The 50,800-nt window shown below is 71.0% G+C and carries 45 protein-coding genes and 1 pseudogene (1 of these 46 cut by a window edge); 21 read left to right on the forward strand and 25 right to left on the reverse strand.

Annotated elements, in window-relative coordinates:
* Positions 1 to 1,076 carry the 5' portion of an agmatine/peptidylarginine deiminase gene (locus tag ABIA32_RS20690; protein ID WP_370097363.1) on the reverse strand. The gene continues 148 nt to the left of window position 1, outside the view, so 1,076 of the gene's 1,224 nt are visible here — the first part of the coding sequence; its start codon is at positions 1,074 to 1,076; its stop codon lies beyond the left edge, outside the window.
* A 253-nt stretch (positions 1,077 to 1,329) separates the two neighbouring features.
* On the opposite strand from ABIA32_RS20690, the gene ABIA32_RS20695 reads away from it, so the two are divergent.
* A complete protein-coding gene (locus ABIA32_RS20695; RefSeq protein WP_370097366.1) occupies positions 1,330 to 1,995 on the forward strand; it encodes a TetR/AcrR family transcriptional regulator in 666 nt (221 codons plus the stop codon).
* Positions 1,996 to 2,042: 47 nt separating this feature from the next.
* Here the strand turns inward: ABIA32_RS20695 and ABIA32_RS20700 are convergent, their stop codons facing one another.
* The 6 genes from ABIA32_RS20700 to ABIA32_RS20725 form a co-directional block, all read right to left on the reverse strand.
* Positions 2,043 to 2,879 (reverse strand): ABC transporter ATP-binding protein, encoded by an 837-nt coding sequence (locus tag ABIA32_RS20700; RefSeq protein ID WP_370097368.1) that lies wholly within the window; start codon positions 2,877 to 2,879, stop codon positions 2,043 to 2,045.
* Positions 2,872 to 3,903, reverse strand: a complete 1,032-nt coding sequence (locus ABIA32_RS20705) for an ABC transporter ATP-binding protein (protein ID WP_370097371.1) — start codon at positions 3,901 to 3,903, stop codon at positions 2,872 to 2,874. Before ABIA32_RS20705 ends, ABIA32_RS20700 begins: the two co-directional genes overlap by 8 nt.
* Positions 3,900 to 4,769, reverse strand: coding sequence for an ABC transporter permease (locus ABIA32_RS20710; protein WP_370097374.1), 870 nt, complete (start codon positions 4,767 to 4,769; stop codon positions 3,900 to 3,902). The genes ABIA32_RS20705 and ABIA32_RS20710 overlap by 4 nt, the downstream gene beginning before the upstream one ends.
* Positions 4,766 to 5,725, reverse strand: a complete 960-nt coding sequence (locus tag ABIA32_RS20715) for an ABC transporter permease (protein ID WP_370097377.1) — start codon at positions 5,723 to 5,725, stop codon at positions 4,766 to 4,768. The genes ABIA32_RS20710 and ABIA32_RS20715 overlap by 4 nt, the downstream gene beginning before the upstream one ends.
* A complete protein-coding gene (locus ABIA32_RS20720; RefSeq protein WP_370097380.1) occupies positions 5,722 to 7,392 on the reverse strand; it encodes an ABC transporter substrate-binding protein in 1,671 nt (556 codons plus the stop codon). The genes ABIA32_RS20715 and ABIA32_RS20720 overlap by 4 nt, the downstream gene beginning before the upstream one ends.
* Before the next feature lie 117 nt (positions 7,393 to 7,509).
* Positions 7,510 to 8,520: an agmatine/peptidylarginine deiminase gene (locus ABIA32_RS20725; protein ID WP_370097383.1), complete on the reverse strand. Its 1,011-nt coding sequence runs from the start codon at positions 8,518 to 8,520 to the stop codon at positions 7,510 to 7,512.
* A 324-nt stretch (positions 8,521 to 8,844) separates the two neighbouring features.
* Here ABIA32_RS20725 and ABIA32_RS20730 point away from each other — a divergent pair, with 324 nt between their 5' ends.
* From ABIA32_RS20730 to ABIA32_RS20740, 3 genes are all read left to right on the forward strand, one after another.
* Entirely contained in the window at positions 8,845 to 9,414 is a 570-nt protein-coding gene (locus ABIA32_RS20730) for a TetR/AcrR family transcriptional regulator (protein ID WP_370097386.1), read from the forward strand.
* A 124-nt stretch (positions 9,415 to 9,538) separates the two neighbouring features.
* Positions 9,539 to 10,246, forward strand: coding sequence for an urease subunit gamma (ureA, locus tag ABIA32_RS20735; protein ID WP_370097389.1), 708 nt, complete (start codon positions 9,539 to 9,541; stop codon positions 10,244 to 10,246).
* Between the two features lie 65 nt (positions 10,247 to 10,311).
* Positions 10,312 to 12,009, forward strand: a complete 1,698-nt coding sequence (locus ABIA32_RS20740; protein WP_370097500.1) for an urease subunit alpha — start codon at positions 10,312 to 10,314, stop codon at positions 12,007 to 12,009.
* Positions 12,010 to 12,115: 106 nt separating this feature from the next.
* Here ABIA32_RS20740 and ABIA32_RS20745 read toward each other — a convergent pair whose 3' ends face one another.
* Positions 12,116 to 13,129, reverse strand: coding sequence for an agmatine/peptidylarginine deiminase (locus tag ABIA32_RS20745; RefSeq protein WP_370097392.1), 1,014 nt, complete (start codon positions 13,127 to 13,129; stop codon positions 12,116 to 12,118).
* 445 nt (positions 13,130 to 13,574) lie between these two features.
* On the opposite strand from ABIA32_RS20745, the gene adh reads away from it, so the two are divergent.
* Together adh and ABIA32_RS20755 are read left to right on the forward strand one after the other, a co-directional pair.
* Positions 13,575 to 15,092 carry an aldehyde dehydrogenase gene (gene adh / locus ABIA32_RS20750; RefSeq protein WP_370097395.1) on the forward strand — a complete coding sequence of 506 codons (1,518 nt, stop codon included), beginning with the start codon at positions 13,575 to 13,577 and terminating at the stop codon, positions 15,090 to 15,092.
* Positions 15,092 to 15,499: a DUF779 domain-containing protein gene (locus tag ABIA32_RS20755; RefSeq protein ID WP_370097398.1), complete on the forward strand. Its 408-nt coding sequence runs from the start codon at positions 15,092 to 15,094 to the stop codon at positions 15,497 to 15,499. The genes adh and ABIA32_RS20755 overlap by 1 nt, the downstream gene beginning before the upstream one ends.
* A 118-nt stretch (positions 15,500 to 15,617) precedes the next feature.
* Here the strand turns inward: ABIA32_RS20755 and ABIA32_RS20760 are convergent, their stop codons facing one another.
* Positions 15,618 to 16,910 carry a GAF domain-containing protein gene (locus ABIA32_RS20760; protein ID WP_370097400.1) on the reverse strand — a complete coding sequence of 431 codons (1,293 nt, stop codon included), beginning with the start codon at positions 16,908 to 16,910 and terminating at the stop codon, positions 15,618 to 15,620.
* A 223-nt stretch (positions 16,911 to 17,133) separates the two neighbouring features.
* Here ABIA32_RS20760 and ABIA32_RS20765 point away from each other — a divergent pair, with 223 nt between their 5' ends.
* The gene (locus ABIA32_RS20765) at positions 17,134 to 19,680 is read left to right on the forward strand and encodes a SpoIIE family protein phosphatase (RefSeq protein ID WP_370097403.1); all 2,547 of its coding nucleotides are present in this window, start codon (positions 17,134 to 17,136) and stop codon (positions 19,678 to 19,680) included.
* Between the two features lie 43 nt (positions 19,681 to 19,723).
* Positions 19,724 to 20,308 (forward strand): GNAT family N-acetyltransferase, encoded by a 585-nt coding sequence (locus tag ABIA32_RS20770; RefSeq protein WP_370097406.1) that lies wholly within the window; start codon positions 19,724 to 19,726, stop codon positions 20,306 to 20,308.
* A 26-nt stretch (positions 20,309 to 20,334) separates the two neighbouring features.
* Here the strand turns inward: ABIA32_RS20770 and ABIA32_RS20775 are convergent, their stop codons facing one another.
* Positions 20,335 to 20,574 carry a hypothetical protein gene (locus ABIA32_RS20775; protein ID WP_370097408.1) on the reverse strand — a complete coding sequence of 80 codons (240 nt, stop codon included), beginning with the start codon at positions 20,572 to 20,574 and terminating at the stop codon, positions 20,335 to 20,337.
* 240 nt (positions 20,575 to 20,814) lie between these two features.
* On the opposite strand from ABIA32_RS20775, the gene ABIA32_RS20780 reads away from it, so the two are divergent.
* Positions 20,815 to 21,429, forward strand: a complete 615-nt coding sequence (locus ABIA32_RS20780; protein WP_370097411.1) for a LysE family translocator — start codon at positions 20,815 to 20,817, stop codon at positions 21,427 to 21,429.
* A 60-nt stretch (positions 21,430 to 21,489) separates the two neighbouring features.
* Here ABIA32_RS20780 and ABIA32_RS20785 read toward each other — a convergent pair whose 3' ends face one another.
* From ABIA32_RS20785 to ABIA32_RS20810, 6 genes are all read right to left on the reverse strand, one after another.
* Complete coding sequence (locus ABIA32_RS20785) at positions 21,490 to 21,681, reverse strand: YegP family protein (protein WP_370097413.1); 192 nt, start codon at positions 21,679 to 21,681, stop codon at positions 21,490 to 21,492.
* 142 nt (positions 21,682 to 21,823) lie between these two features.
* Positions 21,824 to 23,254, reverse strand: coding sequence for an adenylosuccinate lyase (gene purB, locus ABIA32_RS20790; protein ID WP_370097416.1), 1,431 nt, complete (start codon positions 23,252 to 23,254; stop codon positions 21,824 to 21,826).
* 24 nt (positions 23,255 to 23,278) lie between these two features.
* On the reverse strand, positions 23,279 to 24,076 hold the full coding sequence (locus tag ABIA32_RS20795; protein ID WP_370097419.1) for a TetR/AcrR family transcriptional regulator: 798 nt from the start codon (positions 24,074 to 24,076) through the stop codon (positions 23,279 to 23,281).
* A 51-nt stretch (positions 24,077 to 24,127) separates the two neighbouring features.
* Entirely contained in the window at positions 24,128 to 25,621 is a 1,494-nt protein-coding gene (locus tag ABIA32_RS20800) for an MFS transporter (protein ID WP_370097422.1), read from the reverse strand.
* Positions 25,622 to 25,868: 247 nt separating this feature from the next.
* Positions 25,869 to 26,246 (reverse strand): DUF3037 domain-containing protein, encoded by a 378-nt coding sequence (locus tag ABIA32_RS20805; protein WP_370097425.1) that lies wholly within the window; start codon positions 26,244 to 26,246, stop codon positions 25,869 to 25,871.
* Complete coding sequence (locus tag ABIA32_RS20810) at positions 26,243 to 26,992, reverse strand: HipA family kinase (RefSeq protein WP_370097427.1); 750 nt, start codon at positions 26,990 to 26,992, stop codon at positions 26,243 to 26,245. The genes ABIA32_RS20805 and ABIA32_RS20810 overlap by 4 nt, the downstream gene beginning before the upstream one ends.
* 146 nt (positions 26,993 to 27,138) lie before the next feature.
* Here ABIA32_RS20810 and ABIA32_RS20815 point away from each other — a divergent pair, with 146 nt between their 5' ends.
* From ABIA32_RS20815 to ABIA32_RS20825, 3 genes are all read left to right on the forward strand, one after another.
* Positions 27,139 to 28,497: an NAD(P)/FAD-dependent oxidoreductase gene (locus tag ABIA32_RS20815; RefSeq protein ID WP_370097430.1), complete on the forward strand. Its 1,359-nt coding sequence runs from the start codon at positions 27,139 to 27,141 to the stop codon at positions 28,495 to 28,497.
* Positions 28,498 to 28,676: 179 nt separating this feature from the next.
* Positions 28,677 to 30,149 (forward strand): glycoside hydrolase family 47 protein, encoded by a 1,473-nt coding sequence (locus ABIA32_RS20820; protein WP_370097433.1) that lies wholly within the window; start codon positions 28,677 to 28,679, stop codon positions 30,147 to 30,149.
* A gap of 101 nt (positions 30,150 to 30,250) precedes the next feature.
* The gene (locus ABIA32_RS20825; RefSeq protein ID WP_370097436.1) at positions 30,251 to 30,646 is read left to right on the forward strand and encodes a VOC family protein; all 396 of its coding nucleotides are present in this window, start codon (positions 30,251 to 30,253) and stop codon (positions 30,644 to 30,646) included.
* A 23-nt stretch (positions 30,647 to 30,669) separates the two neighbouring features.
* On the opposite strand, the gene ABIA32_RS20830 is transcribed toward ABIA32_RS20825, so the two are convergent.
* Both ABIA32_RS20830 and ABIA32_RS20835 read right to left on the reverse strand, forming a co-directional pair.
* Complete coding sequence (locus tag ABIA32_RS20830) at positions 30,670 to 31,338, reverse strand: hypothetical protein (RefSeq protein ID WP_370097439.1); 669 nt, start codon at positions 31,336 to 31,338, stop codon at positions 30,670 to 30,672.
* Positions 31,339 to 31,470: 132 nt separating this feature from the next.
* On the reverse strand, positions 31,471 to 31,962 hold the full coding sequence (locus tag ABIA32_RS20835) for a hypothetical protein (protein WP_370097442.1): 492 nt from the start codon (positions 31,960 to 31,962) through the stop codon (positions 31,471 to 31,473).
* Positions 31,963 to 32,278: 316 nt separating this feature from the next.
* On the opposite strand from ABIA32_RS20835, the gene pflB reads away from it, so the two are divergent.
* The 6 genes from pflB to ABIA32_RS20865 all read left to right on the forward strand — a co-directional run bounded on the left by pflB (position 32,279) and on the right by ABIA32_RS20865 (position 41,263).
* Positions 32,279 to 34,558, forward strand: coding sequence for a formate C-acetyltransferase (gene pflB / locus ABIA32_RS20840; protein WP_370097444.1), 2,280 nt, complete (start codon positions 32,279 to 32,281; stop codon positions 34,556 to 34,558).
* A 101-nt stretch (positions 34,559 to 34,659) separates the two neighbouring features.
* A complete protein-coding gene (gene pflA / locus ABIA32_RS20845) occupies positions 34,660 to 35,436 on the forward strand; it encodes a pyruvate formate-lyase-activating protein (RefSeq protein ID WP_370097447.1) in 777 nt (258 codons plus the stop codon).
* Between the two features lie 232 nt (positions 35,437 to 35,668).
* Positions 35,669 to 35,806, forward strand: coding sequence for a hypothetical protein (locus ABIA32_RS20850; RefSeq protein ID WP_370097449.1), 138 nt, complete (start codon positions 35,669 to 35,671; stop codon positions 35,804 to 35,806).
* Positions 35,807 to 36,297: 491 nt separating this feature from the next.
* Positions 36,298 to 39,297, forward strand: coding sequence for a glycoside hydrolase family 3 C-terminal domain-containing protein (locus ABIA32_RS20855; protein ID WP_370097452.1), 3,000 nt, complete (start codon positions 36,298 to 36,300; stop codon positions 39,295 to 39,297).
* A 249-nt stretch (positions 39,298 to 39,546) separates the two neighbouring features.
* A complete protein-coding gene (locus ABIA32_RS20860) occupies positions 39,547 to 40,482 on the forward strand; it encodes a DMT family transporter (RefSeq protein ID WP_370097455.1) in 936 nt (311 codons plus the stop codon).
* A 97-nt stretch (positions 40,483 to 40,579) separates the two neighbouring features.
* Positions 40,580 to 41,263 (forward strand): DUF4232 domain-containing protein, encoded by a 684-nt coding sequence (locus ABIA32_RS20865; RefSeq protein ID WP_370097458.1) that lies wholly within the window; start codon positions 40,580 to 40,582, stop codon positions 41,261 to 41,263.
* On the opposite strand, the gene ABIA32_RS20870 is transcribed toward ABIA32_RS20865, so the two are convergent.
* The 7 genes from ABIA32_RS20870 to ABIA32_RS20900 form a co-directional block, all read right to left on the reverse strand.
* Entirely contained in the window at positions 41,189 to 41,410 is a 222-nt protein-coding gene (locus tag ABIA32_RS20870; protein WP_370097460.1) for an acyl-CoA dehydrogenase family protein, read from the reverse strand. The genes ABIA32_RS20865 and ABIA32_RS20870 overlap by 75 nt on opposite strands.
* A 76-nt stretch (positions 41,411 to 41,486) precedes the next feature.
* Positions 41,487 to 42,272: a TIGR03084 family metal-binding protein gene (locus ABIA32_RS20875; RefSeq protein WP_370097463.1), complete on the reverse strand. Its 786-nt coding sequence runs from the start codon at positions 42,270 to 42,272 to the stop codon at positions 41,487 to 41,489.
* Between the two features lie 112 nt (positions 42,273 to 42,384).
* Positions 42,385 to 42,885 carry an N-acetyltransferase gene (locus tag ABIA32_RS20880; protein WP_370097466.1) on the reverse strand — a complete coding sequence of 167 codons (501 nt, stop codon included), beginning with the start codon at positions 42,883 to 42,885 and terminating at the stop codon, positions 42,385 to 42,387.
* Between the two features lie 156 nt (positions 42,886 to 43,041).
* Positions 43,042 to 44,067 (reverse strand): glutamine synthetase, encoded by a 1,026-nt coding sequence (gene glnII / locus ABIA32_RS20885; protein WP_370097468.1) that lies wholly within the window; start codon positions 44,065 to 44,067, stop codon positions 43,042 to 43,044.
* Between the two features lie 180 nt (positions 44,068 to 44,247).
* Positions 44,248 to 45,486 (reverse strand): beta-ketoacyl synthase, encoded by a 1,239-nt coding sequence (locus ABIA32_RS20890; RefSeq protein ID WP_370097470.1) that lies wholly within the window; start codon positions 45,484 to 45,486, stop codon positions 44,248 to 44,250.
* A 198-nt stretch (positions 45,487 to 45,684) separates the two neighbouring features.
* Positions 45,685 to 46,317: a YigZ family protein gene (locus tag ABIA32_RS20895; RefSeq protein ID WP_370097472.1), complete on the reverse strand. Its 633-nt coding sequence runs from the start codon at positions 46,315 to 46,317 to the stop codon at positions 45,685 to 45,687.
* A 67-nt stretch (positions 46,318 to 46,384) separates the two neighbouring features.
* The gene (locus ABIA32_RS20900; protein WP_370097475.1) at positions 46,385 to 46,726 is read right to left on the reverse strand and encodes an antibiotic biosynthesis monooxygenase; all 342 of its coding nucleotides are present in this window, start codon (positions 46,724 to 46,726) and stop codon (positions 46,385 to 46,387) included.
* Between the two features lie 91 nt (positions 46,727 to 46,817).
* Here ABIA32_RS20900 and ABIA32_RS20905 point away from each other — a divergent pair.
* The 3 genes and pseudogenes from ABIA32_RS20905 to ABIA32_RS20915 form a co-directional block, all read left to right on the forward strand.
* Positions 46,818 to 47,399, forward strand: a pseudogene (locus ABIA32_RS20905) (FAD-dependent oxidoreductase); the annotation flags it as partial.
* An 889-nt stretch (positions 47,400 to 48,288) separates the two neighbouring features.
* Positions 48,289 to 49,383, forward strand: coding sequence for a DUF5685 family protein (locus tag ABIA32_RS20910; RefSeq protein WP_370097478.1), 1,095 nt, complete (start codon positions 48,289 to 48,291; stop codon positions 49,381 to 49,383).
* A 114-nt stretch (positions 49,384 to 49,497) separates the two neighbouring features.
* Positions 49,498 to 50,604, forward strand: coding sequence for a pentapeptide repeat-containing protein (locus ABIA32_RS20915; protein WP_370097481.1), 1,107 nt, complete (start codon positions 49,498 to 49,500; stop codon positions 50,602 to 50,604).
* The last annotated feature ends 196 nt before the right edge of the window (positions 50,605 to 50,800 follow it).

Raw genomic sequence — 50,800 nt, forward strand, 5'->3', positions numbered from 1 at the left:
TGGGCCGAGATGACGGCACCGTTGCACACGTAGTAGTTGGCGTAGGAGTCGACGAAGTTGACGCTGGTCTGGCGGATCAGGTTGTAGTCCGGCGACTGCAGCTTGGTCACCTGGATCGCGGCGCCCTGGGCGTCCGTCGAAGCGGACAGGGTGTCGTACTGCTGCTGCTCGTCATTGGACCAGATGTCGCTCGGGTCGGCCGGATTCGGCGTCTGCACCACACCCGCGCCGGCCGCCAGGAACCGCGACGTGGCGTCCACGTGATCGTTGGTGATGTCCTGCCCCGAGATGCCGGTGAACCAGATCACCTTCGAGGCCCCGTGGGCCGCGCACATCGCGGCCTCGATCTGTGCCTGGGTCAGGTTCGGGTTGCGGTTCGGGTCGATGATGCTGCTCTTTGTGGCCATCAACGTCCCGGCCCCGTCGGTCTCGATCGCCCCGCCCTCGCTGACCAGCCCCGCCGCGGTGAAGTTCAGCCCGAGGTACGCCGCGACGCGGCCTGCCACAAGCGCGTCGTGCGCGTGGGCCTGCTGGTTTCCCCAGCCGTTGAAGTTCAGGCCCACCGCGTCGAGACCACCCGCGCCGTTGGTGCGGAAGACGGGCCCCGAGTCGCGTATCCAGCAGTCGTCCACGGGAATCGACCCGATCACCGTGACGTTCGCCGCGTAGCACGCCCGCTTCGCCGCCGTGACGCTCGCCGCGTTCGCGAGGACGTAGACCGGCTCGTACTTCGCGATCGTGTTCGCGATCCGCGCGATGTTCGACTGCATGCCGGACAGCTTTCGCCCGTAGATCGCCGTGCTGTCCGGCCAGGCCATCCAGGTGCGGGTGTGCCGCACGGTGTCCACCGGAACCGCGAAGCCCGAGGTGGCGGCAGCCACCGACCCGGTGGCCGGCCTGGGCGGCCTGGCCGCTGTTCGCCCCGCGGCCAGGGCCGTGCCGGTGCTCGCCATCCACGCGGTGCCGGCAGCGCCTGCCGCCGTCACACCCGCTGCGGCCAGGAACCGCCTCCTGTCGAGCGCTCGCGCGGCCGGAATGTCTGACGGGCCGGGCGATGCGAAGTCGTGCTCACTCATCTGGGACCTCCCTCGAAGCATCGGTGGGTCTGCGTTCACGAGGGGAAAGCTATAACTGACCATGCGCTCGGTCAATGCCTTGCGCAGCGAAGTCATCGAATGTGACGGGACGTCAACTCTGCTGCAACAGACGGCCTTGACCCCGCCACAGACGACCTGCCCGCGCCGCACCGGGCGGTTGCCGGTCCGGCGGGACCCGCATCGACGTCGGAGATCGCCCCAGGGCGCCGGGCCAGGTGGTTAGAGTTGGGGCGTGGCTACGCGCTCGAAGGATGTTCGACCCAGTGACCCCGCGCCGAATCCGGAGCCGGGCGGCGTGATCCGCGCCGCCAAGCCGCGGCAGTCGGCGAAGGGCGAGCAGACCCGCGCCCGGCTGATCGCCGCCGCCAGGAACCTGCTGGCCGGGGACGGTCTCGCACCCTTCACGACCCGCAACGTCGCCGCGCTGAGCGGCGTGACCCACGGCATGTGTCACTACCACTTCGCGAACCGCACCGACCTCATCGTCGCTGTCATCGAGGACATCCGGCCGGAGTGGATCGCTCCCCTCCAGGACGCCGTGGACTCCCCCGGAACCTTCGAGCAGCGCGCCGACCGGGTGATCGCGCTGCTGACCAAGCCGGAGGCCGCGGACCTGTCCAGGCTCCACTCCTCCCTGCACTGGTTCGCCCTCAACGACGACCGCGTGCGGGAGAGCCTGGAGGCCGAGTACCGGCTGTGGCGGTCCTGCTTCGTCGCGCTCTTCCAGACGCTGGCCGACGAGCTCGGCGGCGGCCTGGATCCCCGGCCGCTGGGCGAGGCCCTGGCCTCGGCGGCGGACGGCCTTGCCGCGATCCAGTCACTGGATGCCGACGTCGATGCCCCCTCGGTGATGCGGACCCTCGTCCGCGGGCTTGCGGCGGGTGCCTCGAACGCGTAGTTGCACTGAGACCCGCGCACTCCCCTACCCGCCATTCGCCGGTCGGCCTACAGCGCCCTGCGGGCTGCGGCGATGTGCCGCGGGTCCCAGCCGGGGCGGGGGACGGAGTCCAGCAGCAGCCGGGTGTAGGGGTGCTGAGGCTCGGCCAGGATCTGGGCCGTGGGCCCGGACTCGACGACGCGGCCGTTGCGCATGACGATGACGTCGTCGGTGACGCAGCGCACCACGCCCAGGTCGTGGGTGATGAACAGGTAACCGATGCCGGTCTGTTCGCGGATGTCGGCCAGCAGGTTGAGGATCTGGGCCTGGACAGAGACGTCGAGTGCCGCCACGGCCTCGTCCAGGACGAGAACCGCCGGTTCGACGGCCAGCGCCCGTGCGATCGCGACGCGCTGACGCTGTCCGCCCGAGAGCCGGCGGGGCAATGCTGCCGCTTCGCGGGGCCCGAGTCCGACCTGCCCCAGCAGCTCGGCGATCCGGCCGGTGTGGTCGGCCTTGGGGAAGTGAAGGCGCAGCGTCTCGCGCAGTACGGCCTCGACGGTGGTGCGCGGGTCGAGGGAGAGGTAGGGGTCCTGGAAGACCATCTGGATCCCGCGGGCGCGCGCGAGCCGATGAGCCCTTCCGCGTCCGGCGTGCCGGGCCGTGCGGTCCTGGCCCTGCACCAGGACCTGGCCGGTGTCGGCTCGCTCCAGGCCGACGACGATCCGGGCCGTGGTGGTCTTGCCCGAGCCCGACTCCCCGACGATGCCCAGGGACATGCCTGCGGACAGACTGAACGACACATCGTCGACGGCCTTGACGCTGCCGAAGGAGCGGCACAGTCCGCTGACTTCCAGGATGGTGGCGCCGGCTGTCGGCGCCGGCTGCGGGTTGGTCTCACGCATCGATCAGGCTCCCTGCGAGCTGGTCGCTGTGGTGGCAGGCGACGAGGTGGGACGGCTCGTCCGGAACCGGCAGTTGCTCGGGCATCCGTTCGGTGCAGATCTCGGTTGCGAAGCGGCAGCGCGGGGCGAACGGGCAACCCGTCAGTTCTTCCTGGATGCTCGGCGGTTGGCCCTCGATCGCGGCGAGCCGGCCCTGGGGCGCCTCCGGGCGCGGGGTGGAGTTGAGCAGCGCGGCCGTGTAGGGGTGGCGCGGGCGGTTGAACAGGGCGTCGGCGGGACCGGTCTCGGCGATCCGGCCTGCGTACATGACGTACACCCGATCGCTGATGGCGGCGGCCAGGCCGAGATCGTGGGTGACGAAGAGCAGCCCGGTGCCGAACTGTTCGCGCAGGTCGTCGAGGAGGCCGACGACCTCGGCCTGGGTGGTGACGTCGAGCGCGGTCGTCGGCTCGTCGGCCAGGATCAGGGCGGGGTCGCCCATCAGCGCGGCGGCGATCATGACGCGTTGCAGCATGCCGCCGGAGAGCTGGCCGGGGTACTGGCGCAGCGCGCCTGCGCTGAGTCCGACGGCTTCGAGCATCCGCGTGGCACGCGCGGTGGCCTCGGCGGCGCTCGCGCCGGCGTTCAGGCGCAGGCTCTCGGTGAGGAAGTCGCCGACGCGGCGCAGCGGGTTGATGGCGGCCCGGGGGTCCTGGAAGATCATCGCCGCGGTGTGGGTGCGCAGGCGGCGCAGCTGGTCCGGGTTCATGGTCAGGACGTCCTCGCCCGCGACCCGCACGGCGCCCTGGGTGGTGGCCTTCAACGGGAGCAGGCGCAGCGCGCTGCGGGAGGTGAGGGTCTTTCCCGAGCCGGACTCGCCGACCAGGGCGACGGTCTCCCTGGCGGCGACAGTGAGGTCGACGCCGGCGAGGACCGGGCGTGCCGTGCCCGGCAGACGCAGGTGCAGGCCCTGGATGTCGAGAGCGGGCACGTTCGCCGCGGCACTCGTCGGGACGTTCGTCGGGACAGTCGTCGGGGTGTTCATCGGTCCCTCCTGGCGACCTGGTCGGCCCAGCGCTCGCCGACGACGTTGAAGGCGACGACCGTCAGCACGATCATGACGCAGGGCAGGATCGCCGAGAGCGGGTAGCCGCTCTGGATGGCGGTCTCGCCGTCGAAGACCATCCGGCCCCAGTCAGGGGTCAGCGCGGGGACGCCGAGGCCGAGGAACGACAGACCGGCCAGGTCGATCAGGGCGTACCCGAAGTTGATCGTGGACTGGGCCAGCACCACCGGCGCGATGTTGGGGAGCACATGCCGCAGGCAGATCTGCAGGCCGGAGTGCCCCTGGACGCGGTAGGCCTCGACATAGGGACGCTCGCGTTCGGCGAGCACCAGGGAACGGGTGAGCCTGCTGACGTACGGCAGGTACGCCACGCCCAGCGCGACAACCGGGGCGGTCAGCCCTTCGCCGTAGATAGAGACGATGAGGATCGCGAGCAGCAGCCCGGGGAAGGCGAAGATCAGCTCGGTGCTGCGGGAGAGCAGGGAGTCCAGCCAGCCGCCCCGCCAGCCGGCCGCGAGGCCCACCGCGACACCGGCGACAGTGGAGAACAGCACCACACCGAGCGGGCCGAGCAGCGAAGTGCGGGCGCCGGTGATCAGCCGGGACGCGGTGTCGCGCCCCGAACCGTCGACGCCCAGCGGGTGCACGCCGGAGGGCCCGGCCAGCGCGTTGCCGAGGTCCACCGCGTTGGAGTCGTGCGGGGAGAGCCACGGGGCGAGCAGCGCCAGCAGCACGATCAGTACGAGGAAGCCCAGGCAGAGCAGGTAGAGCCAGGAGCGGCCCGGCTTGGTTCGGGACAGTCTGATCCGGGCGAGGCCCGGCCTGCGGACGAGTTCGGTGGTCATGCGCCCGCCCCTCTCGTGCCGAGGGCCACCCGGGGGTCGATCAGCGGGAGCAGCAGGTCGACGATGAGGTTCACGGTCATGAAGATCCCGACGATGATCAGGGAGATTGCCTGCACGACGGGGAAGTCCTTGGTGGTCGTGGACAGGTCCAGCAGTTGGCCGATGCCGTTGACGCTGAAAGCCGTTTCGACCAGGACGGTGCAGATGAGCAGGGTGGAGACGATCAGTCCGCCCATGGTGAGCACGGTGCCCTGCGTGTTGCGGAACACGTGACGGCGGATCACCTGACGCTCCGGCACACCGCGGCTGCGGGCCACGGTGACGTGCTCGTGGCCCATGGCCTCCAGCATCGCGCTGCGGGTGACCCTGGCCAGCATCCCGATCAGGTAGAGCGCCAGCGCGATCGCGGGCAGCGTGAGATGCCACAGCATCTGCGTGAACCCGGCGCCGCTGCCGCTGCTGGGGAACCACCCGAGTTTGACGGAGAACAGGCCCTGCAGCAGGACGGCCGCCACGAAGGAGGGGGTGCCGACCGCCAGGGTGGTGCCGACCAGGATCGCTCCGTCGGTCGCGCCGCCGCGCACGGCGCCGATCCAGCCGAGTGCCAGGCCGACGGTCACGACCAGGACCAGCGCCATGGCCACCAGCAGCAGCGTGGTGGGGAGCCTGGCGGCCAGCAGGGTCGAGACCGGCGTGCGGTACTCGATGGAGCGGCCGAAGTCGCCGTGCAGGACCTGGCCGAGCCAGCGCAGGTACTGCTCCCAGAACGGATCGTTCAGGTGGTACTGGTCGTTGATCGCCTTCAGCGCCTCCGGGGAGGCGGAGCGGCCCGAGAGCAGGAAGCTCGCCGGGTTCCCCGGGGCCAGGTACATCGCACCGAAGATGACGAAGGAGGCGGCGAGCAGTGTCGCCGCCATCTCCGCCAGCCGTCGGGCGGCGAAGCGTACGAAGGTCATCTCGCGGCCCCGACGTCAGCGGCCCACGGGTAGTAGAGGTAGGAGACCGTGGTGGGCGCGCCGGTGATCCGCTTGTTCATGAAGAGGGCGGTGGGCCACTCGGCGGCCGGGATCCACAGGTTCTGGTTCACGGCGATCTGCTGCAGCTTCGCCTCGATCGCGAGCCGCTGCGCCCGGTCGTAGGTGGCCGTGGCCTGCCGGACGAGCTTGTCGTAGGCGGGATTGCTGTAGCCGGGGTAGTTCTGGTAGTTCCCGGTCTGGAAGTTGGCCAGCAGGTCCATCGGGTCGGTGACGGACAGGTAGTACGTCTCGGGGAACAGGTCGATTCCCACGCGGGCCTTGGGGTCGGTGAAGAGCGCCGAGAAGGCGTTCGGCGCGATGGTCTTCACCTGGACGTTCAGGCCGATCTCGGTCCCCGCCGCCTGCACGGCGGTAGCCATCAGGGAGACGTCCTGGCCGATCGCACTGGTGGCGACGGTGATCGTCTTGCCGGTGGCGCCCGCCTCCTTGATCAGCTCCTTGGCCTTGGCCAGGTCCGGCTGCGTCGAGGGAAGCTCGTCGAAGGCGGTCTTGAGCGTGTCGGCGGAAGCGCCCGTCCACGCGGTCCGGCCGGACAGCGCGCCGGTGACCTTGCCGTTGCCGGCCAGTCCCTGCTTGACGAAGCCGGCGCGGTCCAGGGCCAGCGAGAGGGCCTGCCGCACCCGGGCGTCGCCCAGCACGCCCTTCATGTTGGTGACGTTGACGTTGACCGTGCTGAGGCTGTCACCGAAGTAGAGCGTGCCCACACCACTGTCGCGCAGCCGCTGGTAGCTCTCGGTGGGGATCAGGTAGCCACCGTCGACCGAGCCGGTGAGCATCGCGTTGGTGCGCGCTGAGGGGTCGGTCAGGAACTCGAAGACGACCTTGCCCGACTTGGCCTTGGTGCCCCAGTAGCCGTCGAAGCGGTCGAGTTCGACCGACTGCCCTTTGTTCCAGGCACCGAGCTTGAACGGCCCGGTGCAGTCCAGGCTGCCGGTTCCCCAGTTCGCTCCCGCGGCCTTGATCGCCTTCTCGCTCGCGACGACGCCTGCGGCCGTGGCCATGTACTGGGGGAACAGCGCGTCCGGGGACTTCAGCTTCACCGTGACCTGCAGCGGGCCGGTCCTGCTGATCGAGCCGACGTTCTGGAAGACGCTCGCCCACGCGGCGCCGACCTTGGGGTCCGTCTGTCGGCCGAGGCTGTAGACCACGTCGTCGGCGGTCATCACGCTGCCGTCGTGGAAGTGCACACCGGGCCGCAGGTCGTAGACCCAGGTGGTCGGGTTCGGGTTGGACGCCTGCTGCGCCAGGCCCGGAACCTCCGTCAGCTGCGGGGTCCACTTCATCAGGCTCTCGCAGACGTTGGACAGGATGGTGTTCGACGGGTAGTCGAAGGCCATCGCGTAGTCCAGCGTCAGCGGCTCCGCGTAAGACGCCCACGTGAAAGAGGTGAGGTCGCCTGTGGCGGCGGGGGTGTCGGCCGAGAGCTTGAACGCGTCGGTGTTGGAGGTGTGTCCGGTGCTGGGCGGTCCGGAACAGGCGGCGGCCAGCAGGCCGAGCGCAGCCGCGACCGCGCACGCCGCGCCGAGTCGGCGGGATCTGCTGCCGGGGGCTCTGCCGCCTTCGGGCGTGGGGAGGGTGTGTGACATCGGTGCTCTCTCTTCCATGCGCAACGACGGGGGATGGCGACGAGCTGAGTCAGTGGGCAGGGGTGCCGGGGCTGTGCAGCGACAACCCCGACGGGAGGGACCTGTTGTGGCTCTGCGTCACACGGCCGGGCGTGCGGCGGGCACCTGCTGCGTGATGCAGTGGACGCCGCCACCGCCGTAGGCGATCATCCGGGAACGGACTCCGACGACCTTGCGCCCGGGGAACGCGGCGGCGATGACGGCGAGCGCGCCTTCGTCCTCGGCCACGTCGGCCACGGGGACGACGACCCCACCGTTGGCGATGTAGAAGTTGAGGTAGCCCACCTCCGTCTCCACGCCGTCGACCTGCACGAATGCACTCTGCGGAAGGTCGATGATCTCCAGCTTTCGCCCGCGCGCGTCGACCGCTGACTCCAGCACGGCACGGTTGTCGCGCATCCGCTGGTAGTCGGGATGCGCAGGGTCGCTGGGAAGCTGGACGACCACCTTGCCGGGAGCGACGAAGGCGCAGACACCGTCGACGTGGCCGTCGGTCTCGGTGTCGAGCAGGCCGCCGTAGGGCAGCCAGACGACGGTGGCGACACCGAGCTTGGCCTTGAGCTCGGCCTCGATCTCGTCACGCGTCAGGCCGGGGTTGCGGTTCGGGTGCAGTAGGCACTGTTCGGTGGTGATCAGCGTGCCCTCACCGTCGACCGTGATCGCGCCGCCTTCGAGGATCATCGAGGAGGCGATGCGCGGGACCTCGAAGTGCTCCAGAAGCGCGGCGGAGACCTTGTCGTCGGTGTCCCAGGGGTGGTGCTTCTCGCCCCACGCGTTGAAGCGGAAGTCCACCCCGGCGCGCTCGCCGTCGGCGCCGAGCACGAAGATCGGGCCGGAGTCACGGAACCACGAGTCATCGATCGGCAGCTCCACGACCTCGACGCTCTCGCCGCACAGCCGGCGCGCCTCCTCGCCCTGCCCCGGGCAGGCGACCATGGTGACCGGCTCGAACGCGGCGACCGCCTGGGCGACCCGCGCGTACTCCCGCCGGGCCTCGTCCAGTCCCTCGCCCCAGAGTTCGGGCCGCGTAGGCCACGCCATCAAGCAGCGCTCATGCTCGGTCCACTCGGCCGGCATACGGAAACTCATAACGGCTCTTCTCTTGCTCGATCAGTGAGTCTGGACCCCAGGACAGGGCGGCATCGGAACGGTCTTCTCCCGCGTCGTCAGATGCGTCGCCGGACCCCCTCGATCTCGAAGGGAGGGGCTGGGTGCCACGAATACTCCACCGAACTGAAACTTCAGTCAATACGTCGCGAGGCAAATTCTCGGCGAAGGAATCTCGACCCATAGCGGACATACGGCAAGAAGGTGCCCGCACCAGTGGACGTGCGCCCCTCCTACGGGCGGGTCAGCTCTGGCATTCTGAAAGACCAGTCAGGATGAAGGACCGGTCACGTAGGGTGTGGGCTTGTGTCAGACCGTCGAACAGAGATACTCAGGGCCGCCACACGCGTCATCGCACGTCGGGGCGTACGCGGCCTGCGCGTGGAAGAGCTCGCGAAAGAAGCGGGCGTCTCCACCTCGCTGATCTATTACCACTTCAACGACCGCGCCGGCATCCTGCGCCGCACCCTGGAGTTCATCAACGACAGGGCGGACCGCTACACCGCCGAACGGGACGCGAACGTCGACGTCGACCCCCGGAGCGACCTCGAACAGGCCCTGCTCCTCGAGCTGCAGGACACCCCCGAGGTCCGCGAGAACAGCACCGCTTGGGGAGAGTTGCGCGCCAGCGCGATCTTCGAACCGGAGCTGCGCGAGGACCTGGCCAAGGCCACGCTCACCTGGGTGCACGAGACCGCCGACCTGATCGGCCGCGCCCGTCCCACCGGCACCGCACCCGCCCACGCTGCGGCGGCCGAACGCCTGACCGCCCTCCTCGAGGGGCTCAGTGTGCGCTGGCTCAGCGGCTCCCTCCCCCTGGAGCACGCCCGGAGGCTGCTCAAGGAAGCCATCGCCGTCGAGCTCGCGCGTCCATGACCAGCGAAGTCTCGACATGCGCGGTTGACTGAATTTTCAGTCGATGCCAAGCTGACCGGGTGCGTGCCCTTCCGGGCCGCCTGCGCCCGCGAACGTCCTTCCCTTTCCAGATAAGGCTCTGTCCATGCGATTGACACCCACTGAGCGGGACCGGCTGCTGTTGTTCACGGCGGCAGAGTTGGCGCGCGCCCGGCGTGCGCGTGGCGTGCGGCTGAATGTGCCGGAGGCGACGGCGCTGATCGCGGACACCGTGTGCGAGGCGGCGCGTGACGGTGCGCGGTTGGCGGACGCGATCGCGGCCGGGCGCAGCGTGCTCTCGGCCGATGAGGTGTTGCCGGGTGTGGTGGATGTGGTGACCTCGTTGCAGGTGGAGGCGGTGTTCGACGACGGGACGCGGCTGTGTGTGATCGACGACCCGTTCCGGGGGGCGGGTTCGCTCGGCGCGGAGGCTCCGGGCGCGGCGTTGCCGGGCGCGGGCGAGGGGTATGAGGCGGCCGAGCCGGCGGTGGTGCTGCCGGTGCGGAACACGGCGCCGGTGCCGGTGACGGTGACGTCGCATTTCCACTTCTTCGAGGCCAACCCGCGGCTCGCGTTCGACCGTGCGGCGGCCTTCGGGATGCGGCTCGCGGTCCCGGCCGGCTCCTCGGTCCGCTTCGACGCGGGCGCGGTGGTCGAGGTCGGCCTGCTGCCGATCGGCGGCGAGCGGATCGCGATCGGCTTCGCCGGCCTGGTCGACGGCCCCCTCGACGCCCCCGGCGCCCGCGAGCAGGCCCTGGCCAAAGCCCGCGCCTGCGGCTACCTGACCCACTTCCAGCAGGAGGACTCCCCGTGAGCGGCAGCATCTTCGACGCGGCGGGCTGTCACGGCCGCCCGGGTCCCGTCGTCCCGGCGGGCCCGATCGACCCGCACGACTACATCGCCGTCCACGGCCCCCGCGCCGGCGACCGAATCCGCCTCGGCGACACCGGGCTGATCGTCCGCGTCGAAGCCGACTCCCAGCACCCCGGCGAAGAATTCCTGGCCGGCTTCGGCAAAACCGCCCGCGACGGCATCCACCTCAAAGCCGCCGCCGTCCGCGACACCTGCGACGTCGTCATCTCCAACGTACTGGTCATCGACGCCGTCGCCGGGATCCGCAAAACCAGCATCGGCATCCGCGAGGGCCGCATCCACGCCATCGGCCGCGCGGGCAACCCCGACACCCTCGACGGCGTCCAGGTCGTCGTCGGCACCGGCACCACGATCGTCTCCGGCGAGGGCCTCATCGCCACCGCCGGCGCCATCGACACCCACGTCCACCTCCTCTCCCCCCGCATCATGGAAGCGTCCCTGGCCTCCGGCGTCACCACCATCATCGGCCAGGAATTCGGCCCCGTCTGGGGCGTCGGCGTCAACTCCCCCTGGGCACTGCGCCACGCCTTCAACGCCTTCGACGCCTGGCCCGTCAACATCGGCTTCCTCGCCCGCGGCTCCTCCTCCGACCCCGCCCCCCTCATCGAAGCCCTCGCCGAAGGCGGCGCGAGCGGCTTCAAAGTCCACGAGGACATGGGCGCCCACACCCGCGCCCTGGACACCGCCCTACGCGTCGCCGAAGACCACGACGTCCAGGTCGCCCTCCACACCGACGGCCTCAACGAATGCCTCTCCGTCCAGGACACCCTCGCCGCGCTGGACGGCCGCACCATCCACGCCTTCCACATCGAAGGCTGCGGCGGCGGACACGTCCCCAACGTCCTCAAAATGGCCGGCGTCCCCAACGTCATCGGCTCCTCCACCAACCCCACCCTCCCCTTCGGCCGCGACGCACTCGGCGAACACTTCGGCATGATCGTCTCCGCCCACGACCTCAAGGTCGACCTCCCCGGCGACGCCGCCATGGCCCGCGACCGCATCCGCGCCGGCACCATGGGCGCCGAAGACGTCCTGCACGACCTCGGCGTCATCGGCATCACCTCCTCCGACGCCCAGGGCATGGGCCGCGCCGGCGAAACCGTCCGCCGCACCCTCGCCATGGCCGGGAAGATGAAACACGAACTCGGACCCCTCGACGGCGAGGGTTCCTTCGGCACCACCGCCTCCGGCGACGACAACGAACGCGTCCTGCGCTACATCGCCAAACTCACCATCAACCCGGCCATCGCCCACGGACTCGCCCACGAGATCGGCTCCATCGAGGCCGGCAAACTCGCCGACATCGTCCTGTGGCGACCCGACCACTTCGGCGCCAAACCACAACTCGTCCTGAAGTCCGGCTTCCCCGCCTACGGCGTCACCGGCGACCCCAACGCCTCCACCGACCGCTGCGAACCCCTCATCCTCGGCCCCCAGTTCGGCTCCTTCGGCGCCACCGCCGCCGACATCTCCGTCGCCTTCGTCGCGAACGCCGCCGTCCACAACGGCGACCAACTCCCCACCCGCCGCCGCCGCGTCCCCGTCCGCCACACCCGCGGCATCGGCCCCGCCGATCTGCTGCGCAACCACCGCCTCGGCTCCGTCGACGTCAACCCCACCACCGGCCTCGTCACCCTCGACGGAGACCCCCTCCAAGCAGTGGCTGCCGACTCGATCACCCTGAACCGGCTCTACTTCCTTTAGCGGCCCGCTTGAGAAGACACGATGGAGCGCCCGGACCCAAGTGGGTCCGGGCGCTCCATCGCATGTGACACGCCGCTGACACCCTGGTCGGCCAAAGAGGCCTCAACTAGGGTGCGGGCTCGGGCTGGGTCACGCAGTGGATCCCGCCACCGCCGAGGCCGATGTAGTCGATGTTGATCTGCTCGATGACCCGACCGGGGAACATGCTCGTCAGCACAGCCTTGGCGTTGGCGTCCGCCGTCGCGTCGCCGAACTGTGCCGAGATGACCGCGCCGTTGCAGACGTAGTAGTTGGCGTAGGAGTCGACGAAGCTCGTACTGGTCTGTCGGATGAGGTTGTAGTCGGGCGACTGCAGCTTGGTCACCCGCATCGCCGCGCCCTGGGCGTTGGTCGCAGCCGACAGGGTGTTGTACTGGTCCATCTCGTCGTTGGCCCAGATGTCGGTCGGGTCGGCCGGGTTCGGCGTCTGCACGATGCCCACGCCGGGGGCGACGAGCCGTGAGGTGGAGTCCACGTGGTCGTTGGTGATGTCCTGCCCGGAGATCCCGGTGAACCAGGTCACCTGCGATGCCCCGAACGCCGCGCACATGGCGGTCTCCAGCTGGGCCTGCGTCATGTTCGGATTCCGGTTCGGGTCGATGATGCTGCTCTTGGTGGCCATCAGCATGCCGGCCCCGTCCGCCTCGATCGCGCCGCCCTCGCTCACGAATCCGGCCGCGGTGAAGTTCACGCCCAGGTAGGTCGCGACCCGGCCGGCGACCAGAGCGTCGTTGGCGTGCGTCTGCTGGTTTCCCCAGCCGTTGAAGTTCAGGCCCACGGCGTCCAGTCCGCCCGCACCGTTGGTCCGGAAGACGGGCCCTGAGTCACGCATCCAGCAGTCGTCCACCGGGATCGAGCCGATCACCGTCACGTTGGCCGCCGTGCAGGCACGCTGCGCCGCGGCAACGCTGGCAGGGTTGGCGAGGATGAAGACCGGCTCGTACTTCGCGATCGTGTTCGCGACGCGCGCGATGTTGGACTGGATCTGTGCCAGGGAGGGCGTGCTGCTCCCCCTGCGTCCACTGGAGCTCCAGATGGTCGCGTTGTCGGGCCAGGCCATCCAGGTGCGGGTGTGCTTCACGCTGTCGAGCGGAACCACGAACGCCCCGGTCCCACCGGTGGCACTCGCAGTCGGGGACGGCGAGGGGCACGACGGCGTCGCGGCCCGCGCCGGCTGGGAACCCCCGCTGTTCAGCGCCCATGCGACGCCCACGGTGGTCAGCCCGGCGATGGCCAGAAAGCTCCGGCGATCCACTCGGCGTACCGGCTCAGCGCTTGACGCGGTCTCAGACTCCACGCGCTCGTCCATCTCCAGCCTCCTGCCACACATCCCGTAGGCCTTCCCACAGGGTTGTCGCGAAAGCTATAACTGACCATGCGCTCGGTCAATAGTTAACGCAGTCACTCGGCGTCGAACGGGGCTTGTGCCGGCTCAGCCTGAGGGTGTGACGTGCGGCGCCAACCTTTTGCCAACCTGGGCGGACGAGAGTGTCCGGCACCACTGGGTACTCAACGAGGAGCGCGCGATGGTCTACGCCCAGCCCGGGACCGAGGGCAGCGTCATCACCTTCAAGCCCCGTTACGACAACTTCATCGGCGGCGACTTCGTCGCACCCGTCGAAGGACGCTACTTCGACAACCCCTCGCCGGTGACCGGCGAGACCTTCTGTCAGGTCGCCCGCTCCACCGCGCCCGACATCGAGCTTGCGCTGGACGCCGCCCACCGCGCCGCCGACGCCTGGGGCCGGACCTCCCCGACCGAGCGGGCCACCGTGCTCAACAGGATCGCCGACCGGCTCGAGCAGCACCTCGAGATGCTGGCGGTCACCGAGACCTGGGAGAACGGGAAGCCGGTGCGTGAGTCCCTCGCCGCCGACATCCCCCTCGCCGTGGACCACTTCCGCTACTTCGCGGGCGCGATCCGGGCCCAGGAGGGCAGCATCTCGCAGATCGACGCCGACACCGTCGCCTATCACCTGCACGAGCCGCTCGGCGTCGTCGGGCAGATCATTCCCTGGAACTTCCCGATCCTGATGGCGACGTGGAAGCTGGCCCCGGCGCTCGCGGCGGGCAACTGCGTGGTCATCAAGCCGGCCGAGCAAACCCCCGTCAGCATCCTGGTCGTCATGGAACTGATCGCCGATCTGCTGCCGCCGGGCGTGGTCAACGTCGTCAACGGCTTCGGCGTCGAGGCGGGCAAGCCGCTCGCGTCGAGCTCGCGCGTCGCCAAGGTGGCGTTCACCGGTGAGACCACGACCGGCCGGCTGATCATGCAGTACGCGTCCGAGAACATTATTCCCGTCACGCTGGAGCTGGGCGGCAAGAGCCCGAACATCTTCCTGCCCGACGTGATGGCCCACGACGACGACTTCCTGGACAAGGCTGTCGAGGGCTTCGTGATGTTCGCCCTCAATCAAGGCGAGGTCTGCACCTGCCCGTCCCGGGCGCTGATCCACTCCTCCATCTACGAGGAGTTCATCGCCCGTTGCATCGCCCGTACCGAGGCGATCGTCGGCGGAGACCCGCTCGACCCGGCCACGATGATCGGCGCGCAGGCCAGCAACGACCAGTACGAGAAGATCATTTCGTACCTGGACATCGGCATCAAGGAAGGCGCGCAGATCCTCACCGGCGGCGGGCCGCGCAAGGTCGCCGGACTGGAGGGCGGCTACTACATCGAGCCGACCATCTTCAAGGGCCGCAACGACATGCGCATCTTCCAGGAGGAGATCTTCGGCCCGGTCGTCTCCGTCACCACCTTCGACACCGAGGCGGAGGCCCTCGCGATCGCCAACGACACCCTGTACGGCCTCGGCGCGGGCGTCTGGTCCAGGGACGGCAACACCGCCTTCCGGCTCGGCCGCGGGATCAAGGCCGGCCGGGTCTGGACCAACTGCTACCACGCCTACCCCGCGCACGCCGCGTTCGGTGGCTACAAGAAGTCCGGCATCGGGCGCGAGAACCACAAGATGATGCTCGACCACTACCAGCAGACCAAGAACCTGCTGGTCAGCTACTCCGACAAGAAGCTCGGCTTCTTCTGATGGAGCAGCGCCCCGCGACAAGCAGGGTGGAGCTCACCGCGTCGGCCGCCGCTCTCCTGCGGCGGCTGGCCGCCCGGCACGGTCCGCTGATGTTCCATCAGTCCGGCGGCTGCTGCGACGGCAGCGCGCCGATGTGCTACCCGCGCGGCGAGTTCCGGGTCGGCGGGCAGGACGTGTTGCTGGGGCGGGTCGACGAGGACACGCCGTTCTGGATGAGCGCCGACCAGTACGTCTACTGGCAGCACACCCACCTCACCGTGGACGTGGTGCCCGGTCGCGGCAGCGGATTCTCGGTCGAGGCGCCGGAGGGCGTCCGCTTCCTGATCCGCTCCAGGCTCTTCACCGAGGCCGAACTCACCCGCATCGAGGCCGAACCGCCCCTGCCCACCGGGGCCGACCGGGGTTAGCGCGATCCCGGCCCCGTCCCCGGTCTCCTCCCCGGCCGCTACGCCGTCACCACGCGGGCGTAGCGGCCGGCGGTGTGCACGTCGATCGCGCGTGACTCGCTCGCGGAGATCAGGCGCGTCAGGACAGCGCGGCGCGCAGGCGGGCGGCGGCGATGCCGCGGCGGGCGTCGTGCGGGTCCAACAGGGCGAGCGCGTGACGGTGCAGCGCGCTGTCGTAGCGGGCGTGCCGGCCGAAGGTCAGGGCCGCTGCCGGGTCGACGGCCGCGAGCGCCGCCTCGCGCAGCGCCACGTGCAGGTGTTCGCGCCACTCCACCACGCCCGGCGCCTCCGACCTGGGCAGCAGCGGGCCGGTGTAGGCGGCGACGGCGGTCGCGGTGTCGCCGCGTTGCAGCGCGGCGTCCACCTCGGTGGCGTCGCAGCGAAGCGGCGTCGTCAGCGCGTAGCGGCGGGTGGCGATGCCGCCGCCGAGCGCGGTGCGCAGATGCGACACCTCCGCCTTGAAGGTGGAGCCGGAGACGGATCGGTCGCCGTAGAGCGCGTCGTGCAGGCGCTCGGGGGTGAAGCCCTCGGGCTCCAGCGCGAGCAGCGTGAGGATCTCCAGCTGGCGTGGCCGCAGCGGGAGTTCGACGCCGCCGCGCTCGAGGCGCGGGGCATCGCCGAGCGCGGTGAGGCGTAGGTCGCACGACGCATGGCGTTGCGACGGGTCGCGCACCGGCGGCGCGGTCCACGCCGGCGAGGCGCCGGTGTCACCGTCCTCGCGCAGGCGCTCCTCGATCCCGGCCGCGAGCAGCCGGACCGTCGACAGGGCCAGCGGGTGCGAGCGGTCCCAACTGGTGGACAGATCCAGCACCCCGAGGACCCGCCCCGCCCGATCGCGGATCGGGGCGCAGTAGCAGACCCAGCCGTGCAGTGCGGACAGATAGTGCTCGGCGGAGAAGACCGTCGCCGCCTGCCCGCGCAGCAGCGCGAGCGAGAGCGCGTTGGTACCCATCGCCTGCTCGTCCCAACGACCGCCTGGCGCGAAGTTGACCCGCTCGGCCTGGCGCCGCATGAGCGGACCGCCGCAGGTCCACAGGATCATGCCGGACTCGTCCGTCACCGCTGCGACGAAGCCCGCGTCGTCCGCGATCCGCCGCAGCTCCTCGGCCAGGGCGTTGACCGGACCGCGCAGTTGCGAGTGCGCCCACCTCGACTGCGCCGCGTCCGCGTCGCCGACCGGGGCCTCCGCACAGGACCGGTCCACGCTCTCCCCGCTGCGCGCCCAGGACTCGGCCACCTCCGTGCGCAACGCGACCCGACCACCGGGCCCGGCTGCCCAGCGGGCCCACTCGCGCTCCAGCTCGACCCGCCGCTCGCGCAGTCCGCGGGGCTGACTGTCGGTCAGTTCCGCTGCCTTGTCCGTCGCCCTCACGCCTCCATTAACCGCGTCCGTGCGGCGGCCGACAAGGGCTCCGGTCAGTATTCGCGCCGCGGCGCCGCCGTGTGCGGGAATTCGCCGAAGGTCACTCCTACGAGTGGTTGTGAGGTGACTTGCCTCGGCCGCTGTGTCACGCGGCTAGCGTCGAATGGGAGTCGGCCACGGCTCGACAGGAGGGCCTGGACCGGACCGGGGCCCGGCGCGGGAGGGTGCCGTCATGGGGAGTTCGGCCAGTTCGCGCCAGCCGGGAGCCCCCTGGGCGTCGGACCGAAGATCGGCGGAGGCACGCAACCGCTTTCTCGCCGACGGCATGGCGGCGGCGGAGGTGCGCGCCCGGATCGTCGCGTCCTGGGAGCGCTGTCAGGCGACCGGGCTCACCGTGGAGCGGACGGAGCTCTCCTACGACCCGGATCTGGACAGCGAGGAGCGGCTGCTGCTGGCTTCACTCCCCGTCCTCGACCGGTTGCACGAGCAACTGACCGGCACCAGGGTCAGCGTGCTGCTGACGGACGCCCGCGCCCGGGTGATGCACCGTCGGGCGGGCGAACCCGGGCTCAACCGCCATCTCGACGCGATCCGCCTCGCCCCCGGCTTCGTCTGGGCCGAGCACGAGGCGGGCACGAACGGCATCGGCACGGCGCTGGCGGAGGGCCGCCCCGGCGTCGTCGTCGGCAGCGAGCACTTCGCCGAGGCCTACCGCCCGTTCGCCTGCGCGGGCGCCCCCGTCCGCGATCCGCTGCTCGGCACGATCCGTGGCATCGTCGACCTCACGTGCTGGCAGCGCGACGCGAATCCGCTGATGGCCGCGCTGGCGCGGGAGGCTGCGTTGGCGATCGAACAGCGCCTGCTCGAGCAGTATTCGCTGCGCGAGCGCGCCCTCCGCGAGGCCGCGGCGCGCGCGGCGGAGCCGGCGGGCCCGTCTGGGGCGCGAGGCTCGGCTGCTGAACTGCGTGCGCGACAAGCCACCCAGCGACGTACTGATCCGAACGAGCAGGGCCATCCGCACAGGGTGGTTCCTCGCGCAGTTCCTCGCGCCCCTAAAGGCGTGCCTGGCGGCGCGCGGCTGCTGCTCGGTGACGGGTCCGGCGTCGGGGAGATCGCCGTTGCCGCGAGGCAGCGTCTCGCGCTGCTGTGGGACGCGGGCGTGCGGATCGGCACGACGCTCGACATCGGGCAGACCGCCGACGAGCTGGCCGAGGTCGCGCTGCCCGAGTTCGCCCAGTACGCCGTCGTCGACCTCGCCGAATGGGTGCGCGAGGGCGAGGAGGCGCCGCCTGCGGACGGCCACCCGCCGTTGCGACGCGCGGCCGCGCGGACGATCCGCAGTTGCGGACCGCTGGTCCCCCTCGGCGCGCAGGTGGAGTACGCGGCGGGCAGCGCGCAGGCGCGGGCCTTCGTCGCCGGACGCGCCGTGCTCGACGAGGACGCCGCCGAGGAGCCCGCGCTCGCCGCGTACCGGCTGGGGTCCGTGATCGCCGTTCCGCTCTGCGCGCGTGGCACTGTGCTCGGCGTCGCCTCCTTCTACCGCTCGCGCGACGCCGGCCCGTTCCGCGAGGACGATCTGACGCTCGCCGAGGAGCTCGCCCAGCGCGCGGCGGTCTGTCTGGACAACGCCCGCCGCTACACCCGCGAGCACGCCCTCGCCCTGGCGCTCCAGCGCAGCCTGCTCCCCCGGGCGCTCCCCGCGCTGCCCGCCGTCGACGTCGCGCACCGCTACCTGCCCGCGCAGGAGGGAGTCGGCGGCGACTGGTTCGACGTCATCCCGCTGTCCGGCGCGCGCGTCGCACTCGTCGTCGGCGACGTCGTCGGACACGGCATCCACGCCGCCGCCACCATGGGCCGCTTGCGCACGGCCGTGCGCAACTTCTCCGCCCTCGACCTGCCGCCGGAGGAGCTGCTCGGGTATCTGGACCAGCTCGTCGACGCGATGGACCAGGAGGAGGGCGAGCTCGGCGGCATCGGCATCATCGGGGCGACCTGCCTCTACGTCATCTACGACCCGGTCACCCGGCGCTGCACGATGGCCGGTGCCGGTCATCCCTCGCCGGCGCTGGTCTTCCCCGACGGCACAGTGCACTTCCCCGAGGTGCCCTCCGGTCCGCCGCTCGGGCTCGGCAGCACGCCCTTCGAGGCCATCGAGCTCTCCCTCCCGGAGGGCTGCCGCATCGTCCTCTACACCGACGGCCTCATCGAGGACCGAGGTCAGGACATCGACGTCGGCCTCTCCCGCCTCGCCGCCGCGCTCGCCGGGCGCGATCGGACACCGGAGGCGCTCTGCTCGGCGGTCGTCGCCGAACTGCTGCCGCAGCGGCCCCGCGACGACGTCGCGCTGCTGGTCGCGCGCACCCGTGGCGTCGACGACGGGATGGTCGCGCGTTGGGAGGTACCGCTGGAGCCGTCGGCGGTCTCCGGGTTGCGCGCGCAGGTGGGCGCGCGGCTGGCGGACTGGGGGCTCGGCGGGCTCACGCAGACGGCGCAGCTGCTGGTCAGCGAACTGGTGACGAACGCGATCCGGCATGCCACCGGGCCGGTCGAGTTACGACTGCTCCGCGACCGCGCGCTCATCTGCGAGGTCGCGGACGGCAGCAGTGTCTCGCCGAGGCTGCGCCGGGCGCGGAACGAGGACGAGGACGGCCGCGGTCTCTTCCTCGTGGCCCAGCTCGCCGAGCGCTGGGGCACCCGCTTCACCAGCGGCGGCGGCAAGGTGATCTGGGCGGAGGTCAAGACGCGCGGCGGCACGGCAGGGCCGACAGCGGCCGGGTGACGGGCGTGTGCCGCCGTTCGGCTTAGGCTGAGGCATGCCAGAAATGATCTCTAAGCCCGATTTCGTCGCGCCCGACGTCACCGCACCCGATGGTGCGGGGCCCGACGTCGCGGAGCGCAGTTGGGTCGCGCGCCCCGAGGCCCTCGACGGCTCGGAGGCCGAGTCCGTCCGCCGGGTCAATCTCGCCGCCTTCCCCACGGCCAACGAGGCTGACCTGGTCGACGCCCTGCGCACCGACGCCATGGCCTGGCTGCCCGGCTTCTCCCTCGTCGCGGAGGCCCCCGACGGAACGATCGCCGCGCACGCCCTGCTGACCCGGTGCCAGGTCGACGGCGCCGCGGCGCTCGCGCTCGCTCCGGTCGCGGTGCTGCCCGCATGGCAGCGCCGGGGCGCGGGCAGCGCGGTGGTCCGCGCGGCGCTGGACGTGGCCGCCGCGGCGGGCGAGCAGCTCGTCCTGGTGTTGGGCCACCCGGCCTACTACCCGCGCTTCGGCTTCGTCCCGGCCTCCGGCTACGGCATCAAGCCGCCGTTCGAGGTCCCCGACGAGGCCATGATGGCGCTCGCGCTGGACCCCGGCCGCCCGGTCCCGGTCGGCTCGATCCGCTACGCGGACGCCTTCGGCGTCTGAGGCCCGGCCCGCGCCGCGGACCGGGGTCAGGCCTCCGCAGGAGGCGCCGAGGACTCGATGATGTCGGCGCTGTCGCCTTCGAAGTCGAAGCTGTCCAGGGGCACGCCGTAGCGCCGCGCGATCTCGTAGAGGTCGTGCGGCTCGGCGATCACGAACTCCTCGCCGATCGGGTTGTTGAGCGTGTCCAGAACCTGGGCCACGACGTGCCGGGGCCCGATCTCGGCCTTCACCCAGACCCTGACCGTCGCACCGGATTGTCCCGTCATGATCCAATTATCCGTCTACGCGGCTTCTGCTTCCAGTCAGACACGCGCGCCAGTCAGGCGAACCGCCCGGCGAGTCTGACCGGAGCGTCCTCGGCTGCGGCGTGTCACGTGCCGTCCGCACGGCCCGGTCACCGCCGCCATGCCGGCGAACGTACGCGCCACCAGTGACAACCACGCCGAACCCGAAGCCCAAGGTAGCCTGGCCGACGAGCTGACGTTCATTCACAGGGGGAAGACGCCATGAGCATTGAGTTCCTGCTGACCTCATTGGTCATCGTCGCGACGCCGGGCACCGGCGCGCTCTACACGGTCGCCGCCGGGCTGCAACGTGGTGCGCGGGCCAGTCTGGTCGCCGCCGTCGGCTGCACGCTGGGGATCGTGCCGCATCTGGTGGCGGCCGTCACCGGGCTCGCCGCGCTGCTGAACGCGAGCGCCACGGCCTTCCAGGTCTTCAAGTACGCGGGCGTCGCCTACCTGCTCTACATGGCGGTCGCCACGCTGCGCGACAAGAGCACGCTGACCGTCGACGAGCAGAACAGCGCGTCGCAGCCGGCCCTGCAGGTCATCACACGCGGGATTCTGATCAACATCCTCAACCCGAAGCTGACCATCTTCTTCTTCGCGTTCCTGCCGCAGTTCGTGAAGACGGGCCAGCCGGACACGACGCTGCGGATGGTCGTGCTGAGCGGCGTGTTCATGCTGATGACCTTCGTGGTCTTCGCCGTCTACGGCCGCTTCGCCGCCGCCTTCCGCTCGCGCGTCATCGCGCGCCCTTCGGTGGTCACCTGGCTGCGGCGGAGCTTCTCCGGCGCGTTCGCCGCGCTCGCGGCAGCCTTGGCGTTCGAGTCCGCGTGAGCGCCCGGGTCCGGGTTCGGTCAGGGTCCGACGGCGGTCGGGCGCCCACCAGGGCCGGCGTCAGCTCGCGGAGGCGCCGGACTCGACCAGCTTCGCGTAGGGGGCGTGCTTGCGTACCGACTCGATGCTCTTCTCGCAGGCCTCGCGGGTCGCGAACGGCTCGCTCATCGCGATGACCTCGCCGGTCGACGCCTTGAGCGTGAACCGGAACTCCTGCGCCTTGTCCTGATGCACTTCGAACTTGCCGGGCATGCCCGCACTCCTTCGTCGCTTCCGTCACTGTCTGTCGTGATCCGACTACAGCCGAAGCTAACGCCGATCGCCCGCGTCGGCATCCGGAGCGAGCTCCGGGTGGGCGCGGGCGATCGGGTGGGACGTGCGCGTCGCGGCTGCGTCAGAGAATGGCGCCCGGGCGGTACTTGGCCGCCTCCGGGTAGCGCGTGGCGACGTCCTCGACGTGGGCGACGACCCGCGCCACCTGGCCGGAAGCCGCGCCGGTGAAGGAGAGCCGGTCGGCCAGCAGCGTGTCCAGCCCGTCCCGGTCCAGCGGGATCCGCTCGTCCGCCGCGAGTCGGTCCAGCAGCTGGTTCTCCCGGACGCCCTGGCGCATGGCCAGTGCGGACGCGACCGCGTGCTCCTTGATCGCCTCGTGCGCCGTCTCCCGGCCCACGCCCGCGCGCACCGAGGCCATCAGCACCTTGGTGGTGCCGAGGAACGGCAGGTAGCGGTCGAGCTCGACGGCGATGACAGCCGGGAAGGCGCCGAACTCGTCCAGCACCGTCAGGAAGGTCTCCAGCAGGCCGTCGAACGCGAAGAACGCGTCCGGCAGCGCCACCCGGCGCACGACCGAGCAGGAGACGTCGCCCTCGTTCCACTGGTCGCCCGAGAGCTCGGAGACCATGGACGCGTAGCCGCGCAGGATGACAGCCAGGCCGTTGACGCGCTCGCAGGAGCGGGTGTTCATCTTGTGCGGCATCGCGGAGGAGCCGACCTGGCCCTCCTTGAAGCCCTCGGTGACCAGCTCGATGCCGGCCATCAGCCGGATCGTCTTGGCCAGGCTGCCGGGCGCGCCCGCCAGCTGGACCAGGGCGGAGAGCACGTCGTAGTCGAGCGAGCGCGGGTAGACCTGACCGACGCTGGTGAAGGCGTGGTCGAAGCCGAGGTGGCCGGCGACCCGCTGCTCCAGCTCCGCCAGCTTGGCCTCGTCGCCGCCGAGCAAGTCGAGCATGTCCTGGCTGGTGCCGACCGGGCCCTTGATGCCGCGCAGCGGGTAGCGCGCGATCAGCTCCTCCAGGCGGGTGAAGGCCACCAGCAGCTCGTCCGCGGCGGACGCGAAGCGCTTGCCGAGCGTGGTCGCCTGTGCGGCCACATTGTGCGAGCGGCCGGTCATGACCAGCTCGCCGTGTTCGGCGGCGAGGGCGGCCAGGCGGGTGAGCAGCGCGACCGTGCGGTCGCGGACGTGCTCCAGGGACTGCTTGATCTGCAGCTGCTCGACGTTCTCGGTCAGATCCCTGGAGGTCATGCCCTTGTGGATCTGCTCGTGCCCGGCGAGGGCGCTGAACTCCTCGATCCGCGCCTTCACGTCGTGGCGGGTGACCCGCTCGCGGGCGGCGATCGAGGCGAGGTCGACCTGGTCGACGACGCGCTCGTAGTCGGCGACAGCTCCCTCGGGCACCTCGATCCCCAGATCGGCCTGGGCCTTCAGGACGGCGAGCCAGAGCTGCCGTTCGAGGACGACCTTGTGTTCGGGGGACCAGAGCCGCGCGAGCTCGCCGGAGGCGTAGCGGGCGGCCAGGACATCGGGGATGAAGGGCTTGGCGCTCACGTTGCCCCATTCTAACGGTCCAGCTCAGCGCAGATCGGACCGGCTCTCCTGAGACTGCGTGGCGTGACGGCGCACCCGGGCCTCGATGCCGTCCAGGGCGATGTCCAGGCTCTCGGTGAAGTGGTGGTCCCGCTTCGCGGCCGGGCTCTCCCCCGCGTCGGGCGGGTTGATCAGCTCGGCGTGCTCGACGAAGCGCTGGTCCACCCGGCCGGCCAGGCTCACCACCTGGTCGAGGTACTCCTGCTCGGTCAGCCCCGACTCGCGGACCCGGATCAGCGCCTGTACCTCGGAGGTGGCGAAGCCGTAGACGAACTGGAAGAGCAGTCCGAGCACGCCCGCGTACTCCTCCGGAGGCAGCGCGGTGCGGCCGACGGCCCCGAGCGCGCTCGTCGAGAAGAAGAGCGCGTTCGGTCCGAGCGGGAGCACCTCGCCGGCGACCCTGGTCGCCCACAGGTGCCGGCGGTAGAATCCGCGGTACTCGTGCGCCATGACGCGGAGGTGCTCACGCCAGTCGCCGTCCTCGGGGAGCGGCGGGATCCGCATCTCCCCGAGTGCTTCGTCCAGCGCGAGCTCCAGCAGTTCGCCCTTGTTGTCGACGTACCAGTAGACCGACATGGGGGTGACCCCGAGATCGGCAGCCAGCCGCCGCATGGAGAAGCCCTGCTCGCCCTCCGCGTCCAGCAGCTCGACGGCGGCGCGCACGATCCGTTGCCGGGAGAGGCCGCTGGGCGCGGTGCCCCGCTTGCGCTCCTTCGGCGGCGCGACCCACACGCTGACGTGCGGCATCGCGGCTGGGGTGGACTTGGGCTTCTGCGGGGCCATGCGGCGATCGTAGTCAGCCCCCTGTGGATCCGGCGCAGGCACCGGCGGCGCTCACGCGGCCGGGACGGGCTCGGCCTCCCGCCGGCCCGGCAGCTGTCCGTCGGCCGTCGGTCCGGGCGAGACCCGGCTCAGCAACCAGGCGGCCAGCAGGCCGCCCAGCAGGACCGCGACGGCGCCAATCAGCTGGCTGCTGGTCAGGCTGTCCGCGAAGGCGGTACGCACCTGGTGCGCCGCGCCCGGACCGGCGGCGGCGAGTGCGTCCGGCAGGGAGCGCGCGGCGTCGTGCGGCAGCCGCGCCGGGAGCGAGCCGGCGAAGCCCGCCGTCAGCACCGCGCCCAGCACGGCGACGCCGAGCGAGTTTCCCAGCTCGCTGAGAGTGCCCATGAGACCGGAGCCGATACCGGCCCGCTCCGGCGGGATCGAGCTCATCACCGCGCCCGCCATGGCCGGCTGCGCGACGGCGACGCCCGCGCCCATCAGCACCAGGCCGAGGAGGATGCCGGGGTAGGAACCGCTGTGCCCGAGCACGGCGATCGCGGCCAGGCCACCCGCCAGCAGGCTGAGACCGCAGGCGATGGCGACCGGCGGAGCGAGCTTGCCGGTGAGCCGCATACCGAAGCCGGTGAGGTTGAGCAGCACGACCGTCAGCGCCATCGGCGCGGTGCGCAGACCGGCGTCGAGGGGGCCGTAGCCGAGCACGAACTGCAGGTGCTGGGTCAGCAGGAAGAGTGAGCCGCCCATCCCGAACGAGACCAGCACCGCGCCGGAGACCGCCCCACGGAAGCGGTCGTTGCGGAAGAAGCTCATGTCGAGCAGCGGGTGCGGGGTTCGCCGCTCCCAGAGCACGAAGCCGCACAGGAAGACCGCGCCGATCCCGCCCGGGACGAGGGTGCGGGCCGAGGTCCAGCCGTAGCCGGGGCCCTGGATGATCGCGTAGACGACCGCGACCAGGCCGAGGGTGGAGAGCAGCGCGCCGAGCAGGTCCGGCCGGTCCCCGCGCGGGTCCTTCGACTCCGGGACCAGCCTGGCGACGGCGAGCAGCCCCAGCAGGCAGACCGGCAGGTTGACGAGGAAGACCGAGCCCCACCAGAAGTGCGCCAGCAGCAGCCCGCCGATGACCGGACCGAGCGCGAAGCCGAGCGAGCCGACGCCCATGCAGGCGGCCATCGCCTTCGGCTGCTCCTCGGCGTCGAAGGTACGAACGATGATGGCGAGGCTGGTCGCGAGCAGCAGGCTCCCACCGACGCCCATGCCCGCGCGGGCGGCGATCAGCTCCCCCGGATTCGACGCCAGCACGGCGCCGAACGACCCGAGGCCGAAGAACCCGAGCCCGAGCAGTTGGACGAGCTTGCGCCCGTACCTGTCGGCGAAGCCGCCGGCCGCGATGAGCAGGCCCGCTTGCGCGAGCGAGTAGGCGCCGATGACCCACTGGGTCTGCGCGGTGGTCGCGCCCAGCTCCTTGGTGAGCGAGGGGACGGCGACGTTGAGGATGGTGTTGTCGAGGATGACGACGAGTTGCACCAGACAGATGACAGCGAGGATCACCCACCGATCGGGTCTCCGCGTGGCTGGCGTGACGAGCTGAGTCAAGATCCCTCCCTTATACGGCGTAGAAGACTTCTACACTGTAGAGGAGACGTTGGCGCGGCACCACGGCTTTGATTTTGAAGGGGCGCGGGGAACTGCGCGAGCAACCACCCTGTGCGGATGGCCCTGCGCGTTCGGGGGCCCACCTCGCAGGGTGGCTTGTCGCGCAGTTCCCCGCGCCCCTAGCGTGCTGCAACTGCCCGTCTCAGCGCACCAGCAGGTCGAGCAGCCGATCCGCTTCCGACGCCGGGTCGGCAGAGAGACCACAGTGGACCGGGCCCGGCTGGACGACCGTGCTGCGCGGGGCGGTAAGCCACCGAAAGCGGCGGCCGGGCTCCTCGTCCGCCGCCTGCCCCGCCGCCGCGCCGCCGCCGCAGACGCCGGCCACGGCGTCCAGCGCGGCGCGGACCGCGGCGACGTCCGCCGCCGGGTCGAGCGCCAGCAGCCGCGCAGCGTCCAAGTGGATCGCCGACCGCAGGACGCCCGCCTGGCGGCTGTAGACCAGCACGCCCGCGTTGATCTGCTCGCCGCGCTCCACCCGGGGCACGACGCGGATCAGCGCGTACTCGTAGACCAGCTTCAAGCCGCCACCCACTCCCTCGGGCCGGCGGCCCGCGCCGCCAGCTGTGCCACGTACGCGGCGCGGACCGCGGCCGGGTCGTCGAAGCCGGGCTCGTCCGACAGCCAGACGTCCGGCACCAGCGCCAGCACCTCCGCGAGCAGCCGCTCGGTCACCAGCGGGCCGAGCTCCGCGTCCGCCGTCGCGAGGTCGGGCGCGAAAGAGGCGAGGACGTGGTCGGAGGCGTCGTAGCGCTTGCGGGCCGACGCGGCCGCGCGCGGCCAGTTGTGATGGAAGATCAAACTCGCGCCGTGGTCGATCAGCCACAGATCGCCGTCCCGCATCAGCAGGTTCGGGTTGCGCCAGGAGCGGTCGACGTTACCGATCAGCGCGTCGAACCAGACCACCCGCCCCGCCGTCCCCGCGTCGACCGCGAAGGCCAACGGATCGAAGCCCAGTGCCCCGCTGAGGAAGGCCATGCCGAGGTTGGTGCCCCCGGACGCCTTGACCAGGTCCTGCACCTGCTGGTCCGGCTCGCCCACGGCGACGCGCGGGTCGACCTCCAGCCGGGCCAGCTCCGGTACCCGCAGGCCCAGCCGTCGGGCCAGCTCCCCTGCGACGACCTCCGCGACCAGCGCCTTGCGGCCCTGCGCCGCGCCGACGAACTTGGCGACCCAGAGGCCGGCCCCGTCCGCCTCGACCAGACCGGGCAGCGAGCCGCCCTCCCGAAGCGGCGTCACATAACGGTCCGCCGTCACCTCTCGCAACATGCGCCCCACCCTACCGAGCCTTACCGCGTGACCTGGACGTCCGCCCGACAGGCCCGCGCGGTGGCGGTGGTGCCGGGGGCGTGCGAGTGTGTCGAGGAGCGCAGGAGCAAGTGACCCCAGCCATGAAGAGACAAGGGATGGGCACGATGGAACGACCTCGGATCCTCGTGGTCGGCGGCGGCTTCGCCGGCGTCGAGTGCGCACGACGGCTGGAGCGGCACCTCGCCCCCAGCGAGGCGGAGATCGCCATGATCGCGCCGTTCAGCTACGAGCTCTACCTGCCGCTGCTGCCGCAGGTCGCGGCCGGGGTGCTGACGCCGCAGTCGGTCGCGGTCTCACTGCGGCGGATGCTGCGCCGGACCCGGATCATCCCGGGCGGCGCGGTCGGCATCGACGCGAAGGCGAAGATGGTGATCGCTCGCAAGATCACCGACGAGCTGGTCGCCGAACCCTACGACTACCTGGTGCTCGCACCGGGCAGCGTGACCCGCACCTTCGACATCCCCGGGCTCGCGGACCACGCCCGCGGCATGAAGACGCTGGCCGAGGCCGCCTTCGTGCGCGACCATGTGATCTCCCAGCTGGACCTCGCCGACGCCGCGACCAACCAGCAGGAGCGGATCTCGCGGCTCCAGTTCGTCGTCGTCGGCGGCGGCTACGCGGGCACCGAGACGGCCGCCTGCCTGCAGCGGGTCACCTCCTCCGCCGTGCGCCGCTACCCCAGGCTGAACCCGAACCTGATCAAGTGGCACCTGGTCGACATCGCGCCCAAGCTGATGCCCGAGCTCGGCGAGAACCTCGGCACCACCGCGATGGACCTGCTGCGCAAGCGCGGTATCGACATCTCGCTCGGCGTCTCCGTCGCCGAGGTCGGCGACGAGAGCGTCAAGCTGACCGACGGCCGGGTGATCCCCTCCCGGACGCTGATCTGGACCGCCGGCGTCGCGGCCAGCCCGCTGGTGAACACCCTCGACGCGGAGACCGTGCGCGGACGGCTCGCCGTCACCGCCGACATGCGGGTGCCGCAGTGCGAGGGCGTCTTCTCCCTCGGCGACGCGGCCGCCGTCCCGGACCTGGCGAGCGGCGACGGCGCGGTCTGCCCGCCGACCGCGCAGCACGCGCAGCGGCAGGGCAAGCAGGTGGCCGACAACGTGATCGCCTCGCTCCGCGGCAAGGAGCTCAAGCCGTATTTCCACAAGGACCTCGGCCTGGTCGTCGACCTCGGCGGCGCGGACGCGGTCTCCAAGCCGATGGGCATCGAGCTCACCGGCGTGGCCGCCCAGGGCGTGGCCAGGGGATACCACCTGATGGCACTGCGCACCAACGTCGCCAAGGTCCGGGTCATGACCAACTGGCTGCTCAACGCGACCGCCGGCGACGACTTCGTGCGCACCGGATTCCAGGCACGCCGCCCGGCGCGACTGCGGGACTTCGAGTACACGGACGCGTACCTGACCAAGGACCAGATCCGTGCGCACACTGCTTCGCTGCAGGCGAGGCAGTGAACTGACGCGGGTTCACCCTTGGGAGATTGCGCCCTGGGCGGCGGGTTGCGACCTGCGCCGTCCAGGGCGCGATCATTCTGGCATGCACATGCCAGCAATGTCACCCGTCCGCGCGCAATTGACGACGACACGATGATCCTGCCGCCGCCGGGCACGCCGCACACCTTAACTTTGCGTGCATGCTCCGCCACGCCTCGTCGCCACCGCTCCCTCACCCCTCCCGCCGTCTCGTGCTCGGCTCGGCCGCGGGCACCGCGCTGCTGACGGCCGCCGGCACCGGGGTCGCCACCGCCGCCCCCGCCACCCGCGCCGGGGCCCGCGCCGAGGCCCCGAGCGGGATGCCCCGCACGCTGCCCGCCGACGCGCACGCCGCGGCGGCCGTCCGTGCGGAGTACCTGCACAGCTGGCGCGGGTACACCGACGTGGCCTGGGGCCACGACGAGGTCCGGCCGCTGAGCGGCGGGCACAACGACTTCTTCGCCGACGGGCGGACCTTCGGGCTCTCCATCGTCGAAGCCCTGGACACCCTCTACCTGATGGGTTGCGACCACGAGCTCGCCCGCGCCCGCTCCTGGGTCGAGGCACACCTCGACCCGACCCAGGACGCCGACGTCCACGTCTTCGAGGCGGTCATCCGCCTGGTCGGCGGCCTGCTCGCGGGCTACAGGACCACGCGCAGCCAGCGACTCCTCGCCCGCGCCCGCGAGTTCGCGGACCGGCTGCTGCCGGCGTTCACCTCCTCGCCCACCGGCATCCCGTACACCCACGTCAACCTGCGCACCGGCCGGGCGCACGGCCGCGCGGTCGGGTTGGCCGAGGCGGGCACGAACATGATGGAGTTCGGGCTGCTCTCCCGGCTCCTGGGCGACGCCCGCTACTACGACGCGTCGATGCGCGCGTACCGCGCCGTGCTGGCCCGGCGCAGCTCGCTCGGACTGCTCGGCACGACCATCGACGCTGAGACCGGACGCTGGCTCGACCACACCTCGAACGCACCCAATCCGCCGGTCGACTCCTTCTACGAGTACCTGTGGGGCGGCGGCAGACTCCTCGGCGACGCGCAACTGACCCGTTGGTACCACCAGTTGACCAAGCCCGTGCTCGCACACCAGACCGACGTCCGCGGCGGCCTGACCTGGTACCACGGCGTCGACGCGGCCACCGGCGCGCGCACCGGCCCGACGCACCAGTCCGAACTGGCCTCCTTCTACGCGGGGCTGCTCGCCAAGGGCGGCGACGTGCGTCGTGGCGCGGCCTACTTCCGCTCCTGGTCGGCCGTGCTGAACCGCTACCCGGTCCTGCCGGAGAGCATCGACTACAGCACGCTGACCGCCGTCGACCCCGCCGGCCAACTGCGCCCGGAGTATGCCAACTCGGCCTTCGACCTCTGGCGGATCACCGGCGACGTCGCCTACAAGCAGGCGGCCTGGCGCTGGTTCGAGGGCCTGCGCACGCACCACAGGGTGGCCGGCGGCTACACGATCGCCACGGAGGTCGACAGCTCCTCCGTCCGGCTGGGCGACCTGACGCCTGGTTACTGGTTCGCGGAGAACCTCAAGTACCTGTGGCTGATGTTCTCCCGCACACCGCGCTTCGACTACCGCAACGGCATCCTCTCCACCGAGGGCAAGGTGCTGGCGGGCGCACGCTGAGCCCGCGCCCGCTGGGTCCGCGGTCCTGCGACCATGGACCGAGACGGGGACCGGTCCTGCGCCCGGTCCCGGCACCTGCCGCCCGCGCCTAGCGTGGCGGCATGGAGATTCCGGAGCACCACAAGCACGCCGTCATCCCGCACATCATGGTCGACGGGGCCGCCAAGGCGATCGCCTTCTACGAGGTCGCGTTCGGCGCGACGGAGTACCTGCGCCTGGAGACGGACGGCGGGCGGATCTACCACGCCGAGATCGGCATCGCGGGTTCGACGCTGATGCTCAGCGACCCGGAGCCGCCCTTCGCCGTTCCGGGCGGGGGGTGGACATCGGTCGTGCTCCACGTCTACGTGCCGGACGTGGACGCGGTGACCGCTCAGGCCGTCGCCGCCGGCGCCGAGTTGCTGACGCCGGCGGCGGACATGCCGTACGGCATACGGCAGTCGATGCTGCGCGATCCCTTCGGCCACGTCTGGATCCTGTTGACACCGCTGCCCTGACCGCTGCCCCGAGGGGGCCCGGACTACTTCAGGCCGAGCCGGGCCTCCGCCGTGGACCAGTCCGCGGCGATCGCCTGCTGCGCGGCGGAGAGCGTCACCTTGCCCCCGCAGACCGCCGTGTGCAGGCGCGTCTCGACCGCGTCCTTCGGGTTGTTGACGCCCGCTCCGGACTGGTGGCCCGGAGACGGCGGCTCGACCCAGAGGTTGCGCGGGTCGTTCGGATCGCCGCCCAGTTCCAGGCTGACCAGGTGGTCGTACTCGGCGTCGTGCAGCGAGCCGGTGTACCCGTACGAGGCGGCGTTCTTGCGCTTCTCGACGTCGGTGACCGAGGCGGGCGGGCGGATGCCTCCGGTGTAGCCGCCCTTGCGGCAGATCGTCGTGGCCAGGTCCGCCTGGGTCACCGCCGGGGAGAGCGCGCCCGGGGTGCAGGCCGGGTCGGGCAGCGGCTGGCTCGCGTCCGCGCGGTAGTGACAGCTGCCGGCCGACGGCTGGGTGGCGACGCTGTAGTGCGTCTGCGGGCCGGGCCCCTCCGCGAGCGGCGCGGCGGCGTCGCCGGCCCGCGCAGTACTCGCGCTCGAGCTCGTGGCTGACGCACGGTCACCGGAGGTCGCAGGGCTGCCGGAGGTGTGGGCGCAGCCCGCGACGGCGGCGAGCAGTAGCGCGGAGGCGAGGGCAAGGACTGGACGGCGCACGGTGGGTCCTCTGGTGTGGGGCTGTCTTGCCGGGCCAGCCTGGCAGAGCTTCCACAGCGGGCGACGGGATTCCGGTTCTGACGGCGCGTCGGCGCGCCCCGCCGCTATCCTGATCCGCCGCGGTCGGCGGGCTCAGCTCACCCCCGCGCGCGCCGAACCCTCCGGCCAGACCCTGACCACCTCGACGCCCGCCGCGCGGCTGCGCTGGACCAGGTCACCGGTCCCGCCGGGACCGGCCGGCGGCTGCCCGTCCCAGACCGCCACGACCACGTCCGCGCGGCTGAGCAGCACCTCGTTCGCCGCCTCGTACGCCTCGTGCGAGACCTGCGCGAAGTCCAGCTCCTGCACCTCCACGGCCGCGTCCACGAGGCGGTCGAAGGCGGGCGCGTGGTCGGGGCGCACCTTGTTCTGCCGGTAGTGCTGGGCGGGGAGCACGACGACCAGCTCTCCCCCGGCCTCGACCAGCTCTTCCGCGAATATCGTGTCCGCGCCCCTGGCGAGGCAGGACAGGCCCGTCAGCGGGCCCTCGGCCGCGCGCGCCGCGAGGAGCTTGCGCAGCTCCGCCCGGACCAGCTCCGCGGTCTGCTCGGTCAGATCCCTGTGCCCGGTCACCGCGAGCGTCACCACAGTCTCCCCTTCGTCGCAACCGTGGCCCGGCGTGAGCGCTTCCCTGGGCCCCTTCTCACCTATGCCCCTCGGACGAGGGCGCGATGCGGCCGTGAGACGGGCACGCGGGCGCGTGGCATCACCCGTTCGGAGCACTCCGGCGCACAGTCGGTCCACCGCTACCGGGCCACTGCCACCGGGCCGCGCGACACAGCCGCGTCGGGACCAAAGCCCTGGCAAGTGGGGACGATCGCCGCGATCGGCGCGGTGGCCCCGAGAGCAGGCTGAGTGTGTACGGGTTTACGCCTTCAGTTCTTCGGTAGGTGAGCGAGCAATGACCGTCCAGTACAGCGAGTCCACGCAGACGGGCGAGACGGGTGGGGCCTGGGAGGGCTTCCGCGGCGGCCTGTGGCGGGACGCGATCGACGTCCGAGACTTCATCCAGGCCAACTACGCCCCCTACCTGGGCGACGACTCGTTCCTGGCGGGCCCGACCGCGCGGACCACCGCGGTCTGGAAGAAGATCACCGACCTCTTCCCCGAGGAACGCCGCAAGGGCGTGCTCGACATCGACGCGACCACGCCGACCTCGATCACCGCCCACGCGCCCGGGTACATCGACAAGGACGCGGACCTGATCGTCGGCCTGCAGACCGACGCCCCGCTCAAGCGCGCGATCATGCCGAACGGCGGCTGGCGGATGGTCGCCGGTGCCCTGGAGACCTACGGCTACCCGGTCAGCGACGAGCTGGAGAAGGTCTTCACGGAGTACCGCAAGACCCACAACGCGGGCGTCTTCGACGCGTACACCCCGGAGATCCGCGCCGCCCGCAAGGCCGGCATCGTCACCGGCCTGCCCGACGCCTACGGCCGCGGCCGCATCATCGGCGACTACCGCCGCGTCGCGCTCTACGGCGTGGACCGGCTGATCGAGGTCAAGAAGAGCGAGAAGGACGAGCTCAACGCGATGCCCGCGGGCAACCGCAGCATCGACGAGACGATCCGGCTGCGCGAGGAGCTCTCCGAGCAGATCCGCGCGCTCGGGGAGCTCAAGGCGATGGCCGCGAGCTACGGCTGCGACATCTCCGGCCCGGCCACGACCGGCCGCGAGGCGATCCAGTGGCTGTACTTCGCCTACCTAGCCGCCGTGAAGGAGCAGAACGGCGCCGCCATGTCGCTGGGCCGCACCTCGACCTTCGTCGACGTCTACCTGCAGCGCGACATCGCGGCGGGCCGGATCACCGAGTCCGAGGCGCAGGAGCTGGTCGACGACTTCATCATCAAGCTGCGCATCGTCCGCTTCCTGCGCACCCCCGAGTACGACGAGCTGTTCTCCGGCGACCCGACCTGGGTCACCGAGTCCATCGCCGGCATGGGCGAGGACGGCCGCCCGCTGGTGACCAGGACCTCCTTCCGCTATCTGCAGACCCTGTACAACCTGGGCCCGGCCCCCGAGCCGAACATGACGGTCTTCTGGTCGCCGAGCCTGCCGCAGGGCTTCAAGGAGTTCTGCGCCAAGGTCTCCATCGACACGTCCTCGGTGCAGTACGAGTCGGACGAGCTGATGCGCCCGCGCTTCGGCGACGACACGGCGATCGCCTGCTGCGTCTCGGCGATGCCGGTCGGCAAGCAGATGCAGTATTTCGGCGCGCGGGTGAACGTGGCCAAGACCCTGCTCTACGCGATCAACGGCGGCCGCGACGAGAAGTCCGGCGCCCAGGTCGGCCCGGACACGGGCGCGCTGACGTCGGAGGTCCTGGACTACGACCAGGTGATGAGCAAGTTCGACGAGCAGATGGAGTGGCTCGCGGACGTCTACGTCCACGCGCTCAACGTCATCCACTACATGCACGACCGCTACGCCTACGAGCGCATCGAGATGGCGCTGCACGACCGCGACGTGCGCCGCACGATGGCCTGCGGCATCGCGGGTCTGTCGGTCGCGGCCGACTCGCTCTCCGCGATCAAGCACGCCAAGGTAAGCGTGATCCGCGACGAGACCGGCCTGGCGACGGACTACGTCGTCGAGGGCGAGTACCCCGCGTTCGGCAACAACGACGACAGCGTCGACTCGATCGCGGTGTGGCTGGTCGAGGAGTTCATGAAGAAGGTGCGCAAGCACCCGACCTACCGCGAGGCCGAGCACACCCAGTCGGTGCTGACCATCACCTCGAACGTCGTCTACGGCAAGAAGACCGGCAACACCCCGGACGGCCGCCGCGCCGGCGAGCCCTTCTCCCCGGGCGCCAACCCGATGAACGGCCGCGACACCCACGGCTACGTCGCCTCGGCGCTGTCGGTCGCGAAGCTCCCGTACGAAGAGGCCGAGGACGGCATCTCGCTGACCAACACCGTCACCCCCGACGGCCTGGGCCGCACCCCGCAGGAGCGGATCGGCAACCTGGCCGGCGTGCTGGACGGCTACATGGGCAGCAACGGCTTCCACATGAACGTCAACGTGCTCAACCGCGACACGCTCATGGACGCCATGGACCACCCGGAGAACTACCCGCAGCTGACCATCCGCGTCAGCGGATACGCGGTCAACTTCGTCCGGCTCACGCGGGAGCAGCAGCTCGACGTGCTGAACCGCACCTTCCACGGCACGCTGTGATCCACCACGGCCGACCGTGACCCCATGATCCGGCGGCGCCGGCGACACCCCGACCCGGCACCGGCGCCGCGGAACTTTCCAGGGACCAGGGAGCACCTGCCATGACCATCGCCCCGCAGACGCTCGCCGCGTCCGTGGCCCGTCGCCCCGCCAGCGGCTCGGTCCACTCCTGGGACCTGTCCACCGGCGTGGACGGACCGGGGACGCGCTTCGTCACCTTCCTGTCGGGCTGCCCGCTCAACTGCCTGTACTGCCACAACCCCGACACGAAGAAGATGCGCAACGGCAAGCGCACCTCGGCGGACGCCGTCGTCGCGGAGGCGGGCAAGTACACGACGTTCATCCGGGCCTCGGGCGGCGGCGCGACGGTCAGCGGCGGCGAGCCGCTGCTCCAGCCGGTCTTCACGGGCGAGTTGCTGCACCGTTTCAAGCACGAACTGGGCCTGCACACCGCGCTCGACACGTCCGGTTTCCTCGGCCCGCGCGCGACGGACGCGCTGCTGGCCGACGCCGACCTGGTGCTGCTGGACATCAAGTCCTGGGACCCGGCCCTGTACCGGAAGGTCACCGGCCGGCCGCTCCAGCCGACCCTGGACTTCGCCCACCGCCTGGCGGCGCTGGGCCAGAACGTATGGGTCCGCTTCGTCCTCGTCCCCGGCCTGACCGACGGCGAGGAGAACGTGGCCGGCGTAGCGAAGTTCGCCGCCTCGCTCGGCAACGTCTCCCGTGTCGACGTCCTGCCCTTCCACAAGCTCGGCGCCGCCAAGTACGAGGCCCTGGGCGAGCGCTTCGAACTCGCGGACACCCCCTCCCCCACGCCGGACCAGGTCGCGCAGGCCCGCGCGCTCTTCGAGGCCGAGGGCCTCAACGCCGTCTGAAGGAGCAGCATCGACAACCCCGACCGGATCCGCGACGAACTCCACGGCAACGGCGGCCTGGACCTGATGCTCATCGGCCTCGGCGCCGACGGCCACTTCTGCGGCAACATGCCCGTCGCGACCCGCTTCGACCAGGAGATCTACACCTACGAGATCCTGTCGACCTACCCCTGGTACGCCGACACCCTCGCTCTTCCCGGACCCCGCCGACGCCGCCACCCACGTCGTCACCATGGGCGCCGCCCTGCTCAACAAGGTTCGCCGTCTCGTCCTCATCGCGAGCGGTACGGCCAAAGCCGATGCCCTCGCCGCCATGACGACCCGTGACATCAGCACCGACTTCCCCGCCACCAGCCCGTCAATGGGTTGAAGGCACTCTGCTGTGAAGCAGTGAGAGGTCCGCCCCAGGACCGGCCTCGGCCGACGCCGTGCTGCGTCGCCTCACGATGCTCATGACCTGGACCTTTGCCCGCTCCCCCTCGCGGTGCACCTGTTCAATTTTCGAACTAAACCTTGACGTGCATGCTTCACCCGTCGAGACTCGCCCTGCAGATCCCTCTCACGCAAACGCACCGCCAGTTCTGCTACCACCCGTAGCAAGCTGGCAACTTGGCGTACCAACAGGCGTCATCACCGCACGCGTCATTGGAGGTCTTTGTGTATAAGTCTCGAAGTCAGGCGAGACGACGAACACCCCTGCTCGCCGCCCTTGCCCTGGTCACCGGAGGTGCGGGAGTGCTGGGCGCGGGAGCTGTCCCCGCACATGCCGCCGCTTCGGCCGCGACGGGCGTTGCCGGCGCATGTCCCTGGGTGCATTCCAGCGCGCCGATCCCCCAGCGGGTCAGCCAGGTACTGGCGAGGATGACCACGCCCCAGAAGGTCGCGCTGGCCACGGGATCGGGCGGCTCCAGCTATGTCGGCTTCACCCAGGCCCTCGGCTCGCTCTGCATACCGGCCCTCAACCTGGAAGACGGACCGGCCGGAGTCGGCGATGGCCTGAACAACGTCACCCAACTGCCCGCCCCCGTCGGCGTCGCCTCGACCTGGGACACCGCGGCCGAGCAGTCCTACGGTCGGGTCATCGGTGCCGAGCAGGCCGCCAAGGGCACGACGATCGACCTGGGGCCGACCATCAACATCGTCCGCGATCCGCGCTGGGGACGAGCCTTCGAATCGGTCGGCGAGGATCCCTACCTCAACGGTCAGATGGGCGCCGCCGACATCCGCGGCGTGCAGTCCACCGGTGTGATGGCGCAGGTCAAACACCTGGCCGCGTACAACCAGGAGACCTATCGCAACACCACGGCCGACAACGTGTCCGTCAGCGACCGCACACTGCAGGAGATCTACCTGCCCGCGTTCCAGGACGCGGTGCAGCAGGGCGCGGCCTCCTCGGTGATGTGCTCCTACAGCGTCGTCAACGGCGCCTTCGCCTGCGAGAACCCGTACCTGATGAACACGGTGCTGCGCGGGCAGTTCGGGTTCCAGGGCTTTGTGACCTCGGACTGGGGAGCCACCCACTCCACGGCGGCCTCGGCGAACGCCGGCCTGGACCAGGACATGCCGGGTGGCGACGGGTTCTACGGCACCGGCCTGCAGAGCGCCGTCGCGGGCGGCTCCGTCGGCCAGGCCACGCTGGACACGATGACGTCCCGCGTCCTGACCCAGATGTTCGCGTTCGGCCTGTTCGACAAGGCCCCGACCGGCTCGCCGGCGCAGACCGCCACCGGTGCGGCCGACCAGAGCGTCGGCACGAGCCTGGCCCAGGAGGGCACGGTCCTGCTGAAGAACGGCGGCAATGTGCTTCCATTGGGCGCCTCCACTCAGTCGATCGCGGTGATCGGCGCCGACGCCTCGACCTCCGCGCAGACCGCGGGCGGTGGCAGCACGTCGGTGAACTCCAGCGGCACGATCACCCCGCTCCAGGGGATCACCTCACGGGCCGGGAACAGCGGGATCACCGTCAAGTACGACGACGGCTCGTCCACCACCTCGGCCGCCTCGCTCGCCTCCTCCTCCAGCGTGGCCGTGGTATTCGCCGGCAACGGGGAGTCCGAGGGCGGCGACCTCGGCGGCATCGACCTGTCCAGCTCTCAGAACGCGCTGATCGCCGCGGTTGCCGCGGCCAACCCCAACACCGTCGTGGTCCTCAACACCGGCTCCGCGGTCACCATGCCCTGGGTCGACTCGGTCAAGGGCATCGTGGAGGCGTGGTACCCGGGTCAGAGCGACGGCACCGCCATCGCGTCGGTCCTGTTCGGCGACACCAACCCCTCCGGCCACCTTCCGGTGACCTTCCCCAAGTCGCTCAGTGACGTCCCGGCGAACACCGCAGCGCAGTGGCCGGGCACCAACGGCACCGTGCAGTACTCCGAGGGCGTCGACGTCGGGTACCGCCACTACGAGGCCAACAACATCACGCCGTTGTTCCCCTTCGGCTACGGCCTGTCGTACACCAGCTTCGCCTTCAGCAACCTGACGGTCGGCACCCTGCCCCGGGGCGGTGCGACCACCGTCACCGCGACGGTCACCAACACCGGCTCGCGGGCCGGCGCCGATGTGGCGCAGCTCTACGTCGCTCAGCCGTCCTCGGTCGGCGAACCCCCCAGGCAGCTGCAGGGGTTCGCCCGGGTCGACCTGCAGCCGGGGCAGAGCAAGCCCGTCGCCTTCCAGCTGACCCAGCGCAGTCTGCAGCACTACGACGCCACGTCCGCCGGCTGGACCACCACCCCCGGCAGCTACGGCATCCTGGTCGGCGACTCCTCGGCGAACCTCCCGCTGACCGGGACCCTGCCGGTCACCCCCGCGCAGTTGGGCCGGCCGTTGACCGTCACCAACCCCGGTGCCCAGGAGGGGCTGAGCGGCTCCCCGGTTTCCGTGCAGGTGTCGGCGAACGACACCACCGGCGGCCAGACCCCCGCATTCACCGCCACCGGGCTCCCGGCCGGCACCTCGATCTCCTCGGCCGGACTGATCACCGGAACGCCGACAACGTCGGGCACCAGCACGGTGACCGTCACCGCGAAGGACGCCGCCGGAGCGCTGGCCACGACCACGTTCGTGTGGACCGTTGTCCCCGCGGACTCCGCTGTGGCGACGCCCCTGGTCGGCTTCGGCGGGAAGTGCCTCGACCTCGCCGCGGACGACAACACCGACGGCCACAAGGTGGAGATCTACTCCTGCAACGGTACGAACGGCCAAGAGTGGTCCGAGCAGTCCGACGGCACGGTACGCGCCGCCGGGAAGTGTCTGGACGTGACGGGCGCAGGCACCGCGGACGGCACCCCGGTGCAGATCTACACCTGCAACGGCTCCACTGCCCAGGTATGGCAGCCCCAGGCCAACGGCGCCCTGCTCAACCCCGCCTCCGGCAAGTGCCTCCAGGACCCGAACTCCTCGACGGCGGACGGCACGCAGTTGACGATCGGCTCGTGTACCGGCGCCGCCGACCAGTCCTGGGTCTCACCGGCGAGCAGCGGCGGTACGGGCCCGATCGCGGGCGTCGGAAGCGGCCGATGCGTCGACATCCCCGGGGCGAACAACACCGATTCCACGCCGCTGCAGCTCTACGACTGCAACGGCACCGCGGCCCAGTCCTGGTCCCAGCCCGGTGACGGCACCATCAGGGCTCTGGGCAAGTGCATGGACGTTCGCGGAGCCTCCAGCGCCGACCTCACCCCGGTACAGATCTACACCTGCAACGGCACCGCCGCACAGCAGTGGACCTACGACGCGGCCACCCGCGAATTGAAGGCCCTCGGCAAGTGCCTCGACGCAAGCGGATCGGGCACTGGCAACGGCACCCAGCTGCTCCTCTACACCTGCCACGGCGGCACGAACCAGCAATGGCAACTCCCCTGAGCTGACGCCGAGAACGAGCCACACGGCCCTGGCCGGCCCGGTATCCCACCGGACCGGCCAGGGCCAGGCAGTAGGGTGCTTGCCATGACGCCGTACTCCTGCGCAGTCCTGCCTCCGCCCGCCCGCTAGCGGGCGGCCCCACCGGATCCACTCCCCCTCCGGACGTTCGTCTCTGACGCCGTCGGAGCGGTGACCGCTGCCCGCGTGCCGACTTCACACGCCGTCAGCGACCACCGACCGGAGTCGTCCATGTCATCCCTGCGGGCCGCGTCCGTACGCCCTCTCCTCTGCATCTCCCTCTCCGCCACCTCCTGGGGCAGCGCCGGCGCTGCCGCCGCGCTGCTCTACCGCAGCAGCGGCCTCAGCCCGATCGCCGTCTCGTGCTGGCGCTTCGCCATCGGCGGCGCGTTGCTGCTCGTCGGCCGCGCCTTCATGGCACGCACCGACGCCGCCACCGCCGACGGCGGGCGCGCCCGCCCGCTCGCGCTCGTGGCGACCGGCCTGCTCATGGCCATGTTCCAGACCTGCTACCTGGCCGCCGTCTCCCTGGCCGGGCTCGCGCTCGGGACGGCGGTCTCGGTCGGCGCCGGACCGGTCTTCACCGCGCTCGGCGCGCGGCTGGTCTTCGGCCAGCGGATCGACCGTCGCGCCGAGTTGACCGTCCTGGCCGCCGTTCTCGGGCTCTCGCTGCTGGTCTTCGGCGGCGACACCGGGGCCGGCGGCTCCGCACCGGTCTGGGGATTCCTCTGTGCGCTCGGCAGCGCCGCAGGTTCGGCCGCCATCAACCTGCTCACCCAGTCCGAGGCCCGACGCGGTCGGGCCGGCCGCCCCTACGATCGCGCGCTGGCGGGCTCCGCTGTCGCGGTTGCCTGCCTCCTCCTCACTGCTGCTCCGGTCACGACCCTGCTGCCGACACCTACGCACCTCGCCACCTCGGCAGCGCTGATCGTCTACCTGGGCGCCGTTCCTACCGCTCTCGCTTACGCGCTCTTCTTCTCGGCGATGGCCCACGTCCGGGCCACCACAGTCTCGGTGGTCCTGATGCTCGAGCCCCTGGCCGCTCTTCTGCTGGGCACGACCCTTCTCGGCGAGCGCCTCACCCCGGCGAGTGCGGTCGGGGCAGCCGCGCTGCTCGGCGTGGTGCTGCTGTCGGCGAGGGAGTCGAGCGGGGAGCCGGCAGACTGACCGGGCAGCGCGACCGACACAGAGCGGTGGCCGCCTCGGAACACGTTCGTGACGCCAGGACAGGAACCCCGGGGCCCGGGCGTCCGTCTCCAGGGACATGACCAGACACACAGCCTTCGGGCTTCTCGCGGCGTCCGCCCTCTGTCTCGCTCTCAGCTCCTGCACCAGCTCTGGGGGCAGCGGCACGTCCGGTACCCCCAGCGGCCCCGGCACCCCGGCTGCGAGCACCACCAGCGGCACCGCCGCCACCCCCTCCGGCAGCGGGACCAGCGGGAGTACCGGGAGTACTGGGAGCAGCGGCGGCGCCACCCCGACCGTCACCACCGCGGCCGGACCGCCGCCCTGCACCGGCTCGCAGATCACCGTCGGCGTCGGCCAGAGCGAGGGCGCGGCCGGCCACCTGGTCGTCGTACTGTCGTTCACCAACTACACCGACCACGCCTGCACCCTCTACGGGTACCCCGGCGTGGCCGGGCTCGACTCCTCGGACAACCAGATCGCCCAGGCCCGGCGCACGCTGCGCGGGATGATGGGCGGCGCGGCCCCCGGCGCGACGGAGCCGGCCACCGTGGTCGTCGCGGCCCACTCGGCGGTGTCGGCACGCGTCGAGGCGACCGACGTGCCGCAGGGCGGCGCCACCAGCTGCCCGACCTACGCCGGCCTGCTCGTCACGCCGCCCGGAACCCGCGCCTCCACCCGGATCGTCTCAGTTCAGCTCCCGGGCTGCAGCGGTCTCGAGGTGCACCCGATCGTCCCGGGAACCACCGGCAACGTGCAGTGACCCGCGCCAACGGCTGCCAGGCTCAACCCGTGGAGCCTCAGCCTGTACAGCGGCCAGCAGGTCGCCACCACCGCCGCCGGCGCTCGCCGGGAAGGAGACGCCGGGCAGCCCGAGCGCCCCGGCCTGGCGGTGTAGCTCCCTGGGCAACTCCCCGACACGAACCGCCGTACGGTGGCCCGCAGTTCGGTGGCTTCGGCCGACTCCGTTCCGGCCGGCATGCCGATCACCCCGCGGCCCCCCTGCGTCCCGCGCCGGGAGGGCCCGCGAAGGCCTGGGCGATCCGCAGCCACGCGGCCGCGTCCTCGCCGACCGCCACCAGGTCCGCGGCGTCGGGATCGAATCGCTGGGTGACGACCAGGCAGAAGTCCAGCGCGCTGCCGGTCACTCGCTGCTCCGCGTCGGGCGGCCCGAAGGCCCAGATCTCGCCGTCCGGAGCCCGCAGCTCCACCCGGAACTCGGCGGCGGGCGGCGCCATCCGGTGCACGGCGAAGGCGAAGTCCCTGGTCCGGACGCCGAGTCGGGCGATGTGGCGCAGTCGCGCCGTGGGCGCGGGCCGCAGGCCGAGCGCCTCGTGGACGTCCTGGGCGTGGGCCCAGGTCTCCATCAGCCGTGCGGTCGCCATCGACGCCGCGCTCATCGGCGGCCCGTACCACGGGAATCGGGCCCCCGCCGCCGCACCCGCGAGCGCCTCGGCGAGGGCCGCGCGGCCGTCGCGCCACTCGGCGAGCAGTTGCCCGCGCGGCTTCCGCGCCTCTTCGACTGCGGCCGTGTCGACGTAGGCATCGCCGCCGTCCAGCGCGCGGCGCAGCTCGTCCGCGAAGGCGTCGGGCGTGCGCACGGAGATCAGCGCCTTGGCGTCGGTCCACGCGAGGTGTCCGATCTGGTGGGCGATGGTCCAGCCAGGTGCGGGTGTCGCGGCGGACCAGTCGGTCTCCGGCCGCGCCACCACCTCGTCCAGCGACTGGCTCTCGTCGTGCAGGTCCTTCAGAGCCGGTCCGGGATCCGCCACGGTGCTCGCCCTCCTCGTCCTCCTCGTGCGCTCGGCGAGGCAAGAATGACATCGCGCCGCAAACCAATCAATGGCGCTTGATTGTTTTGCGGCGCGGTCCGGACCGACTCGATCAGGAGGAGTGGTCGGGCAGGGCGAGCCAGTCCTGCCAGGAGAGGTCGCGCCCGATGAAACGCGGCTGCCGGAACGGCCAGTCGGCGGCGATCCACGCCGGCACCAGCGCGTCCAGCGCCTTCTCCACCTCGCCGCCGACCCGCTCGTCGACCACCCACCAGGAGATCTCACCGTCCGCGCCGGTCTTCTCGGGCGGGTCGATGTAGACGCAGCCGAGGAGTGCCGTCTCCTCCGCGTCGAACAGCGCGTAGTTGAAGGACTGGTGCGCGGCTATCTCCTTCTCATGGCGCAACAGGTCGACGCGGTCCGCCTCGTAGCTCATGGTGGCGGCGGGCCAGCCCCAGGCCGGGCCGAAGATGGTCCAGAGCCGCTCGCGGGAACCCATCACGGCGGGATAGTCGAGTGGGGTGTCGGCCTCCCGGATCGGCCGTAGGTGGTAGGCGCCGTCGAGCAGCGGGACAAGGATCGGATGGACGTAGTCGTCAGGTAGCCAGGCCATGGGGCCCGACGGTATCCCAACGCCCTGCCGGTAGCCTCCCAATTTCGGCTGCCGCGCTCGCTTCTGACGCCGCCGACCCGCTCGCGGGTGCCCCGGGAACGCCGCAGCGCCCTCCGGTACGGGAACCGGAGGGCGCTGCGAGAGCTTGCGCGGGGATCAGACCTGGCCGGCCTTCTCCAGAGCGGAGCAGCAGGTGTTCACCAGCAGGCGGGTGACGACGTAGGGGTCGACGTTCGCGTTCGGGCGACGGTCCTCGATGTAGCCCTTCTTGTCCACCTCGACCTGCCACGGGATGCGGACCGAAGCGCCGCGGTTGGAGACGCCGTAGCTGTAGACGTTCCAGGGGGCCGTCTCGTGCTTGCCGGTGAGGCGCTCCTCGACACCGGTGCCGTACTGGGTCACGTGCTCCATCACGATGTCCTGGCTGGCGCCGAGGGACTCGCAGGCGGTGATGATGGCGTCGTAGCCCTCACGCATGGCCTTGGTGGAGAAGTTGGTGTGCGCGCCCGCGCCGTTCCAGTCGCCCTTGGCCGGCTTGGCGTCCAGGGAGACGACGACGTTGTAGTCCTCAGCGATGCGGTGCAGCAGCCAACGGGCCACCCACATGTGGTCGGAGACCTCGAGCGGGCCGACCGGGCCGATCTGGAACTCCCACTGGCCGGGCATGACCTCGGCGTTGATGCCGCAGATGGCCAGACCGGCCTCGATGCAGGCGTCCAGGTGCTTCTCGACGATCTCGCGACCGACGACCTTGCCCGCGCCGACGCCGCAGTAGTACGGGCCCTGCGGGGCCGGGAAGCCGTTCTCCGGGAAGCCGAGCGGACGGCCGTCCTCGGTGAGGAAGGTGTACTCCTGCTCGATACCGAAGATCGACTCCTGCGCCGCGAACTGCTCGGCGATCGGCGAGAGCAGACCACGGTTGTTGGTCTCGTGACGGGTGCCGTCGATGTTCAGCACCTCGCACATCACCAGCACGTTGTCGCCGCCGCGGATCGGGTCCGGGCAGGAGAAGACCGGCTTGAGCACGCGGTCCGACGCGTGGCCCTCGGCCTGGTTGGTGCTGGAACCGTCGAAGCCCCAGATCGGCAGCTCGGCGCCGTCGGCCAGAACGCGCGTCTTGGAACGCAGCTGGGCGGTGGGCTCGGTGCCGTCGATCCAGATGTACTCAGCCTTGTAGCTCACGGGCGCGTCCTCGCAGGTGAAACGGGCGGTGGGGTGGGAACGATGCTGTGGCGCTCGGCGTCGCTCCGCTTCACTGGGGAGTTACGGCCTGCTGCTCGGGTAGGAGACTCACAGGACGCAATTTCCCGACTGTTGCCCGTTTGTGAACAGCACGTTAACCGGGCGTCGGAGTGTCGCAGTTCACACCTTCGTGAGCACCAGACTCACGTTGTGACCGCCGAAACCGTACGAATTCGCCAGTCCGGCGATCCACTCGCCGTCCCTGGGCGCGCCGGTGACCAGGTCGAGCTTCACTCCAGGGTCGGGGTTGTCGAGGTTGCGGATGGCGGGAACCCGCCCTTCGTGCAGCGCCAGCGCCACGACGAGCGCACCCAGCGCGCCCGAGGCGCCGAGGAGGTGTCCGGTCATCGATTTCGTCGCCGTCACGACCGGGTGGCGGCCTACCGTGTCGGCGATCACCTGGGCCTCGACGATGTCGCCGGCCGGGGTGGAGGTGGCATGGGCGTGGACCAGGCCGATGTCGAGCGGGCCCAGCCCGGCGTCGGCGAGCGCCGCGCGAATCGCGCGCTGCTGACCGTCGGCGTCGGAGGCGGTGATGTGCTCGGCGCTGGAGGTGATGCCCGCGCCCGCGACGTGGGCGTACACCCGTGCCCCGCGCACCCTCGCCCGGTCCGCGCGCTCCAGCACCACCACGGCCGCGCCCTCACCGAGCACGAAGCCGTCCCGTTCCGCGTCGAAGGGACGCGAGGCGCGCTCGGGCTCGTCGTTCCGCTTGGACAGCGCGGTCATCTGGGCGAACCCGGCCATCGGCAGCGGCGCGATGCAGGCCTCCGTCCCGCCCGCGACGACGACGTCCGCGCGGCCGAGCCGGATCAGGTCCAGGCCCATGGCGATCGCCTCCGCGCCCGAACAGCAGGCGCTCACGGGAGTCCGCGCTCCGCCACGCGCGCCGAGATCGATGCTGACCCAGGCTGCCGGGCCGTTGGGCATCAGCATCGGAATGGCGAACGGCGAAACCTTGCGCGCCCCGGACTGCTCCAGTACGTCGTCCTGGGTCAGCAGCGAGACCGCGCCGCCGGTGCCCGTGCCGATGACGACCGCCAGGCGCTCGGGGTCGACCGCGGGTGCGCCCGCGTCGGCCCACGCCTCGCGGGCCGTCACCAGCGCGAGCTGCTCGCAGCGGTCCAGCTTCCGCGCCTCCACGCGCGGCAGCACGTCCGCCGGGTCCACCGCGACCCGGGCGGCGATCCGCACCGGCAGCCCCCTGGCCCAGTCGTCGTCGAGCACCCCGACGCCCGACTCCCCGGCGAGCATCGCCGCCCAGGTGGACGCGACGTCCCCGCCGAGCGGCGTGCCGGCCCCCATCCCGGTGATCGCGACCTCGGTCCCGACCAGAAATCCGTCTGCCTGCCGTGCCATCGGCGTACTCCCCTGTGTCGTACGGGCCACCCGGGCCCGTTCGTAGGAAGCGCACGAGACGGTCCATGCGTGGAACGAACCGTCCGTGCGCGCTCAAGCCCAGCCTGGCACGGGTGAGAGGGAGGATCGGCTCACGGGATCACAGCGAGTCGCCGGGGTAATTCTTGTGGGGATCGCACAATCGATCACCACGGTCCGTCAGATCACGGGGACGTCGATCCGGGTCGTCCCAGTGCGCTCGGCCAGGGCCTCGCCGCCGGTCGCCTCCGCGAGCCAGGCCTCGAACCCGGCCACGGACTCCTCCGGCACGCCCACTTCCAGCACGACGCCCACCGCGTCGTAGACGACGTCGCGCACCACATAACCGGCCGCCCGCAGCTCGTTCTCCAGGCGTCCCGCCCGGACATGGTCCGTCGTCACCGACAGCAGCGCGACCGGTCGCCGCTCGACCAGGCCGACCTCGTCCAGCGCCGCCGCGACCGCTCCCCCGTACGCGCGCACCAGGCCGCCGGCGCCCAGCAGCACGCCGCCGAAGTACCGCGTCACCACGGCGACGGTGTCGGTGAGGCCGCGCCGGCGCAGCACCTCCAGCATGGGTGCGCCGGCCGTCCCGGCCGGTTCGGCGTCGTCGTTCGACCGCTCGCGTCGCGGGTCGTCCCCGACGACGAAGGCAGTGCAGTTGTGCCGCGCGTCCCAGTACCGCTTACGGGTAGCCGCGATGAAGGACTGCGCCGCCGCCTCGTCCTCGACCCGGGCCACGTGGCAGATGAACCGCGACTTCTTGACCTCGATCTCATGGACGCCCGGTCCGGCCACGGTCAGATAGGGCACGAACGGGCCTCCACGGTCTACGGCGGTGCTGAGCTGCGGTCCGCTGAGCTGCGACTACCCGGCCAGGTTACTCGTCGCGGTCCCAGCCGTAGGCGCGCTCGACCTTGGCCACGTGCACGGAGTACGCCTCGTACCAGGCCTTGCGCCCCATGTTCCTGGCCTCGGTGTGCTCGGCGTTGCGCCGCCACGCCACGACGTTCTCCTCGGTGTCGAAGTAGGCCACCGTGATCCCGAAGCCGTCCGCGCCGCGCACGGAGTCGGCGCCCAGGTAGCCCGGCTGGCCCTCGACGAGCTCGGCCATCTGCTCCGACATCTCGCCGTAGCCGTTGTCGCCTTCGGTCCGGAGCGAAGTGAACACGACGGCGTAATACGGCGGTTGCGGTATGCGGGCGGGGCGATGGGCAGTCATCGGGATTCCTCTGCTCACTCGGCTGACCTGGCGCATGATCATTGTGACAGGCAGCCGCAAGTCTCGTTCCAGGATGGGTAGCCTCAGCCACATGACGTTCGAGCGCTCATCGGGGTCGGCGAGGTCAGTCGGGTCAGCAGCGGTGGAACCAGCGGCCGTTGGGTCCGGCCGGGCGGTGGTGATCGGCGGCGGGGTCGCCGGGCTGCTCGCGGCTTGGGCGCTGCGCGAGCACGCGCAGGAGGTCGTCGTCGTGGAACGCGACCGCTATCCCGACGGACCCGCCTTTCGCGCGGGCGTGCCGCAAGGACGCCACGCCCACCTGTTGCTCGAGGGCGGCCACCGCGTGCTCGACGAACTCATGCCCGGCATCCGCGCCGAGCTGCTGGAGTCCGGGGCGACGCGTGTGCTCGTGCCGAACGGACTGCGCTGGCTCAGTTCGGCGGGCTGGATGAGCGAGTACGAGTCCGACGCCGGCTTCCTGTCCTGCACCCGGCCGCTCCTCGACGACGCCGTGCTGCGCCGCGTCCGCTCGGAGCCGCGCATCACGCTGCTCGAAGGCACTGCCGTCGTCGGCTTGTCGGGCACCGCCGGGAGCCTGTCCGGGGTCCGCGTACGTCCGCACGGCCAACGCGACGCGCAGCTGAGCGAACTCTCCGCCGACATGGTCGTCGACGCCTCCGGTCGCACCTCGTCGCTCCCCGAGTGGCTGACCGAGCTCGGGTGCCCGCTCCCTCCGGAGGAACGCGTCGACGCCGGAGTCGCCTACGCCACGCGCCTCTACCGCCGCCGACCGGACGTGGACCTCAACTACTCCGGCCTCTACCTGCAGACCAAGGCCCCCGACGCGCCGCGCCTCGGCGTCCTGCTGCCCGTCGAGGACGACCGCTGGATCGTCAGCGTCGGCGGCATGCGCGGCGCGGAGCCCGAACCCGGCGACGCCGGCTTTGAGAAGCAGCTCGGCCTGCTCCGCGACCCGAGCCTGCGCGACCTCCTCGCGGGCGCGGAACCGCTGACCTCCGCGCGTGGCTTCCGCCCGGGTCCAGGCGTCCGCCGCCGCTACGACAAGCGCGCCCCACAGGGCCTGGTCGTCGTGGGCGACGCGGGCTGCACTTTCAACCCGGTCTACGGTCAAGGCATCACCGTCGCCGTGCACGCTGCCCGCGCCCTGCGCGACACCGTCGCCCGGCACGGCGGAATCGGCCACGAGGCCTCCCGCGTCGCCCGTCGGGCCATCGCCGCGATCACGAAGGACGCGTGGGTCATGTCGTCCAGCGAGGACGTGCGGTTCCCGACCACGGTGGGCGGCCCTTCCTCCGGCCTGACCGGTGTGCTTGTCGGACTGCAGCACCGCTATCTTGATCGCGTCCTGGCGCGGGCAACCGTCGACCCGGCAGTGTCCGTCGCCTTCAGTGAGGTCATGCAGTTGGTGACACCGCCGACGGCACTGTTCCGGCCGTCGATCGTCTGGTCCGTGCTGCGCGGCACGGGGGGAGGACCACCACGTGTTCGGGATCATTCGTCCATGCCGGCACCGGCTGAGCGAACGCCTGCGCGAGAGCTGGATGGCGCACCTGTGCGGGCTCTGCCTGGCGCTACGGGACTCGCACGGCCAGCTGGCGAGGACGGCGACGAACTACGACGGCCTGATCGTCTCGGTCCTGGTCGAGGCACAGAGCCCGGCGACGCCGACTGACCGCCGCACCGCCGGTCCCTGTCCTCTGCGCGGCCTGCGCACCGCACCGGTCGCCCAGGGCGAAGGTGCCCGCCTCGCCGCCGCGGTCTCGCTAGCCCTCGCCTCGGCGAAGATGCGCGACCACGTCGACGACCGCGACGGGCTTTTCGCGCGCCGCCCGGTCGCCGTGGCCGCGGGTGGCGTGGCCGACCGCTGGCGGCGCCAGAGCCAGTCAGCAGGCGAGTCGCTGGGGTTCGACGCGGCGCGGCTGTTCGACAGCCTCGAGCGCCAGGTCGTTCTGGAGGCCGCCGCCTCGATCGGCAGCTCGGTGCTGCTGGTGACCGCCCCGACGGAGGAGGCGACGGCGCTCGCCGTGGAGCACACCGCCGTCCTCGTCGGCCGGCCCGACAACCGCCCTGCCCTGCGCGAGCTCGGCCGCTACTTCGGCCGACTCGCCCACCTCCTCGACGCCGTGGAGGACCTGGCAGAGGATCAGGCGTCGAGCGCCTGGAACCCGCTCGCGGCAACGGGCACCTCCCTGGAGGAGGCCGAACGCCTGTGCCGCGACGCGGTCCACGGCATCCGCCTGGCCCTGGCCGAGGTCGAACTCCGCGACAGCACCTTGGTGCACCGCCTCCTCGTCCACGAGACGGACGCGGCCGTCCGCCGAACCTTCGGCCACGCCCGCGCCGGCTACACCCCACCGCCGATGGCGCCGAACCCCTTCGGCACCAGTCCCGACCCCCTGGCTCCGCCCGCCCGCCGCCACGGCCCCCTCGCCGCATGCGGCCTCTGGGCCCTGCTCTGCTGCACCTGCCAGGCCTGCTGCCGCGAGGACTACGAGAACCCGTGCACCGGCCGGAGGGTGCACGGCCCGTGCAGCGACCCGGACTGCGGCGACTGTTGCGACGGGTGTGACGGCTGCGACTGCGACTGTGACGGCTGCGGGGATTGTTGCGCCTGCTGCGACTGCTGTAACTGCTAGTGCTCTGACCACATAAGTTCACCGGGTCCAGTTTTGCCCTAGGATCCGGTGGCTATGGGGGGACATGTTCGTGGCCGTCAGCGGCCGAGTCGGGCCGTTGCTGTGGTCTCGGTCGTGGTGGCCGGTCTGGCCGTGCTGTCGGCTGCGTTCCTGGTGCTTCCAGGACTGATCGTTGACCACGACCTCGCCGGTGCCCAGCTCGCCGCCGCAGATCGGTTGAATGCCGTGAACAACGTGCGCACCACGCTGCTTCAAGCGATTGGTGGCGCGGTCGTTCTGTTCGGCGCCTATGCCACCTGGCGGCAGCTGCGCGTCAGCCAGGACGGGCTGAACGCCACCCGGGAGGGCCAAGTCACCGACCGCTTCAGCCGGGCCGTGGAACAGCTGGGCAGCGAGAAGCTTGACGTACGGATCGGAGGCATCTACGCACTGTGGCGGATTGCCGACCACTCCGTCCGTGACTACGAGGCAGTCGTCTCGATCATGGCGGCATACCTGCGGACGCACCTGCCCTGGCCGCCGCGGGAGTCGGGAGCCCCGGCGGCGGACGCATCCATCAACTCGGTGCGCCCGCTGGAGACCCGCGCCGCGGACGCTCAAGTGGCGCTCACCTGCCTCGGGGTCCTCGGCCAGGAACGTCCCGCGGGTTGGCTCAACGTCAGCTACACCGACCTGCGCCGGGCCGACTGCGACGGACTGTGGCTGAATGGGGTCAACCTTGACGGCACGTGCCTGGAAGCGGCAAGCGTGTACCAGGTCAACCTGCGCGGGGCCTCGCTGATCACGGCCAATTTGCGGCACGCCGAACTCGGGACCTCGATTCTTCACCAGGCCCGCTTGACCGAAGCCGATCTGCGCGGCGCACGCCTGCTCAAGGCCGACCTGCGCGAAGCGAACTTCTCCGGCGCTGACCTTCGGGAGGCGAATTTGCGCAAAGCCCGCGCCGCAGGAGCCGTGTTCGTCCGCGCGGACCTGCGCCTGGCCGACCTCCGAGGCTGCGATCTCAGCGACACCGACCTACGGCAAGCGAAACTGGAAAGCGCACTGGCGAGCGACCTCACCACCTGGCCAGCCGGCTTCGATATCGAGGCGGCGGGCGTTGTCGTCGCCGAGGACCCGGGCACTGAACCGGACGTCCTGCTGCCGGCCGCCGCGATCATGATCCCGGCCCCGGCTCTGCAGTCGGACCTGACACCTGATCCGACAGCCTCATCGGATTGAGTGGTTAGGCCGCGGAAGCCAGAGGTCGTCCGCGCCAACGGAGGCCCTTCTCGCTGCGGATGCGGGCGTGCCCATAACGCAGTGAAGCCCCCTGACCGATGGTCAGGGGGCTTCACTGGAAAGGTTGTTCGGCGGTGTCCTACTCTCCCACAGGGTCCCCCCTGCAGTACCATCGGCGCTGTGAGGCTTAGCTTCC

It is taken from the genome of Streptacidiphilus sp. MAP12-20, from assembly GCF_041262525.1.
Taxonomy (GTDB): domain Bacteria; phylum Actinomycetota; class Actinomycetes; order Streptomycetales; family Streptomycetaceae; genus Streptacidiphilus.

Excerpts from the sequence above, each read along its gene's own strand:
- ABIA32_RS20700 (WP_370097368.1), bottom strand. The coding sequence starts at position 2,879 with ATGCGTGAGACCAACCCGCAGCCGGCGCCGACAGCCGGCGCCACCATC.
- ABIA32_RS20705 (WP_370097371.1), bottom strand. The coding sequence starts at position 3,903 with ATGAACACCCCGACGACTGTCCCGACGAACGTCCCGACGAGTGCCGCG.
- ABIA32_RS20710 (WP_370097374.1), bottom strand. The coding sequence starts at position 4,769 with ATGACCACCGAACTCGTCCGCAGGCCGGGCCTCGCCCGGATCAGACTG.
- ABIA32_RS20715 (WP_370097377.1), bottom strand. The coding sequence starts at position 5,725 with ATGACCTTCGTACGCTTCGCCGCCCGACGGCTGGCGGAGATGGCGGCG.
- ABIA32_RS20720 (WP_370097380.1), bottom strand. The coding sequence starts at position 7,392 with ATGTCACACACCCTCCCCACGCCCGAAGGCGGCAGAGCCCCCGGCAGC.
- ABIA32_RS20725 (WP_370097383.1), bottom strand. The coding sequence starts at position 8,520 with ATGAGTTTCCGTATGCCGGCCGAGTGGACCGAGCATGAGCGCTGCTTG.
- ureA (WP_370097389.1), top strand. The coding sequence starts at position 9,539 with ATGCGATTGACACCCACTGAGCGGGACCGGCTGCTGTTGTTCACGGCG.
- adh (WP_370097395.1), top strand. The coding sequence starts at position 13,575 with ATGGTCTACGCCCAGCCCGGGACCGAGGGCAGCGTCATCACCTTCAAG.
- ABIA32_RS20755 (WP_370097398.1), top strand. The coding sequence starts at position 15,092 with ATGGAGCAGCGCCCCGCGACAAGCAGGGTGGAGCTCACCGCGTCGGCC.
- ABIA32_RS20765 (WP_370097403.1), top strand. The coding sequence starts at position 17,134 with ATGGGGAGTTCGGCCAGTTCGCGCCAGCCGGGAGCCCCCTGGGCGTCG.
- ABIA32_RS20770 (WP_370097406.1), top strand. The coding sequence starts at position 19,724 with ATGATCTCTAAGCCCGATTTCGTCGCGCCCGACGTCACCGCACCCGAT.
- ABIA32_RS20775 (WP_370097408.1), bottom strand. The coding sequence starts at position 20,574 with ATGACGGGACAATCCGGTGCGACGGTCAGGGTCTGGGTGAAGGCCGAG.
- ABIA32_RS20780 (WP_370097411.1), top strand. The coding sequence starts at position 20,815 with ATGAGCATTGAGTTCCTGCTGACCTCATTGGTCATCGTCGCGACGCCG.
- ABIA32_RS20785 (WP_370097413.1), bottom strand. The coding sequence starts at position 21,681 with ATGCCCGGCAAGTTCGAAGTGCATCAGGACAAGGCGCAGGAGTTCCGG.
- ABIA32_RS20795 (WP_370097419.1), bottom strand. The coding sequence starts at position 24,076 with ATGGCCCCGCAGAAGCCCAAGTCCACCCCAGCCGCGATGCCGCACGTC.
- ABIA32_RS20810 (WP_370097427.1), bottom strand. The coding sequence starts at position 26,992 with ATGTTGCGAGAGGTGACGGCGGACCGTTATGTGACGCCGCTTCGGGAG.
- ABIA32_RS20815 (WP_370097430.1), top strand. The coding sequence starts at position 27,139 with ATGGAACGACCTCGGATCCTCGTGGTCGGCGGCGGCTTCGCCGGCGTC.
- ABIA32_RS20820 (WP_370097433.1), top strand. The coding sequence starts at position 28,677 with ATGCTCCGCCACGCCTCGTCGCCACCGCTCCCTCACCCCTCCCGCCGT.
- ABIA32_RS20825 (WP_370097436.1), top strand. The coding sequence starts at position 30,251 with ATGGAGATTCCGGAGCACCACAAGCACGCCGTCATCCCGCACATCATG.
- pflB (WP_370097444.1), top strand. The coding sequence starts at position 32,279 with ATGACCGTCCAGTACAGCGAGTCCACGCAGACGGGCGAGACGGGTGGG.
- pflA (WP_370097447.1), top strand. The coding sequence starts at position 34,660 with ATGACCATCGCCCCGCAGACGCTCGCCGCGTCCGTGGCCCGTCGCCCC.
- ABIA32_RS20850 (WP_370097449.1), top strand. The coding sequence starts at position 35,669 with ATGGGCGCCGCCCTGCTCAACAAGGTTCGCCGTCTCGTCCTCATCGCG.
- ABIA32_RS20855 (WP_370097452.1), top strand. The coding sequence starts at position 36,298 with ATGACCACGCCCCAGAAGGTCGCGCTGGCCACGGGATCGGGCGGCTCC.
- ABIA32_RS20860 (WP_370097455.1), top strand. The coding sequence starts at position 39,547 with ATGTCATCCCTGCGGGCCGCGTCCGTACGCCCTCTCCTCTGCATCTCC.
- ABIA32_RS20865 (WP_370097458.1), top strand. The coding sequence starts at position 40,580 with ATGACCAGACACACAGCCTTCGGGCTTCTCGCGGCGTCCGCCCTCTGT.
- ABIA32_RS20880 (WP_370097466.1), bottom strand. The coding sequence starts at position 42,885 with ATGGCCTGGCTACCTGACGACTACGTCCATCCGATCCTTGTCCCGCTG.
- ABIA32_RS20890 (WP_370097470.1), bottom strand. The coding sequence starts at position 45,486 with ATGGCACGGCAGGCAGACGGATTTCTGGTCGGGACCGAGGTCGCGATC.
- ABIA32_RS20900 (WP_370097475.1), bottom strand. The coding sequence starts at position 46,726 with ATGACTGCCCATCGCCCCGCCCGCATACCGCAACCGCCGTATTACGCC.
- ABIA32_RS20910 (WP_370097478.1), top strand. The coding sequence starts at position 48,289 with ATGGCGCACCTGTGCGGGCTCTGCCTGGCGCTACGGGACTCGCACGGC.